This window comes from Cytobacillus oceanisediminis 2691, assembly GCF_007678455.1.
In the GTDB taxonomy this organism is placed as follows: Bacteria; Bacillota; Bacilli; order Bacillales; family Cytobacillaceae; genus Mesobacillus; species Mesobacillus oceanisediminis_A.
The window spans coordinates 187,739-245,409 of the sequence record NZ_VEEP01000007.1 but is presented as its reverse complement, the minus strand read 5'-3'; the positions used below and the strand labels follow the sequence as shown (position 1 = coordinate 245,409).

The following is a 57,671-nucleotide window of genomic DNA, read 5'->3' as shown; positions in this document are numbered from 1 at the left end:
AAAACACTTCCAAAAAGTGCAAATTTTATTGGGATAAGAGCGTTGATTTAGATGCAGGTATAAGAACATAGCGCTGCTTCAGACAAAGTGAAGGCGCACCGGAGAGATTTTGTCCGAACCTGGAGCTAGTTCGGACAAAACGAAGACGTGCCGCCAATCTTTTTGTCCGAACCCTGGGTTACTTCGGTCAATATAAAGCCGCACAGGTCACACTTTGTCCGAACTTGGGGGCACTTCGGACAATATGAAGCCGCACAGGTCACACTTTGTCCGAACTTTGGGGCACTTCGGACAATACGAAGCCCCACAGGCCACACTTTGTCCGAACTTGGAGGCACTTCAGACAATACGAAGCCGCACAGGCCACACTTTGTCCGAACTTGGAGGCACTTCGGACAATACGAAGCCACACAGGCCACACTTTGTCCGAACTTGGAGGCGTTTCGGACAATACGAAGCCACACAGGCCACACTTTGTCCGAACTTGGCGTCACTTCGGACAAAACCAAGCCCTACCGCCGAGCTTTTGTCCGAACTTGGCGTCACTTCAGACAATACGAAGCCGCACAGGTCACACTTTGTCCGAAATTGGGGGCACTTCGGACAATACGAAGCCACACCGCCGAGCTTTTGTCCGAACTTGGAGGCACTTCGGACAAAACCAAGCCCTACCGCCGAGCTTTTGTCCGAACTTGGCGTCACTTCAGACAATACGAAGCCGCACAGGCCACACTTTGTCCGAACTTGGAGGCACTTCGGACAATACGAAGCCCCACAGGCCACACTTTGTCCGAACTTGGCGTCACTTCAGACAAAACAAAGTCACACGGGCAAGCTTTTGTCCAAACTTGGGCAAAAAAGAAAAAGAGAGCCTATTCAGCTCTCTTCATCCATTCATTTCCCGATATTCTTTTGGCGAGATTCCTTCTGCTTCACGGAACACTCGTGCGAACTGCTTGGGATTTTTGTAGCCAACCATCTCGCTGATTTCAAGAATTTTAAAGTCCGTTTCTTTCAGCAGTTTTTTTGCATTTTCTACCCTGACCATTTTTAAATAATCAACGAAGTTTTGACCAATATACTCCTTGAACATGTGGCTGAAATAGGAGTAATTCAATGATATATAATTTGCCACTACGGCGAGATTCAAGTCCTTGTGGTAATTTTCCCTGATATAGGCGATCGCCCGGTCCATATATTTCTGCTCTGAATACACTGATCTCATTTGTTTATTGTATTCGTGGATCCTCATTAGCAACCCTTCGAGGGCATGGAAGTATTCATGGAAATTATCAAAGTTATAAATGTCATCAATTTTGTTCAATAGCTCAAACGTCACAAGGGATTCATCCCCCAGCCGCTTAAAAAACCCTTTGAAAATGGTCTCATTGATTGCCTGATTCAAGTCTTCCAGATAGCTGATGCTGCTGTGCGAGATGACATCAAAGTCCATCACCTGTCTCAGGTTAGTTTTTATTTCATTTTCCCTTTCTGTTCCTAGCATATTGGAGATTTTATTGATCAATTCCACCGGAACTGAAGAACCATCCGGCTTTTCTTTGACACTTTCATAATAAATAACCTGTCTGCGCGGATAGAGGAAATGGTACTTCAAGGCAGTGGCTGCCTGTTCATACGTTTTTTTCAATTCCCGTATGTCCTGTTCCTTCTCACTGATGCCAATGGTGAAGACCAAATGTCTGTCCCTGCCAAGCTGCTCTTTCAACAGGGAAAATAGCTCGAGATCTGCTGAAATAATGGTCACCCTGTCATCATTATCGAGAAATGGAATGCAATCATTGGGTGAACAAAGCAGCTGATTGATCTTTTCAAGCAAATGATTCTTTTCAATCTCAGCATCCGCATCGATGATCCCTACATAAAAGCCATCCGGATAGGCTTCGATTTTCATTTTCTTATAAAGATCCTCTACAACATCCATTTGCAGATTAGGACTGAGCAAAATATAATTCAGCTGACTGGCACGATATTCATCCATGTGCTGATAGGTCATTTTCTGGCTTTGTTCCAGTTCTTCAGTGATCAATTTAAGAGTTTTGAAAAGCTCTGAACGATTGACCGGCTTCAGAAGATAATCTCTCACCTTATACTTGATCGCTTCCTTGGCATAAGTGAAATCATCATAGCCACTTAGGATCACAATGGCTGTTTTGATTTCTCTTTGCTGGATTTCCTTGATCAGCTGGATACCATCCATCCTCGGCATTTTAATATCAGTGATCACGATATCTGGTTCATTTTCAGCTATTAGTTCAAGGGCTTCCTGTCCATCACTGGCAATAAAAGTAGTAAACTCTGGATGCTCTCTCTTAATCATTGCCTGTATGCCCAATCGGATATTTTTCTCATCATCAGCTATAAGGACTTTATACACTTTGGCTGCCCCCTTTCATAATTTTGCAAGGCATTTTTAATGTCACCATCGTGAATTCGCCTTTGACACTTGTAACAAACACTCCATACTCTGTTCCATAGTAAAGCTTGATCCTCTCATTCACATTGTGGATCCCAATGCCATTGCCGCCTTTGGAACCATGATTTTGATGTTCCTCACCAGTTTGGAGGGATCTGTTGAGGGCCTCGCACTGCTCTTGCGTCATCCCAACGCCATTATCCTCGATCTCAATAGTGACATAGTCATCAGAATACCTCGCGCTCACCTGCAGGATGCCTCTGTCTTTCTGGTTGTTCGGAATAATTCCATGTTTAATCGCATTTTCGATAATCGGCTGCAGTGACATTTTCAGGACTTCCTGGTCCCGCAATTCGTTTGGGACATCAATCGTTAAAGTCAGCTGCCCATCCAGACGCAGATTCATGATATCTACATAGTTTTTTATATAATTGAGTTCTTCTTCCAGGATCACAAAGTCATTTTTCCATTTAAGATTATAACGCATCATTTCCCCAAGCGAGGTTACTGCATCAGAAATAGCGTACTCCCCTTCTATTTCTGCCATCATTTTGATGTTTTCCAATGTGTTATACAGAAAGTGGGAATCAATCTGGGTCTTCAGTGCCTTTAATTCGGTTTCCTTTGCAGCTGCCTGCTTATTGACAGCTTCAGCAATCAGTCCGTTCATTTTACCAAGCAGGCTTTTAAAATGAAATGCCAGTTCTGAAATCTCATCCTGACCGTCAACCTCTACATCCACGGAAAAATCCCCGTGCCCGACTCGCTCCATTGAATCCTTCAGTTTGTACATTTTTTTCAAGAGCAATAAGACCAATACATAGGTGACAAAAGAAAGAATAATAACTAAAAAGATAATTCCGCTAAAAATAACATTCCTTGTCTTGGCAGTTTCAGCATAAAGGCTCTCAAGTGAAATGACATTCAGCAGATAGGCATCCAAATCTTCGATGTAGGCTGTAATGACTAGATATGGAGTTTCATTGTTTTCAAACTGAAAACTGCCAGTGCCTTCGTGTTTTGATTTATTGAATTTCAGTTTGAGCTCTTCTGTGTCAATTCCCTCATCTTCAAAAAAGGTATGATGGAAGTTCCTGATCATGTTGTTGTCTTTGTCGATCACGGCATACACTGAATCAGGATCCTGAACAGATCCGAACATCTTAGGAAAAAAGTTTTTCAGGAACATATTAATTTCGATGATCCCTAAATGTTCGTCCTTTGGATAATCCAGTTCCCGCAACAAAGAAATTTTCGCAGTGTTTTGTGATGGCAGCCGTTCCAGAACATCCTCTGTCTGCTGGTCAAACCACCATACCTCCATGCCATTCCTGTTGATGACTTCATCTCTCCATGGCTTTTGCATGATCCGTTCTTCCTTGAAGAGAATCGGCCACATCTCGGTTACATATGGATTGGTCGTATAAAGGCGGATATTTTCTATGGCAGGGTTATTTGCCTGCAGCCTGGTGACATTCGAAAGCTCGTTCATCCTGAAATCTATTAACTGGTCGACGTTCGCTTCATTTCGGCTTTTAACGAAATCAATGAATTCCATATCTGAAACGACCATCTGGGCCGTCCGTCTCATGGATTCTATATTGTTTTTAATGTGGATTTTTTCAATTTCCAGAGCATTTTCACTCTTGATGCTGATTTCGGTTATCGCCCTGTCATATACGTTACTGGAATAGATGGAGATAAAAATGATAATCGGAATAATGATAATGATGATATATAAGGCAATTAGCTTTTGTTGCAGGGAAAGGCGGTCAAACCAGGTCGCTGCCTCTTTAATTTTTTTATGAAAGTCCACTTTAATCACACCCAACATTTATCCACATTCAAATGATACATCTTAAGCATTAAAAGTAGCGTGAAAAAGTGTTTCAATATTTTGAAGTCTAACAGGATTCACGCCCAACGTAAAAGCAGGAATAGACTGTCCCTTCAAGAAAATTAATTCTAAAAGGAACAGTCTTTCCGAATGTTACTTAATTTGCTGCATCAAGTTTTTTCTTATTGTTTTCATATACTTCCTGCTGATACTTTTCCACTTTTTCATAGCCGAAAGAATCACGTTTCTTCAGGAAGTCGTTGTAGAGTTTATCGAACTCTTTACCAGATTTAGCAAGCAGAAGCTTAGGAAGTGTTTTACCCCATTCTTGTGCGATCTTGCTTGCTGCGACACCTTCTGTGGAAGTTCCAGTTGGGCTGATGCCATCAAATTCTGCATAGCTGACTGTTTTTCCTTTTGTCCAGTCTTCCATTTGCTTGAATGGTTCAGAAGCTGGCGGTGCCCATGCAAGGCTCATGTTTGTATCCATAAGCATCCAGTACTTGAATGAAGCACCATACTGTTGGTCAAAAGCTGCGCGGTCCTTATTCAGCAGATCCAATACTTCCGGTTTGAATTCAGGCTTACCGTTTGCCATATCATATGTTTCGCCCTCTTTACCCATATAAAGGTCCATTTGTCCTTCTTCGCTGATCAGGTAAGTCAGGAATTGAATTGCTCTTTCTTTATCTTTCACATCTTTGGAAATCAGAGTCACTGTCCATCCTGAGATGCTGTCACCAGCCAAAGCAGGTGCGTCTCCATTTGAGTTAGCAGGTCCGTCTACTGCAATATATACGGAGTTAGGATCTTTAGCATACAATGCGTGTTGTTGTGCTGCAAGGTCACTTCGCTGATAAAGCATTGCGAAGTATCTGCCTTGTGAGATCTTTTCTTCCATTTGCGGACGCTTATCAATGAAGATGTCCTTAGCAAGAAGCCCTTTGTCATTTGCTTCTCTAAAAGTTTTTAACCATGCAAGATACTCTGGATCCTGGCTGCGGTCATAAACCTTTCCGTCTTTTTCCATCGGGATGTTAAGGAAGTTTTGCAAATAGCCTTCAAGGGAAGTGTTTCCTACATCCGTAAATTCATTTAAGCCGAAAGGAATCAGCGGTGCGCCGTTCACTTCAGGGAATTTTTCTTTGGCAGCTTCAAGCGCCTTCAAGAATCCTTCAGGCGTGCTCATATCAGGGCTGCCGATTGCTTCATACATATCTTTTCTTACAAGAAATGTCTGGTTTGATGGCTTAAGGTCTTTATATTTGTCAAAATCTTTTGGTGATGAAGAAGCATTTGGATAACCGTAAGTATTGCCATCTTCCTGCTTATACCATTCAATCTTTGCTCCATCTGCTACCTTAAAGAAATACGGATCATACTGGTCAGCAAGTTCATTCAATGGAATGACAAGCTCGCCTTCGATCATCTTCTTGACAGCATCTTCCCACCAGCCGATCGTGATGAAATCAGGAAGCTTGCCTGATGCAATCATCGTGTTCATTTTCTCAGCTTCGTTGCCTGCTGGTGAAATGAAGTTGACAGAAACACCAGTTTTATCTGTTACATACTTTGAAACAACATCGTCGCCCCATTTATGTGCGAACCAGGAAAAGTTCACATACCAATCAAAAGTAATCGGTTCCTTGTTGGACTGCCATCCAGGTGCATTGGCTGTTGCTTTTGGTTTGTCTGTGTCCTTTTCATCGGAAGCGTTTTCATTTGCCTTGTTGGAACAACCTGAAAACAATGCCAAAACCAAAGATAGAACAAGCATTAGTGAAAAGCCTTTGGAAAGAAATTTTCTCCTCATTTTTTGACCCTCTCTCTTGTTTGTTTTTTTTGGGCCACATTATTCAATGTACACTGCTTTGAAAAAGCGGGAAAGGCTTTTTTCAAAAAACCAGCCTTTCCCAAGATCATAAGGGGTATCTTTCATGAAAAAGCAGTACTCAATTAATAATGAAGCCGGGTATTATTTAAATTTCTTCTAAGAAGAAAAATTTAAATCATTGTTAATAGAATCAACCTTTTACTGATCCAATCAGCATTCCTTTTACAAAGTATTTCTGCAGGAATGGATAGACCAGCATGATCGGAAGCGTCGTTACAACCATTGTTGCCAGTTTGATTGACTGAGAGGTTACTGTCTTCGTTGCAATCGAGCCCGCTGCATTCGTCATCATTTGGTTAGAGCTGGACTCAGCTACAACCTTATATAGATAGGTCTGGATTGGCTGCAGGTCAGGGTTATTTACAAAGATGACTCCGGCAAAATAGTCATTCCACTGGTAGACACCCTGGAACAGTGCGATGGTAGCAATAACTGGCATTGACAGCGGGATGATTACTTTGATAAAAATCATAAAGTCATTTGCCCCATCTATTTTTGCTGCTTCCTCAAGAGAAGTTGGCAATTCCCTGAAGAAGGAAACAAAGATGATCAGATGGAAGAAGTTGAACATTGTCGGAATGATATACACCAGGAAGTTATCAAACAACCCAAGGTCCCTGATCAACAGGAAGTAGGGAATCAATCCGCCGCTGAAAAACATCGTGATGACACCAACCAGCATGTAAAAGTTCCTGCCGTAAAGGTCTCGTCTCGAAATAGCATAAGCAACCATCGCTGTAAAAAATACATGGGTGATTGTGCCGATAACCGTTTTGGCAATGGTCACACCAAATGATGTAACAATGCCAGGTGTTTCAAAAACCGCCTTATAGTTTGCAAAAGTGAACTCACGCGGCCACCAGTAGATTCCCCCCCGCATGGCATCGACACCATCATTCAGTGAGTTGACGAGAACATACCAGATTGGGTAGACCGTGATGCCGCAGATAAAGAGCATAATGAGAATGTTAACGTTGTCGAAGATATATTCGCTTGTTGTTCGCCGGTTCCGTTTAAAAAGCTTAAACACAACCTCACCCCCCTTAGAATAAAGATGTTCCATTCAGTTTCTTCGTAATCTTGTTCGCAGACAGGAGCAGGATGAAGGCGATGATCGCTTTCAATAAACCAACTGCTGTTGCGTATGAGTAGCGGGCATTTTGCAGACCCATCTGATAGACGTAAATATCAATAACGTTACTGGCGCTCTCATTCAATGAGTTTCGCAAAATCAAGATCTGATCGAAGTTTGAATTCAGGACACCGCTTACAGCAAGAATGAACAAGATTGTGATGGTTGGGCGAATTGACGGCAATGTGACGTGCCACATTTTTTGAAAACGATTTGCTCCATCAATTGTGGATGATTCGTATAGTTCCGGAGATACACCAGCAATAGCTGCCAGATAGATGATTGCTGACCATCCAAGTTCTTTCCAAATATCCGAGAGAATGACAATCGCCCAGAAGTTATCCGGCTCAGCCAGGAAATTCGTCCGTTCACTGATCAACCCTAAACCTAGCAAAATATCATTGATGACACCGATATCCGCCAGCCATGTAGTCAAGATGCCTCCAAGTACAACCCATGAAATAAAATGCGGCAAGTAAGAAATTGTCTGAACCGCTTTCTTTAGCTTCATAGATGTTAGTTCATTAAGCAAAAGAGCAAAAATGATTGGGAGCGGGAAACCGATAATCAATTTAATCAAGCTGATTCCCAGGGTATTTTTGAGGACAATCCAGAAATTTTCATCCTGCAGGAATTCCTTAAACTGCATCAATCCAACCCATGGTGCCTCCGAAATCGTCTTGATGATGCTATATTCCTTGAACGCGATGATCAGCCCATACATTGGGATATAGTTAAAGATGAACATCCATACTACACCCAGAAGCGCCATCGTCTGCAAATACTTTTGTGAAATGATTGTCTTTTTGATTTTTTGGTATTTTTCTTTTTTTGTTGCCTTTTCGATAATGGTGTCAGTAACTTGTTGTTCGACTGGCTGTTCTATCTTGACTTCCATTTCTTCACCACCTTGGCTGCTTTGTCTTTCTTGTATCTTCATCATAAAAAAAAGGGCTTACATTTATAAGCCATCGAATTTTGCTTATGGTACCAATTTTTTAGTTTTGGAAAAATCGGCCAAAATATTGATACCATCACATTGTTATCGTTTTCATTTTTCGGGAGGCGAAGATTTTAAGTTGTCCTTAATATAAAAAAAACTGTGCACCAGACTAATGGTTCAGTCCGGTGCACAGTTTTCTCAGCTTTTTATCCAGTTTTTATCCTAATGCCACGTCGAGGATCATCATGATGGCGAATCCAAACATGAGGCTTAATGATGCCAAATCGCTGTTGCCGTTTTCCTGGGATCCAGGGATTACTTCTTCGGCTACCACGAAAATCATCGCTCCGGCTGCAAAGCTTAGCGCATACGGCAGAAGTGGCTGGATGAACATGACAGCGGCTGCTCCAATCATTGCGGCAACTGGTTCGACCATGCCTGAAAACTGGCCGTACATGAAGCTTTTCTTTCTTGACATTCCTACTTGCCGAAGTGGCATCGATACTGCGACACCTTCCGGGAAGTTCTGGATACCGATTCCTATTGCAAGCGCAATCGCGCCCATAAGCGAAGCCGAAGGAAAGCCTGCAGCTGCAGCTCCGAAAGCCACTCCGACCGCGAGACCTTCGGGGATGTTGTGCAAGGTAATGGCCAAGACCATCAAAGTACTTCGTCTTTTCTTTTCGGGATGGATTCCCTCAGCTTTTTCCATTGATAAATTAGGATGTAAATGGGGCATCAATTTATCTACGACCATTAAGAACAACCCGCCTAAAAGAAAACCAGTCGCAGCAGGCATCCAGCTCGGCAGGCTTCCTCCCTCACCCATCTCAATCGCAGGAGCAAGTAGTGACCAGAAACTTGCAGCAATCATAACTCCTGCCGCGAGACCCATCATACTATCCAAAAACTTTTGGTTTGGATTTTTCGTTGTAAATACTAAAGCAGCGCCCAAAGCAGTCATTCCCCAGGTAAACAAAGTCCCAATCAGCGCCTGGACAACCGGATGGAAACCCATGAAAAAATCAAGCATCTTTTTTCCTCCTAAGACTTGCTCTGTAATCTAATGTAACTCATTTTAATGTATTATATGGATTATGAAGTGGTGAATATATCTTGTTCAGCATAAATCAGACGGCTAAGTTTGTTTTTTCAAGATTACTACATTCAATACGTAATTCCAATCCTATTTATTTTTATCTGAAGGCACTGAGCCAGATGAATGGATTTTCACGAAAAAAAGGGATACGCTAATAAAATAGTTCATACATGGAAGGGAATTAAATCATGATTGCAAAAACAGAAGAAGATTTTAACGGGTTAAAAGAAATTGGCAGGATTGTCGGCATGATACGGGAGGAATTGGTGCAAAAGACAGTACCCGGAATAACCACAAAGGAACTCGACGAACTGGCAGGCGCCATGTTTGAAGAGAATGGAGCGATTTCTGCTCCGAAAGGCGAATACAATTTCCCAGGGTACACTTGCATCAGTGTGAATGAAGAAGTAGCCCACGGGATTCCAGGGAGCCGAGTCATTAAAGAAGGTGATATCGTTAATATCGATGTTTCCGGATCAAAAAATGGTTATTTTGCCGATACAGGAATCTCCTTTGTCGTTGGCCAAGGTGATCCGATTTTAACGAAGATATGCGAAACAGCTGTTGAGGCTTTTGAAGCAGGCTTGAAAAAGGCGAAACCCGGATCGAAGAAAAGCGGACTGGGCAAGGCGGTTATGGCGACTGCGCGGAAAAACGGACTTAATGTAATTAAAAACCTTACAGGACATGGAATCGGGCGGACCATCCATGAAGCTCCCGATCACATCTACAACTATAATGAGCCATGGGATGACGAGCTATTGAAAGAAGGAATGGTCATCGCTTTTGAGCCATTCATCTCCACTGGTGAGGAAGAAGTTTTCCAATACGAACATGATGAGTGGACTTATGTCACGGAAAACAGCTTTGTTGCACAATGTGAACATACAATCATCCTCACTAAAAATGGACCTATCGTTATTACCAGATAAAATTCCACTTGAACCCCTTGCCGATGCAGGGGTTTTTGTATTTTTATCGGCTCTCTGCCATTTAATACTAAATTCCTATTTTTCGTGTTTCTAAAAAAATTCCCACAAAATGATTGACACATTATCTGTGACGCAGTAAAGTAATAAACAAGATTTACAACTCAATATTCGTTACTTCTTATCAAGAGAGGTTGAGGGACTGGCCCTATGACACCTCGGCAGCGGACTCCTATGGATGACTGTGCCAAATCCAGCAAGCGTGAGCTTGACAGATAAGAAGAGGCCGACTTTTTAATTCATGTCCTCTTCTTTCTGAAGGGGACTTTTTATTTTCCAATAATCCCCATCTACAAATTAATATCGAGACTTTCTTATCAAGAGAGGCGGAGGGACTGGCCCTATGAAGCCTCGGCAGCGGACTCACATTGAGGACTGTGCCAAATCCAGCAAGCAATAGCTTGGGAGATAAGAAGAGATCTTGTCCTGCATTCGTTGCGGCATGCCTCTTCCTGTTTCCTGGAAGAGGTTTTTTTATTATCTACAAAGGAGGAAGACTGTTGATTACATTTGAACAAGTGGAGAAAGTTTATGAAAGCCGCGGGAAAAAGGTACCGGCACTTAATGGAATTGATCTGGAAATCAAAGAAGGAGAGATATTTGGGGTCATTGGTTTTAGCGGAGCAGGAAAAAGTTCACTGATCCGCTGTGTGAATCTGTTGGAACGCCCGACATCCGGCCGGGTGATTGTCGATGGCTGCGACATGACTTCCCTTTCACTTAAAGAAGTCCGTGAGGTTAAAAGGAATATCGGGATGGTGTTCCAGCATTTCAATCTTTTGAACTCCAAGACCGTATTTGAAAATGTCGCAATGCCGCTTGTCCTCGGTAAGGTTCCGAAGGCGAAAATCAAAGAGCGGGTTTATCAGCTCCTCGACTTTGTAGGTCTCGCTGATAAGGCGGACAATTATCCGGACCAGCTTTCAGGCGGACAAAAACAGCGAATCGGCATTGCCCGTGCGCTGGCAACCCAGCCAAAGATCCTGCTTTGTGATGAAGCAACTTCGGCCCTGGATCCGCAGACTACAAGTTCGATTCTTCAGCTTTTGAAAAAAATCAACAAGGAGTACAACATCACGATATTAATCATTACCCACGAAATGTCTGTCATCAGGGAAATCTGTGACCGGGTGGCGGTCATCGAGGAAGGTAAAATCATTGAGGAAGGCTCAGTATTTGAAGTTTTTTCAGCTCCCAAAACAGTAACAGCCAGAAATTTTGTCAGCACCATCATGAATGACAATATTCCAGATTCCGTCCGCAGAATCATCAAAGGACATTCGGGGCTTCAAAAGGTATTTAGGATCAACTTCGTCGGTGAGTCAGCAGGCGAGCCGCTGCTGTCACAGCTGTCAAAGAATTTTGATATCCATGTCAATGTTCTGTTTGGAAATATCACCGAGCTTCAGGGAATTCCATTCGGCAACCTGATTGTCGAGTTCCAGGGAAGTGATAAAGAAATTTTAAGGGCTCTTAATTTTATCAATCAGCAAAAAGTCAACATAAAGGAAGTGACCGCACATGCTAGTTAATTCAGAACAAATCATCCAGGCATTAATTGAAACACTGCAAATGGTCGCGTTCTCCCTGCTGTTTTCGGCAGTCCTTGGAGTTCCCCTTGGAATTGCGCTTGTCGTGACGAGAAAAGGCCATTTGCTAGAAAATGCACCTGTCTTCAATGTACTTAACAGTGTCATCAACGTATTCCGATCAGTGCCATTCATCATCCTGCTGGTCGCAATCATTCCGCTGACCCGGCTGATTGTCGGCACATCAATTGGTACGGCCGCTGCCGTCGTCCCGCTTGTCTTTTATGCAGGACCGTATATTGCAAGATTGGTAGAGAATTCTTTGTTGGAAGTGGATCCAGGAGTTATCGAAGCCGCTGAATCAATGGGTGCCACTCCATGGCAGATTGTATTCAAATTCATTCTTCCAGAAGCTATGAGTTCACTCATTCTTGCTTTCACGATTGCAACGGTCGGATTGATCGGTGCATCGGCAATGGCCGGAGCAATCGGAGGAGGCGGCTTGGGCGACCTCGCGATTACATACGGATACCAGCGGTTTGATACCCAGACAATGTTCATCACCGTTGGTATTTTGATAGTCATGGTACAGGGGCTCCAATCCCTTGGAAATATTTCAGCTAAAAAAATCAGAAGAAGATAACAGGAGGAATCAAAAATGAAAAAACTTTTACTAGCATTGATCGTACTTAGTCTGGCATTAATCAGCACAGCATGCTCGAGCTCCTCATCATCAGCGAAAGGCGGAGAGACTGTCAAAGTAAAGCTTGGCGTCAGCGGAACAGATCACCGTGTATGGGATTTTGTCGCCAAAAAGGCAGAAAAAGAAGGAATTGACGTCGAAATCGTCACTTTCTCGGACTATGTCCAGCCGAACCTTGCGCTTGCAGAAGGCGAATTGGATGCAAACTCATTCCAAACCGTTTCTTATTTTGACGCTTTCATCAAAGAACATAATCTTGACCTTGTTCCAATCGCAACCACAATGATTGCTCCAATGGGTATTTACTCTGAAAAATATAAAGAAGTGAAAGACATTCCTGAAGGCGGGAAGATTGCTCTTGCAAATGAAGCGACAAATATGGGAAGAGGACTTCTTTTACTCCAGGAAGCTGGGCTCATCAAGCTTGAGGAAGGCTTCGACGGAATTGGCGCCCTCGATAAAATCGTTGAAAATCCAAAGAATCTTGAACTTGTGCCGCTGGTTGCCGGCCAGACACCAAGGGTATTGCCGGATGTAGCCGCATCGATCATCAACAACGGAATCGCGGTTGATGCAGGACTAACACCAAAGAAGGATGCCATCTTCCTTGAAAGTGCCACTGCCACTCCATATATCAATATCATTGCTGTCCGCGAAGAAGATAAGGACAATGAAGCTTTGAAAAAATTAGCTGAACTTTACCAGCAGGATGACACAAAGGAATTCATCGAAAAAGAATACAAAGGAAACACCCTCCCTACCTTTGTGCCGCTCAGTGAGATTGGATGGTAAGAAGAAATCTCATTTAATGCGTCCGTCATTCTTGAAGTCACCGATTTTCGGGCACACCTTCGACTGTTCTGCGACCCTAATTGCGGAAGCCATCACTTTTCGGGCGCAGCTCTGGTCGTTCTGCGACCAAGATTACGGAAGCCGTCACTTTTCGGACGCAGCTTTGACTGGTTCTGTGACCATGATTGCTGAAGCCATCACTTTTCGGGCGCAGCTTTGGTCGTTCTGCGACCAAGTTTGCGGAAGCCATCGATTTTCGGGCGCAGCTTTGACTGTTCTGCGACCGTAATTGCAGATGCCTTCGCTTTTCAGGCGCAGCTTTGACTGTTCTGCGACCGTAATTCCAGAAGCCTTCGCTTTTCGGGCGCAGCTTTGAATATTCTGCGATCATGATTGCGGAAGCCATCGCTTTTCGGGAAAGACCAGCAGGCTTGGGACTGAAGTTAATAGCTTTCAAAAGGGGATGCCCCTGTTACTCACTATTTTTATGAAAGTTTAAAGGAGGAATCAGGATGTCAACATCAGTAAAGTCACTTAAAGATATCATTACAGAAAACGTGGAACTGAACCAATATCTTTACTTAACGACCAGCCATGAAATTCACGCACGCCCGGAAATCGGCAATGAGGAGTTTTTCGCTTCTGCACGGCTTATCAATATTTTAGAAGATGAAGGTTTTGAAGTTGAAAAGGCGGTAGCAGGACACGAAACCTCCTTTGTTGCTCGCAAAAGGTCTGAAAAACCGGGACCATCCATCGCCTTTTTGGCAGAGTATGATGCCCTGCCTGGGATTGGCCATGCCTGCGGACATAATATCATAGGCACAACCAGTGTCGCCGCAGCGATCGCGCTAAGCAAAGTATTGGATGAAACTGGCGGTGAAGCAGTCGTTTTTGGAACGCCTGCCGAAGAAGGCGGACCAAATGGGAGCGCGAAAGGAAGCTTTGTAAAGCATGGCCTTGTTGAGGGAATCGATGCGGCTTTGATGCTGCACCCTTCAGGACAGACCAGATTGACATCAACCTCGCTTGCTGTGGATCCTCTCGACTTTGAATTTATCGGAAAGCCCGCCCATGCAGCGGCTTCTCCTCATGAAGGTATAAACGCTCTGGATGCTGTGATCCAGCTGTTCAACGGAATCAATGCATTGAGACAGCAGCTGACGGATGATGTTCGGATTCACGGCATCATCACCCATGGAGGGGATGCACCGAACATCATTCCTGAATATGCCAAAGCCAGATTCTTCCTCCGCGCAGCCACCCGAAGCCGATTGAATGATGTCACCCAGCGCGTAAAGGCTGTTGCAGAAGGTGCGGCCCTTGCAACTGGTGCAAAGCTGAATGTTATCGCCTTCCAAAATAAAGTCGATAATTTGCTATTGAATGATCGGTATAATGAAGTCTTTAAAAATGTGATTCAAGACCTTGGGGAGAACGTTGCAGCCAATGAAAGGGAGGGAATTGGCTCTACCGATGCAGGTAATATCAGCCAGGTCGTTCCAACCATTCACCCTTATATCAAGATAGGCCCTGATAATCTCGTGGCCCACACTGTTCCCTTCAGGGAAGCTGCAGCTTCACCAGAGGGAGACGAAGCCTTGCTAAAGGGAGCAAAAGCTCTTGCTCTGACAGCTTTACAATTATTTACAGACCAGGAACTATTGACAGATATCAAAGCTGAGTTCGAGCTGAGGAAAGCAGCGGAAAACAAACAATAACCTGTTTCCTTATACTTGCCCACTATTGAAAGAAGACCTTTGCCCATGCGCAAGGGTCTTATGGTTGTTTTAAGTTACCAGCCTGATCGATACCTATCAAAAGGAACAGAAGCACTGTTCTCTTGCTTTGGCGACGCTGATTAAGAAATCAATCGCCTCCATTTCTTCTCTTGTCAAATGTCGTCCCAGCTCTGGATTTTTCAATATTGCTTTTGCTTGTTCGATCGTCATCAGATTCTCTCGTGAAATCAAAACTCTCTCTATCGGATGCAATCTGAACCGCCGTTAGCAAAACTCCTGAAGAAGTTCTTGCCGCGAATTGCTTTCCTTTAATTCTAAAAATACTAAAAATTCCATTGACTTGTGAACTGTAAGTATATATAGTAATGTGTATTATTCTTCTTTTGGGTACAACGGAACACTCTATTGTGATAGATTGAACAATTCATTTCTCTCTATCTATTTCCTTCCCTTCTTCAATAGAAATACCTCCCTGCCAACTGAAGAAACCATGATTCACTACATCAAGAAGAGGAGGCAATTTAATTGCAGCAAAAAATCTCATTTTCAACCTATGCACTCATTGGAACCATGCTATTCGGCATGTACTTTGGCGCTGGGAATTTAATTTTCCCGATTCAATTAGGCCAGCTTGCAGGCACAAACTTCTGGCCTGCGTTGATCGGTTTCCTGGTCACAGCCATTGGCCTTCCCTTTTTAGGTATATTGGCGATCGGGCTTTCCGGCAGCACCGGATTGCGTGATTTGGCCAGCAGAGTGCACCCTGTTTTCGGCATTGCCTTTGCCACAGTTCTATACTTAACCATTGGACCATTTTTTGCGATTCCACGAACAGCCACTGTTCCATTCGTTGTTGGTTTTGAGCCTTATATTGCTCCAGGGCAGGCTGGTTTATGGCTGGGGATTTTCAGCTTCATCTTTTTTGCCATTGTTTATTTTTTCTCCCTCCATCCAGCAAAGGTCATGGATTACATCGGCAAATATTTGACTCCGGCGTTTCTCGTTTTTTTATTTCTTTTAATTGGATTTTCGATATTCAATCCAATGGGGAGTTATGGTGAACCTGCCGGTGCTTATGAGAAGCTTGCCTTCATGACAGGTTTTAAAGAAGGATATAATACAATGGATGCCCTGGCATCCCTGGCATTCGGGATTGTTGTCATCCACGCGATTAAAAGACAAGGTATTACTGGCAAAAAAGAAATCGCCAAAGCAACCATGAAATCAGGGATTTTCGCAATGTCACTGATGATGCTCATCTACGGGCTTATAACATTTATGGGAGCATCAAGCGTGACAGCCATCGGGACATTCGAAAATGGCGGCCAGATTTTTGCAGCAGTCGCACAGCACTATTTTGGCTCATTCGGTGCCGTCCTTCTTGCTACCATCATTGTGCTTGCATGTTTAAAAACAAGCATAGGCCTGATCACAGCCTGCAGCGAGTTCTTCCATGACGTGTTTCCGAAGGTTTCATACAGAAGTTATGTATTTATTCTAAGCTTCGTTTCCTTTGCCATTGCAAACTTCGGCTTAAACAATATCATTCAATTCGCTGTACCGGTTTTAATGTTCCTGTATCCTTTAGCCATCATCCTGATCCTGTTAACCCTATTATCACCGCTATTCGGTAATAAACAGAGCGTTTACTCTGCTTCGATGGCGATGACATTTCTTGTAAGCTTTTTTGATGGATATAGTACATTAGCAGCAAATGTTCCCTATCTGAATGTTCCAGTTTTCAATTCGATCAAGACGTTATACATGGATTACCTTCCGTTATACGATATAGGTCTTGGGTGGATCATTCCAGCCTTCACTGGAGCAGCGGTTGGCTTCCTTTTACCTAAAACAGAATTAACTTCAGGAACATACCAAAAAGAACTGTAGAGATCCTCTGCAGTTCTTTTTTCTTTTGTTTCTGCAATACAGGCAAATTATTTATTATGTTTTTTCTGAGCCTTTAATGTTACCTTTTCTAATCCATTTCCTCTTTCCTCAGCAAATTCTACATCTGCTTTTGGCATTGCCTTATTATGTTTTTGTTTATTTTTCGTCATTTTTTCACCCCCTTTGTTTTCAATTTATATAAATCAAAGATGCTCTATCCTTCACCATTCACCCATTAGTTTGTGTTTCTTTTTCGAGGGTATGCTTTCTCTATATTTTTAGAAAGGCGAAAAGTGAGTTTGTCCTAATTAATCCATCCAGTCATGTCCATTTCCTTCGAATATACTGCTTTTGATAAGATGAAAGGAGTTGGACAGATTGGAAAGAAGAGAATTTGACAGCATGGGAAATCAAACCTTCTTCCGGTTTTCGAAAAATCATCATAAACAAAAGGACGTGCTGGAAGATGAATTTGAATCAAGTTCCCATATGCATGAACGTGGAACAGTCAGAGGCATTAGCGCAAGAAAATGCGAGGAGCTTGCAGATATTATCGGAGGAGATGTTATTACAACTACCCCAGCCTGTGTTGTACAGCGCTTAAGAAACATAAAAGCTACGATCCTGGGGCGTCGCACCCGGTCCCCGCTTGCTCTTCCATTTGCACTATCATTTGAAAACAACAAAGGCGGCAAAACTCTGAATCTAGGTGAAACTGTCATCCTGCAGGAAGAAATTAATCCTTTCCTTACAGAATTACGGAAAAGAGGAATCAAGGTAACAGCCGTACACAATCACTGGCTATTTGAAGAACCGCGTTTAATGTATATGCATTGGGAAAATGTCGGAGATCCGTTCGAATTTGCATGTGACAGCATCGAAGCGGCAAAAGATGCTGGATTATTTTAAATATCATTTTAAGCTGTGGGTCCTTGCCGGCAGCTTTTTTTTCGGTTCGGCTCATTATAGAGCATCGGATCTTCTGCACAAGTATATTTTCCATTGTAAGTAAGTCATCTGGAAAATAACCTGACAACAAACAAAAAATCGCCAACCTCTCAAGGCCGGCGGTTCTTTTGAAGGTCGCTCTTTTTTATTTATCACCGGGTGCTGGCTGATCAATACCTTTTACCCGGTGGCGGTGTCCATCGTTTTCAGTAGTGTAGAAATCGTAATAATGGACGTGCATTCCATTTCCGACTGGAATTGCTGGTCCGGAATAAGCCTGATAATGGTGGGTATGCCCGTTTTCAAAGACCACATATCCTTCAGTGTAGTGGACATGGTTGTGATCCTCTGTCATGATGGGCGGTGAAGTTACATCCAGGCATTGATGAACATGTCCTGCACCCATAGAAGTGTAATCGACTGAACCATGATTATGATGTGGTACAAAACCTTTTACAAAATCATCTTTCCCTATCTTCGCCATACCCTCACCCTCACTCTTGATAACTCAAATATACGTTACCCTTTTATGGTCTGTGCGTTTAGGCTAGCTTCAAAATGATCAATGATTTCCAAAAACCGTTCCGCTTCCCTGAATGTATGGTCAGCTAACAGCGGATGAATATTGCTTTTGATTCTGCAGGCTTCAATTAATTCTCTAGCTGTTTTCTTAAAATCTCTTAATGAAGCAACCGAAACCCTGTTTTGATCCAGGAATTGATCAAGCATTGGCACTGTTTCCGATTGAGGTCTCATCGAATCCAAATCCACAGCCTGGAACACCAATTGGTCAAAGTCATGACTGAATTCCCTAGCCTGCTCAACCAGCTTCCTTTCTGAAGGATCTAAGAGATGCCCGATAAATTTTGCATGGTCTGCCATAATTCTTAGGAAGAAAACATTTTCAGCGATTATGGCCTCTGGCTCTGGAACTAATTTCCCTTCATTTAACTCCTTCAAACGATTAGCAAAATACGCTGCTTCTCTGCTTACGTGATCAATTAGCAAAGGGAAATTATTATGTCTTATTTCACAGCGCAGAGTGAGTCCTAATACTTTTCTTTTGTAACTCCAAATTGAGGCGGCAGCTTGATAAACCTCATTGTTAAAAGCTTGGATTTGACGAATATCCGTGTTAGCGCTAAATCGTGCCAGTTTTTCCTCAATCCGCTCAAATATCACAATAAACTGTTGTGCTTCAGCAATTAATTGTTTTTGCTCATACGTAAACCCCAGACTTAAAAACAGCGCGTGCTCCTTCATGATTCTGGACCAAAATCTAATTTCGTCCAGTGATCTAAGAACAATCGGATTAGCCATGAACACCCTCCTCATCACACTATACATACATCTTAAAATATATGTATCTATTTCTTGTCCCAAAACATTATTATGTTTTTTTCTATGCCTAAAGTGATTTCCACATAGGTGACTCTGTTGAGTGAGATGTTCCAGTCCAGCTTACTGACTGGGTATGTTTTTCTGCCGAGAATATTTCGGAGGAGGAGGGTTTTTATTGTGAAAAAGAAACTCTTTTATGGAATTCCTTTGGCGCTGACAATTTTTATCGGTGGATGTTCCTCTTAGACGGACCAGGAAAATGAACCGCCAGTTGAGGATACTGAAAATGATGTTAAGGATGAAGATTTCAAATTGAATCAAGAAGAATCTGATGGTGATGAAAAGCAATAAAGGAAAAATGCTGCCTCTTCCATAGAGACAGCATTTTTTCTGTACCAATTCCCTCTATAATATAATCAATAAAAAACCTTAGAACCTCTGGTGTCCTAAGGTTGTTCATTCTCATTATCTTCAACAGACTTTTCAACCTTGTCTTTTTCATCGTCCGTTAAATTCTCATCATCCTCGGTTGTACCATCGGTTGGTTCACCAGGATCCTCTGTCATTCCATCAGGTGCTGGTGGTGCTTGTTCATCCTGTTCCATTACCGGATCGTCTTCTGGCGGCGGCTCTTCTGTGGCTCCGCAGCCTGCCAGCAAGATGCCTGCCCCTAACGTAAACGAAAGCATCAAGTTTCGCTTCATCATGTTGTCACTCCTTTCTGTAACAGGTTACTTTACTTATAGCCCAACTGGAAAATCATAAACATTCCCCCCCTGCCTTAAAGTTTTGGATGACTATGTGTTTTTCCAGGTTAAAGGACCTTTACGTGTGGATGCTAGTTTGGGCGGATTGCTTGAGGGAATAATGGGTAAAATGAAGCAGCTTGCAACTGGAGGGTTAATTAGTGAAGTTAAGTGTACTTGATCAATCCGTCATCAGCGTGGGGGATTCGGCCGCACAGGCTTTTCGCAAAACAGTTGAGCTGGCCCAAATCACAGAAGATCTTGGGTACACCAGGTTCTGGGTTGCTGAGCATCATAACACCAACGGCATTGCCGGTTCCTCTCCTGAAATATTGATATCCCACATAGCATCGATGACCCAAAGAATCAGAATTGGTTCAGGCGGAGTCCTGCTCCCTCAATACAGCCCTTTTAAAGTGGCAGAGAACTTCAAGGTTTTAGAGGCTCTGTTCCCAAACAGGATAGATGCTGGATTAGGCCGTTCTCCTGGCGGGTCAGCCACCACGAGGCTTGCGTTGACAGATGGACTTCGGAAAAGTTTAAATGAGTTTCCCAGACAAATTAGTGACCTAAAAGGATTCTTACAGAATGAATTGCCAGGTGACCATCCCTTTCATAGCGTTAAAGCCTATCCTGACAAAACAGCTTTCCCTGAATTATGGTTATTGGGAATCACTCATCGCGGAGCCAGACTTGCAGCAGAACAGGGAACAGCATTTACATACGGCCATTTCATAACACCCGCCAACGGAAAAAGAGCATTGGAACAATATTTCCGGGAGTTCCAGCCTTCTCCATTCCTGAAAAAACCCAAAGCAAATGTGTGTATTTTTGTTGTATGTGCTGAAACCCAGGAAAAGGCTGATGAACTGGCTTTGAGTCAGGACTTATGGCTTTTGCGGGTAGAAAAGGGGATGGATACAAGGATTCCATCATTGGAAGAAGCAAAGAATACAACGCTAACGGCGGAGGATCGGAACAGGATCGTGGAAAACCGAAAAAGAATGATCATCGGAACGCCGGAAAAAGTGAAGAGTGAGCTCTTGAGGCTGAGTGATGATTATGGGACTGAGGAGTTTATGATCATCAATAATCTGCACAGCTTCCAGGATAAAGTGAAGACATACACAATGCTTGCGGAAGCCCTACTCTAAAGTAATGCAGGAAGGGGAAACCCCCTTCCTTTTATTGTTCCTTCAAATCTTTTTTGGTCATCTCGCTTCGCACATTGATGTCTTTGGAGATATTTCTTTCTTTATTGTTTGGGTATTTATTTTTGCGTTCGCGGTTATCGTTTCGATTTGTCATGATGATCCTCCTCCATTTTACTTTTTGCGGTTCTTTCCTGAATTGATGTCATTGTCATTGCCAAGCTCGCCATTCGTACGGCCTTTCTCTTTGGCAATTTTTCCGCCCAGTCTTACATTCTGCTGGCTGATTTCTTTTCCACTCATGTTTTGTCACCCCCACTTTTTAAGATGCTCAAAATCCTCAAATAAAACTTCCTATTTCGTATCTTTGTTATTGCCTAAAATCCCTGTTATGTAATATAATTCAATTAAAATAATCTGTTATATAACAATATTCAGAAAGAGAGGAAGAAACATGACAAAAACGGATGCAATTGCGCGAAGGATTTTAGGCTGGAAGCTGAACAGATGGGACCGCTGGTTTGATTATGAAAAAGGTGTTTTCATCAATGACTCTGAATTCCAGCCAGAGCAGAATCTTCTGCATGCAATGCTGATTGTCGAAAGACTGGAGAAGCTGGGCTATGCCTTTTCATCAAATGGGGGTTCAGAGGCTGCTTTCAATCAATTCAGAGGGACGGGTGAAAACCTGCCTGAAGCGATTACAAATGCTGCCTATGCCATCATTGAAAATGACTCGGTCGTGGCGAGCGCAACACTGTGGCGGAAATTATCATAATAAATAAAACTGAGCTGCCTCCTTTGATGGACGGCAGCTCTTTTTTCAATCACTCCACTTTTTCATCCTTACCTGCCAGCCAGAATGCAGCGGCAATTGAGGCAATGATGATAATGAAGGGAGCGTAGAACATTGTGAATTCAGCCATTTTCCACCCTCCTATGCATGGTCATCCCGTTTACCCTGAACATAATCTTTATTGAACAGAAACAGCCTCAGCAATAAATACAGTGAAGGGAGCAGCAAACCAAGCCCCGCTATAAAGGCAATAATGAGAGCGATTGCCATCGCTTCATTTGTGAAGCTGTCATAAAGCTTGAGAAAAGGATAAAGCAGATAGGGATAATGCGAAATGCCATAAGCAAAAAATGCAATCAGGAATTGACCTGTTAACAACCCGAATGCGACTCCATATGATTTGCGTTTTCCAAGCAAGTAAACAGTTCCCGCAAACAAGATGAAGGAAATTGCAAACAGCCACCATAAATCAACGAGCCGGGTGTAATGCTCCGGATTGTGGTCCTTAAGTTCGACGATGATTCCTGTTGCGCTCACAATGGCCGGCACCGACCAAATTAAAGCATATTTCCGAAGCAGCTCTGTGGCCGGTTCATCCTGAGCTTTATGGGCGTACCATGTTAAAAATACAGCTGAAATATAGAGTACCGCTGCCAGACTGAGGACAACGATGCTCCATGTCAGCGGACTGGTAAACAGCGCCCAGTAATCCAGATTAATACCCGAAGCCGTTTCTGTGACAAAGCCGCCCTCTGAAATCGTCAGCACAATCGACAGTGAGGCCGGGATGAACAAACCTGATAATCCGTATAAATACGAATATCTTTTGTGCTTCAAACCGCCATAAGTCGTAAAAGCATAATAGGATCCCCGAATCGCCAGCAGGACGATTGCGATACTGGCAGGAACAAGCAGGATGGTTCCGTAGTAATACGCCGTTTTAGGAAAGAATCCGACCATTCCGACAAAGAAAAACACCAGGAATACATTTGTCACTTCCCATACCGGCGACAAATACCGCTGGATGATCCGGGTCAGGATATGCTGCTTTCCCCGGAAAAGGCTGTATGCATTGAAGAATCCTGCCCCGAAATCGATGGAAGCGACGATGACATAGCCAAAAAGAAACAGCCATAGAACAGTAATCCCAATTATCTCAAGTGTCATCGCAACTCACCTTCCTTTTCAGCTTCCCTGTCTGCCAGTTCTTGTTCAACAGGATTCTTCCGGAACATCCTTGTTAAAACCACGATGCTTCCTACGGCAAGCACCAAGTATAAACCGGCGAACATCAGCAGCATCATATCGACCTGTCCGCTTGTCGTCGCTGCTTCGTCAACCTTCATGATTCCCCTCAGGATCCACGGCTGCCTCCCAACCTCGGCGAACCACCAGCCCAGCTCGATCGCAAGCATCGATAACGGGCCTCCAAGGACAATGAGCCATCGATACCACCTGGTCCGGATAAAACTCCATTTCATCCAGACACCGACAACATACATAAGTGAGAGCACCGTCACCCATATGCCGATCGTAACCATCCCATCGAATAGATAGTGGATGTAAAGCGGCGGGGTTTCGTCCTCAGGAAACTCATTTAGACCAATCACTTCCGCATTCGGATTACTGTGTGCCAAAATACTAAGCGCATATGGAATCTTAAGAGCGTATTTAATCTCGCCATCATCGAGAACGCCATAGAGCATTAACGGTGCACCTTCATGGGTCTCAAAATGCCATTCCGCGGCTGCCAGCTTTTCTGGCTGGTACTCGGCTAAATATTTCCCGGAAAAGTCACCAATCACCGCTGCGGCAATCGAAAAAATCAAACCGATTTTCATTGTCAAAAATACTGCTTTTTTATGATAGATATGATCCGATCCCTTAAGCAGCCTGTAAGCCCCGATGGAAGCAAGGAGAAATGCCGAAGTCATATACGCAGTGGCAAGCACATGGGCCACCTTTGTCGGCATGGCTGGATTGAACATCGCCAGGATCGGATTGATATTGACCAGCTGACCATCAACAAGATCAAAGCCTTGCGGGGCATTCATAAAGGCATTCACGATGGTGATGAATACAGCCGAAAAAGATGCTCCAATCGCAACTGGAATAAGAAGCAGCAAGTGTTTCTTCTGATTCTCAAACCTGTCCCATGTATATAGATAAATGCCCAGGAAAATCGCTTCAAAGAAAAACGCAAATGTTTCCATAAAAAGCGGCAGGGCAATGACATTACCCGCAAGTTCCATAAAGTTCGGCCATAGCAACGATAGCTGCAATCCAATCGCCGTCCCGGTCACAACGCCAACCGCAACCGTAATCACAAAGCCGCGCGTCCACCTCCTGGCCAGCAAAATATAATGTTCATCCTGCTTCTTGATTCCCAGCCACTGAGCAATCATGATCATCAACGGAATCCCGACGCCAATGGTGGCATAAATAATGTGGAAAGATAAAGTAAGCTCAGTCAACACTCGGCTGAAAAAAACAGATTCTTCATTTCCCATCCTTCAATCCCCCTTTTCTATCCGGCAATTATACGGCCGATAAAGGACAGTCCCATAATCGCCGCTACAATAAACGCTACCCACATCAGCACTCGTTCTTGCTTTTTATACATATGGTAATTGTCACCCCGCTCGCTAAGTTTGTTCATTTAATCACATAACTCAGAAAAATAAGTCCCTTCCACCTATTTATACAGGATAGATGTGAGAAAAATATGATATGTAGTCTCCTTCATTCCTTATTCCCCTTAGCCCAATAGTTAAAACGATTGGACCTGCCATATATCGTTAGGAAAATAATAATCTGGTTAGACTGGGACTTTTTAACGGCCTGTTCTTAACAGCGGGCTCAAGCTGACGGCTCTTTCCTGCGCTGTACGTAAAATTGCCGATCCTTATATCGCTGAAAAAGCCAAATCACTGCAGCAACCCAGAGGCTGCTGGCAAGGAACCCCCCGACAATGTCACTAGGATAGTGGACGCCAAGATAAACCCTGCTCACTCCAATCGAGAGAATCATGAAGCTGCTTGCAAGAATCACAGCCATTCTGCCAATACGGCCTTGGACATGGCGCCACAGCAGGAAGGCCATGATACTATAAAAAGAGAATGCATTCATAGCATGCCCGCTCGGAAAACTGTACCCGCCAATCTCAATCAACCTGTGAAAATCCGGGCGTGCCCGTTGGAAAAATAATTTCAGCAATCTGTTCAGGATTGGTGTGCAAAAGACCACTGCCAGGAAAACGAGTACTTCAAGCCTGAATCTTAATACATAGAACATCAAAATAAAAAGGAGGATTGTCAGAACAGCAATAAACCGGATGGTTCCGATATAAGTAAAAAACTTCATGATGCTAGTTAGCCAGGGGGATTCCAGTCCCTGGATGAATGAGATGACATGGCGATCAAAGGCCATTAGATAATCAGCTCTAACAAGAAAAGAGAGCAAAATAAATAGGAATAATGAACCGAAAAACGCTATGGATAACTGCAAATTAAACTTCATGTCCTTGTTCCTCCTGTTTCCTTCCATGTTCTGCATCCTTTACTATTCCCCTTATTCAGATTTTCAAAAGACAAATAGACAGAACGACAAGGGGGGAAACTTTTTTTCTTCTTGCGGGGAAGGTAAAATAGACTTGAAAGGAAGTGGGCGAATGGCAAATTCAGTTACAGGTTCTAAACAATCGCATTTAACGCAGTATATCCCGCCTAAAGGAATGTATGAGACGTTTGAAAATGAAGCTCATTATCTTGAGAAGGTCAAGGAATGGGGATTGAGCACAAAGAAAGAATTTTGGTACAAAGACAGATTCCAGCATTGTCTTGTTACGATAAAAGGTTATGAAGTTTTCGGTGAAACAACTGAATACAATACGCTTGTCGTTGAATTTCCAGATGGCAGGCTGACATGCATCCATCCTGCATATTTGAAGGAAATGCAATCCTCCAATTTCGGCAAGGAAATTATTGAACAGACCGGGGACGAGCCTAAAACGAAATCGGAGAGTATGGAAAATCCTGAACTGGCAGCAGCAGAAACAACAGCTCCACCAGCGGAGGCTAAAACGGAAAAAACAGCGAAAGCTTCGGCAGATAAGCCTGCTAAAACAAAAAAAGAAAAGGCCCCTAAATTGGTGCTCCCAGAAGATAAAGTCCATTTTACCGCGAAAGTGAAGCAGTTCGCGTTGAGCTGGAATCACTTCAATGAGGACAATGATGAAGTCATTGTGTTCGAAGACGTCCGAATCGACCAGGAAGAACTAATCGAGGTTGGCCTTGCATGGGGCTCACACAGCAAAACACTGAAAAAACTCGAACTGGAGCCCGGACAGGAGCTTGAATTCAACGGCAAGATCGTCAAGAAGAGCCTTCCCAAAGGAAAGGACGTGGAAGACGAGTCGATGCTTCTTGATGTTTCGGTAGGATACAAGATCAATAATCCTTCAAAAATCATTAAAAAATAGCTTTACTATTCAGAATGGACGGAATGGGTTTTATCACCTGTTTGCGCGGGACAGGGAAAAATTAGTTTGCAATTATGGCAAATAACCGTCATGCTTTAAAGAACAGATTTAAAAGTCATAAAACACAGGTGAAAAAAATGATTGAAATAAAGAATTCTGAAATAAGCGATGGTGAGTTCAATAGAGGCGTATTCGCCAAGAGAAATATAGCAAAGGGTGAACTGATACACGAAGCCCCTGTTCTCTCCTATCCGAACGACCAGCATGTACACATCGAGAAAACAGCATTGGCCGATTATGCCTTTGAATACGGGATCAATCATTCAGCCATTCTGTTGGGCTACGGCATGCTTTTCAACCACTCCTATGAGCCTAACGCAATCTATGAAATCAATTTTGACAATCATACTTTTGATTTCTATGCGTATCGTGACATCAAAGCCGGCGAAGAGATTGTCATCAACTATAATGGCGAAGTCGATAACAACGACCCACTCTGGTTCAATGAAGAGAAATAAGAAAAGCTCAAAGTGATTTAATACTGTCTTATCTCGTAAGAAAAGCGGCTCCCATTAGGAAGCCGCTTCTTTTAAAAAAGACTAAGTGATGTCGTCTTCTAAACATTCAAGTTCAACAATGACATTCGTCCCCTGGCCTATTTCACTTACAATTTTCATGGTTCCATCATGCTCCTGAATGATTTTATTGCTCACCGTCAGTCCAAGTCCGATGCCTTTGTCCTTCGTCGTATAAAACGGAGATCCAAGATAACGAAGGCGGTCAGGCTCGATTCCTGTTCCCTCATCCGAAATGCTGATAAGCACTTTTCCCTTCACCTTCTTTTGCAGGTCGATCACGACATTCCCGCCATTTGGCATGGATTCAATCGCATTTTTCATAAAGTTCAAAAATACTTGTTTCAGCTGATGTGGATTGCAGGAAAGCATGATTCTTTCATCTGGATAAGTAGGGATGATTTGGACATTGTGCATCATCCCCTGCGGATGGATGATATTGATCGTGCTGTCCAAAATCGATTTCAAATCTTCTTTAACATATTGGATTGCCTGCGGTTTAGCTAGTGACATAAACTCATTTACAATCATATCAATCCTGTCCAGCTCGTTCATGATAATTGCCAGGTAACCTTCCTGCTTCTCCTTATCAAGACATGTCTGCAGCAATTTTGAAAACCCCTTCAACGCTGTCAGCGGATTGCGGATTTCATGAGCCACACCCGCTGCCAGTTGACCGGTGACAGACAGCCTGTCCAAATTTCGGATGGAGGCATCATGCTTGACCCGGTCTGTTATATTCCGGCCGACACTGACAAAGGAGTCTATCTCCTTTTTTTCATTATAGATTGGCGAGAAGCTATATTCTGTATAAACGGATTCCAGGTCACAAGTGATGAACTTCTTCCGTAAAATCTGCGGTTCTCCAGTTTCGAGTATCTCCTTAAGCTTAAGATCCAGAACAGCATCTTCCTCTGGTGTCAAAAATTCACCCAGACTTTTGCCTACAATTTGCTCTGGTTTCAAGCTGATCACTTTTTCATGGGAGGGTGAAGCATACAGAATCAATTTATCTTTATTAATCACCAGAATCATGTCAGTCGTATTCTCGGTGATCAGCTCGTACAGTTCCCGTGTTCGGTGTAATTCATTCTCCATACTTACCAATTTAGTAATATCTCGGTAAATCGCGATGATGGCAATAATCTCGCCCTGCTTATTACGGAAGGGGGAGTAAGAGACGGCAATATCGAGTAATGATCCATCTTTATGGAATCGCTTCGTTATCATATTGGTAAATGCTTTTCCGTTTTTGACTTCGGAAATGATCTCTTGTACAACCTCCGGATTCGAAAACTCATGAAAGGTCCTGCCTATCAAATCTTCTTCTGTATAACCGAAAATCTCTGTGTACATATGATTGATCCTCAAAAAACGGTTCTCCATATCTACAATTGCAAACCCGTCAGCCGTACAATCCAGGAATAAACTTAGTAGTTCATCCGGATTATAGATAGTTGTATCATCCTGACCAAATATCGGAAAATTGTTACGCATAGAGATCTCTCCAAACCTATTATCCTTATAACTCTATTTTATTATCCTTATAACTCTATTTTACAGAAAGTTATGATTTTTCAAAAGGAGTATTTAATCTTCTTTTTTAGAGCAAGGCTCTGTTAAACAAGGCTGTTGATTTTCGTTCCAGGCGCTTCGCTTTCCGCTACAATCAACAGGTGTAAAAATAGCATTAGCTTTAACAGACCGTTAAAAATAAAGAAGCCGCTATCCCTTATAAGGAGCGGCTTGAATTCCATTCATTTGAGATATTCTAACACTTTTGCCACAGCAGCTTCTGCCTGGTCAATACATCCCGGAATCCCGACACCCTCAAAAGAACCACCTGCAAGGCAGATGCCTGGAAGCTCTTTTTCAAGCTCCGATTTTACCTTTGCGATTCTCTCGAGATGACCCACAGTATATTGCGGCATTGCTTTACTCCATCTGGTCACAACAGTGAATTCCGGCTTTGCGGTAATGTTCATCGTTTTATTCAAATCTCTTAAAACCAATTCGATGATTTCGTCATCTGATAGATTAACAGCTTCCTGGTCATCCGGCTTCCCGACATAGCAGCGGAGGAGCGCCATATCGTCAGGCGATGTGCCGGGCCATTTTTTATGTGTCCATGTACATGCTGTGATCCGGAAATCACTGTTTCTCGAGACCAGGAATCCTGTTCCGTCGATATCTTTTTCGATCGCCGATTTCGGGAATGCCATCGCTACATTTGCCACAGAATTGGCAGGCATGTGTTTGAACGGTTCCATGAATGGATATTCTGACAGCATGTGCTGGGCGTGGAAATGATCTGTCGCAATCACTACACTGTCTGCTGTTTCCAATTCTCCAGATTCGAGATGGACTTTATAGACCTCGCCTGTCTTCTCAACCTTTTTAACAGCTCTTTCCTTCAAGACTGATCCTTCGTCTAGACGCTTTTCAACCTGATGGACCAATTCCTCCAAACCTGTTGACAATGAAATGAACATCCCTTTTTTAGAACCAGGCTTCTTGGCTGTTTTCGGAGGCTTAGGCATCGATTTATTCAAGCCGATCACCAGGCTTCGATGCTTCTGTTCGATTTCATAAAAATTTGGGAACAAAGCCATCAGGCTGAGCTCATCTATATCGCCTGCGTAAATCCCCGATAATAAAGGATCAATCAGGTTATCAACAACCTCATCACCAAGCCGGCGGCGGAAAAAAGCACCTAATGACTGATCCGCCTTTGGTGCATCTTTTGGCAAAATAAAGTCCCCTGCTGCACGCAATTTGCCCAGTGATGAAAATAACCCTGACAACGCAAACGGGGTGACTTTTGTAGGAATCCCCATGAAAGATCCCTCGGGCATGGTATGAAGCCTGCCCCTTGCGTAAATATAGGACCTCCCCGCCGTGTTCGAGATGATTTTGTCCTGGAGACCTACTTCCTCTATCAGTCTCATTGCACTCTTTTTTCGCGCTATGATGGAATCCGGCCCTCTTTCAATGATGAAGCCGTCACGCTTCTCGGTACGGATGACACCGCCAAGACGTCCGCTCGCCTCAATCAATTTCACTTCGATCGGCAGCTGCTTTACCTTTGCCTCCTTTTGGAGATAATACGCAGTCGCCAGCCCAGTGATCCCTCCGCCTATGATGATAACCTTCCTTTGGTCCATATCGCTCACCTGTTCTTTTTGTTTTGATTATCTTATAGTTTTACCCTGTAAGTATGTGAACTTTTTAACATAACAAAAGTATAGCACCAGAAATAGTTTTGATTCTTATAATGTTATCCTGCACTATGTGAACTTTTTAACATAACAAAAGTATAGCACCAGAAATAGACTCGTTGATGGAAGTTTTTTTACTAAAATGTGAACTTAAGTCCATGAAAAGGTGATTATGGAGGCGGGATTAACGGATTTCCGTCAAATGTACATCTGTTTTGCGTAAGAAAAACGGAATTAAGCTGGCGTTTTGAACAATCATGCACTGTTGACTGACCTGATTTCATTTTTTTTGGCGAATTTTTGATTATTTCGACCACATTTCGAAATATATCAGCGGATTTTCAATTTTATCGACCACTTTTTAAATTATTTCGACCACATTCCCAAATATTTCGACCACATCACCTTTTAAAAAAATCCCGGTTTCCCGGGATCTACACATTCATATCTCTTTTTCGGTAAAACAAGTAAGTTACCAATGTGAGCACTAACAATATCAGCGCTGACAATCCCAGGTAGATCGGTTCAAACCCGCCATCCTCCAGCACAAGCTTCGCATCATAATATTTGAATGGAGTCACGAATTTCAGTCCATCTAGCTTCTCATTCAAGTCAATTATAATCGACAGGATGAACAGGAAAAGCAAGATTCCCGTTGCCAGCGATGTGGCTTTTTTGGCATTCTTTAAAACAGCGGCGATAGCAGTCCCGATGACGAGGAAAATCAACTGAAGAATGAACATCCCGATCATCAGCATCGCAATCTCCCCAGTGACGTCCTCTCCTTCCGCATATTTCCCGACCATGCTGATAGAGGAAGCAAGGGTGACAAGATTGAAAATCAAAATATTGACCAGCGCAGCGGATAGCTTTGCTGATATCATCCATGTCCTTGAGACCGGTTTGACGAGCAGGAACTCTACGGTTTTGTCTCTCTCTTCCTTGGCGATGATATTCGAGCCGAGCATCGCTGCATGGATGGATGCCATTACGGCCAGGTAAAGAAACAGGACTCCAAAATACCCGATCGGTGTCGACAAATCAAGCGAACCAGTTCCCATTATTGCCTGCAGCGATTTTGGCATATCGGCCATCAACGTATTCATCGACTGCCCTGTCCCCTCGAGGCTTGTGTATTTTGCCATGCCCGAGGCGACCATAAAGACAACTCCGATACACCAGATGATTAACGCTTTCCTGCTTGCTTTCAATTCTCTTTTAAAAAGATTCACGATTTTCCCTCCTCCCTAAACGGAATGGACGTCCTTTTTCGAGTATAAATAATAGCTGGCAACGATTGCGGCAATGATAAAAATGGCAGCGGTTATCAGAAAAGAAGTTTCATAGCCCTCATGCTGCGTGGTATAAGCTGCGTCAAAATAATTGAACGGCGTCAAATAACGCAATGCCTCATCATCTGTTGTCGAACTGATCATCCCTAGCATGAAAAAGCCGAAAACCGTTCCGAGTGAAACTGAGATCACCGATTTAATCCTCGGAAACATCGCGGCAACAACGATTCCCAGCGCCATGAACATCAGCTGGAGAAAGAATAGGGAAATGGCAATCAGGAATAAAGCCTCCTTGTTAAAAGCGTCCTCCGAGACAATGGATGCCATCACAAATATCGCTGTGATAAACATGATATTGGTAATGACAAGGGAAACGAATGCAGCCAGCAGTTTAGATGTGACGACCTGCCCCCTGGTCACCGGCTTTGTCAACAGAAAGTCCGCCGTCTTTTCGCGTGTTTCCTTCGATAAAATCGAGGTTCCCAGATTCATAGCCTGAATGGCGCCCGCAAGCTTCAGGTAAAGGAACGCATACGAGAAGAACCCGATCAATGTTGCAATGCTGTCCACTGACAATCCAATTGCTTTCCTCAACTCTACTGGAAATCCCTCAAGCAGTTTTTTGAACTCTTCTGCATCCTTTGAAAAGGAAGGGAACATCGATAAAAACAATACCACCAGCGCCACCAGGGACAAGGTCCAGATGACAGTCGATTTCCGGCAGGCCTTCAGTTCATGAAGGAACATATTCATGTTCTATTCCTCCTTTTCATAATAGTGCATGAAGATCTCTTCAAGGTCAGGCTCCTCCACCCAGAGATTCGCAATCTCAATTTCAGCAATTTTTTTCATAATGGAATTGACATTTCCCCTGAATAAAAAGCTGATGATAGGGCCGTCCTGCTGCAGCTGGTTCACACCTTCGATATTGAAAAGCTCTTTATTAATCGCGGCGTTTGATTCTATTTTGAATTTCTTGTACGTATTCTCTTTTAGCGTGCTGATTTTCTCGACCGTGACAATCCGGCCGTCCTTGATGATGGCCACCCTGTCACACAGCCTCTGCACCTCGCTGAGAATATGGGAAGAAAACAGGATCGTCGCGCCTTTCTTATTTTCTTTTTCAAGAAGGTCGAAAAACTTCTGCTGCATGAGCGGATCGAGGCCGCTTGTCGGTTCATCGAGGATGATCAGCTTCGGTTCATGAAGCAGCCCCTGCACGATGCCGACCTTCTTTTTGTTCCCAAGCGAAAGATCATCGATTTTCTTGGTCAGGTCCAGCTCCATGATCTCGGCAAGCTCCTTGATCCGCCCTGTACAATCCTTTTTGTAAAAACTTGCAGAGTACTTGAGCAGATCCATGACCTTCATATTGTCATAATAAAATACTTCAGAAGGAAGGTAGCCAATATCCTTCTTAATTTCAGGTGCGGCTGTAATGATGTCCTTGCCAAAAATCGTTGCGCTGCCGCTTGTCGGATAGATCAGTGACAGCAATGTCCGGATTGTCGTCGATTTTCCCGCACCATTCGGGCCGATGAAACCGAAAATCTCCCCTTCTTCCACATTAAAGCTTACATTCTCAATCCCCCTGGATTTGCCGTACATTTTCGTCAGATTCTTAATCTCAATCACGTTCATGCCAGACCCTCCCTCTATTTCTCTGTTCCAATATTGCACTTGCTGGACTGTTTTTTCGAATTTCTTGATCAGTTGCAGCGTTTTCCTCCGGACGCACACCTTTTTTTGGTAAATCTATTTATATTTACGATTAAGTCTTTTTTATTTACGGTTGGACTGTTTTTATTTACGGTTAAGCATTTTTTATTTACGGTTGGGCTATTTTTATTTACGGTTAAGCTGTCTTTATTTTCGGTTGGGCTGTTTTTATCTACGGTTAAGCTAATTATCATTACGCTTGATCCGCCTATAATCCCAGATGCACTGTTCTACTCGGCATTCGATATTTCGCTACTCGCTTCTATAAAAGGCCTTCTTCATCATATCGATATACACTTCTGCTTCTTGGAATGCTTCATCGAAATCATCAATTCCTTTGTTCAGCCTTTTGGCTTTTTCGAGTTCCTGGTTACTGAAGCCCTGGAGTGTCCACATGATGATGTTGATTGTTCTGTGGATGTCCGTCCCTTCACGGAACTGGGAAAGGTCGATATTTTCGAATAGTTTGCTATAGCTGTCGTGCATCAGTTCTGTGGTGGTGTTATTCAGGCTCTCTTTTACATCTACCGAGGATTCCAATGAGGCAGACATCATAAAGTCGAATATCTCCGGATGCCTAGCTATCAGCCTGTTTTTAAGGATCATCAGGTCCTTCAGCCGCTCAAAGATATCTCGTTGGGCAAAGTTCAGTTCCTGAAAGAATTCCTCCGACAAAACATCTGCAAAGTGGTCGTAAAGGAACAAGTAAAGCTCTTTTTTATTTTTAAAATAGTGAAACAAGAGTCCTTTTGAAATACCTGCTGATTTAACGATCTCATTCGTAGAAGCGCTCTCGTATCCCTTTTGGGCAAATTCCTTGAGAGCAGCGTTCAGGATTCGTTCCTGTTTTTCGGGGTTCAACCTTAAAAATTTCGAAGTCATCTTGCCCTCCTTAATGTTAATTGACCGTAGTGGTCAATATCATTGTATTCCTCATTGACCACTGCGGTCAATGATAATCATAGTAAATTTCTCGACATAAACAAACAAAGAGACCGCCAAATTGGCAGTCTCTTTATTTTTATTTCATTTTCCGGATTACAGCTCTGACCGGGCTGCCGTCTGCCTGATCCAACGGCAGCGGCAGGGCGGCGAGCTCATATTCCCCAGGTTCAATCCGGTCCAGCACCAGGCCTTCAAGGATATGGATTCCATGATTGTTCAATTCATGATGCGCACTGAGTTCCTTGCTGTCCAGTGGGTCGACGGATGGCAGATCGAGCCCAAGTAATTTTACTCCATGCTCAGCCAGGTAAGCAGCCAATTCCGGCTCAATATACGGAATCGATTCCGGGAATGCCGTTTTATCCTGCCATGCATCGGTACGGATCAGCAGGCGCTGGACTCCCTTTAAATCCACCTCTTCAAGCTCTTAAAGCCCGATACTGGCTGGCTTAGCCACATGGATTACAAGCGCAGGTCCAATATAGAGATTGAAGTCTAAATCAATTACCTTTTTTCCATCGCTTTCGAAATGAAAAGGGGCATCGATATGTGTGCCGGTATGGGTGCTCATCGTCACCTGTCCAACATTCACCGAACCACTCTCTTCCATTCCCCAGCTCACTTTATATTCAAATGGCGTGTCGCCAGGCCAGACAGGAATTTTATCGTTTAAAACCTGTGAAATATCAATCCAGTCTCCCATACATTTTCCTTCTTTCAAATATAGATTTCCCCTCACACTCCAGATCCTCTTCCGTTCTCAATTTACCAAGCGAAAGGGTGTCTTCCTCCTTTTCTTGCTATAGTTTTGTCCTCAAGCTCCACAGCTCAGGGAAAAACCGATGGTCGACGACCTTTTTCAAATAGGATACACCGGCGGATCCACCAGTTCCAGCTTTGTGGCCGATAATCCGTTCGACTGTGCTCATATGGTTGAAACGCCAGAGCTGCTGCTTGCTGCCGATATCGACAAGCTTTTCTGCAAGCTCATAAAGATCCCAGTACTGGTCGACATTGCGGTAAACCGTCAGCCACGCTTCCTCGACGCTTGCATTTGGTTCGTACGGCTGCGACCAGTCACGGTTCAGCGCGGCGTCATCGATCTGAAGTCCACTCATTGACAATGCCTGGATGGCGGCATCATAAATCGAGCGTTCGTGCAGTGCATCCTCCATGGTTTTGTGCAGTTCCGCATCATGCTTATAGACGGATAAAACATGTGCCTGCTTCTGCCCAAGAGCGAATTCAATCAGCCGGTTTTGATAGGATTGGAATCCGGATGAATGCCCAAGCTTGTCACGAAACTCCATATATTCTGCCGGAGTCAGCGTCGACAGCACACTCCATGATTGAATCAGCTGTTCCTGAATCCGCGACACCCTAGACAGCATCTTGAAAGACGGCTCCAGATCATTTTTTCGGATGCAGTCAATCGCCGCGTTCACTTCATGTAAAATCAGCTTCATCCACAGCTCACTTGCCTGATGGATAACGATGAAGAGCATTTCATCGTGGTGATCCGACAAACGCTGCTGACTGGATAAGATTTTATCCAATTGCAGGTAGCTCCCATAGGACAACTCTTTTGAAAAATCAGTATGGATTTCGTGTGGAGTTTTCTGTTCTTCCTTCATTTCCCGGCTTCCCCCTTAGGCTACGACTCCGCGCTCATTGCTGAATTTCTCGTACAATTTATGATCCATAATTTCTTTTAAGATTTGGACGGCATTCCAGACGTCACTATAAGAAGTATATAATGCCACAGGTGCGAGGCGGACAATGTTCGGAGCGCGGAAATCGGGTATGATTCCTTTTTCCTTCAAAGCTTTGCAAATCCTGGCAGCTTCTTTGTGCTCCAGGCTGACGTGGCCACCTCTTTTGAAATCCTCTGCTGGACTGCCAATATTAAAACCTTCGTCGCCCAGCTCATGCTGAATCAAATCCATAAGATATTGATTGATCTTTAATGATTTTTCACGAACATTCTCGATGCCAGCCTCGGCGAACATTTCAAGTGAACCAAGTAAAGGTGCCAGGCTCAATACATGTGGCGTCCCAATCTGGTAGGCGCCCGCATTCTCAGCAGGAGTCAGGACATGTTCCATATCAAATTGTTTGTCCTTCCTCGAACCGAACCAGCCAGCAAGTCCCGGCTTTGTTCCAAAATGCTTCGAATTCACAAAAAGACCGGCAACTGCCCCGGGACCTCCATTCAGATGCTTATAATTGCACCAGTAGGCAAAGTCAACTCCCCAATCCGAGAATGAATGCGGAATGGCACCGATGGAATGGCAGCCATCGAAACCGATCAGGATACCTCGTTCATGTGCAGCTCTCGTCAATCTTTCCATATCCAGGATTTGACCACTTCGGTATAAAACCGTCGGCAGAACAACAAGCGCAATATCCTCCGTCATCGCCTCAATGATATCGTCCTCATCGAGGAATCTTCCATCCCTGCTTTTCACTCTGATTAAATGTGTATCCGGATCAAAGCCATGGATCCTGAGCTGGCTTTGCAGCGCATAGATATCAGAAGGGAAATTCAATTCGTCAGCGAGGATCTTCGTTCTTTTACCCTCAGGTTTATAAAAAGTAGCAACCAGCTGATGCAAATTGATCGTTGTGGATCCGCTTACAATTACCTCTTCTGCTGAAGCACCGACAAGCGGAGCCGTCAATTCTCCTAGTTTTTCAGATAAATAGAACCACGGATGCTTACCATCCATCCAGCCATCAATCCCAAGCTCGCGCCAGTCAGCCAATGATTCCAGCAAAGTTTGTTCAGCCCGCTTTGATAAAAGCCCAAGCGAATTCCCGTCAAGGTAAATCGAACCTGGCTTCAGGTAAAACTCATCTCGAAAACGAGCTAGTAAATCACCGCTGTCAAGCTGTGCAGCAAATTGTGCACCAGGTTCAAAAGCATAAGATCTCATCGTCATCTCTCCCATCCCATTTGCAACTAGAGAAATCGTAACAAAGAACAGAAGCAAGCGTCAACAAATGGTCTGATAATTCCCAAAAAGAAAAACAGCCTCAATTTCTGCGGCTGTTTCATGTCCTTAAGCAAATCGATAATAAATCAGCACAAATGCCGATAAAACAAAAATGAAGTTCAAGAATATAAACACAAATTGATCCACTTTTGTCTTGTGCAGCTTGATTGGCGGATTGTAGAAGGAAACGCCTTCGATGATGAAAATGATCAGGACGATATGGATCATGAAGTGGCCGATGACTTCTGTGAATCCGAATAGCATAGTTGTCAGGATAAAGATGGTAGTGACAACAAATCCGAGAACTCGGTTCAGGATTCCGACGACCAGCAAATAACCGACGACGAATTCGACAAAGGCGGCCATGACAATGAAGGCCGCTGGTTCGAATCCAAAAGTAGGCACATGGTGGTTCGCGACGATATCCAGCGACATCGTTGGGTACACCCATTTTTCAACAGCTACCCAGCAAAGAGAGAGGCCTGTGCCTAAATACAAAAATGGGAAACCTACCTTTTCCAGCTTTGTTTTGCCAACAAGCAACACGCCAATGATCGCTAAATAAAAGCCGTAGTCAAGCATATAGAAAATGCCATGATTAACAGTGACCATGACGAATAAAATGAGTAAAAGTGATGCTCCGAACTTTGTTGCAATATGATGGGGCACAAGAAGAAGGCCTATTGCCGCCCATACTAAAATCGTCATCAATGTGCTGTCAATATGGAATTCAGGTGCGAAAAGGGTGCCATTAGTGACCTGGATGATCAATGCTGCTGCCGTTCCGTATTTTAAAATATATCTTGAATACTTCCTGAAACCAGAAAGGAAATCATCCCACTTTTTGATAAGCGGCCATTGGGCCATTTTGGGGATAAATAGTGTTAATGAAGCAAGAACGACTGCTGCCAGTAAGGATAGGCCCATGAATAATGGAGATAAGATATTTTCAATGGTTTCTTTCATTGGTGCTACCTCTGTGAACCATTTTACGTGAGCATTTGTATATAAAGGTGTTAGAATGAATCCTAACCCGATGATGATTTGTAATAGTTTTTTCATGAGTAAAACCTCCTGTGGCAATGTAAACACTATCGATATAGTAATAATACAGTCTGAGTTACAGATTTGATCATCAGAGTTATGAACATTTTGTGAAATTATTCACAAATAGGTCATTTTGGGCAGTTTGAATTAATTAGGTTTCACATTTCCCTTTGCCGTTATGCTTTTTAATTATGGATTAATGGGTATATTGGGGATAAGGAATAAAGGATGGTGACCATCAGTTTTGAGACGTTTATTTTCGCTTCTGATTATCGGGGCTTTGGCTTATTTTTCATGGCCATATCTTACTGAAAATAAAGAGACTATAAAAAACGAAATAGAGAATCTAAAGGAAAACCCGGAGTTTGCTTCTGCGCTGGAGAAACTCAATAGTGGAATTAATCAGCTGATCTGGCAGGTTAATGAGAAAAAAGAAGAACTGACACAGGATGAGAAGATTTTGCCTAAAGTATCAAAGCCAGAGCTGGAAACACCTTCTGAGGTAACATTCACCATCCACAATATTGGAGTTGGTGATGTAAAGGGAGAAGTTGAAAAACAGCTCGGCGCTCCGAAACGGGTTTCCGTGAATGAGTACGGAACAGAGTGGCATGCCTATCATGAAAATTTTCAGAACTTCACCATGGTTTCCTACAGCAATGACGGAACAGTGAATGCTCTGTTTACCAACCAGGACCTGATTGCGGCCAAAAATGGCATCAAATATGGAGTTCCGAAAGAAACCGTCCGCCAGACACTTGGGGAACCACTGGGTGAAATCAGGAAAGGGCTTGTCTATTACCAGTTCCAGAAGGACCAGGACTATGACGTCTACAATATCGATGACAGCTATGTGACTGTTTTTTATGATAAACACAGGAATAATAACGTAACAGCCATCCAGATTATCAGCGAAAAACTGGAGCAAAGTAAGGCGGGATTTTATACGGAAGCAAGTGATGCCTTGAAGGAAGGTTTTGAATACCAGTTGTTCGATTTGACGAATGCATCCAGGGTCGTTCATGGTTTAGGCATCCTCACATGGGACGATCCGGTCAGGGTGACTGCGCGCAAGCACAGTGCCGATATGGCGGAGAACTCATATTTCAGCCACACGAATCCTGAAGGCCAGTCACCTTTTGACAGGATGGCTGAAGACGATATCGCCTTTTCCGTCGCAGGGGAAAATCTCGCATACGGCCAATTCAGCAGCATCTTTGCCCATGAAGGCTTGATGAACTCACTCGGGCACCGGGAGAATATCCTGAAACCAGACTTCAAACTGCTTGGTGTCGGCGTCGCATTTGGCCCGAAGCATGAACCTTATTTTACAGAGAACTTTTATAGTAAGAGGAAGTTTTAAAAACGTGTCATAAAGTAATACAGCTGGCTGGAAAAAGTCGCGGATAATTTCCAATTCGCTATAAAAATGAATTTTTCGCTATATAAATGAAAAAGTCGCTATATTAATCGGAAAGTCGCTATATAAATAAAAAAGTCGCTATATTAATCAGAAACTCACTATATTAATCAGAAACTAGCTATATAAATAAAAATTGTCCCTGCGATATCGTTTTTTTCGTATGAAGAGGCATGATTTAGACTGATTTTCAATACAATGTCTGGCGCTTTTTCATGCTTGAATCATTTTATTGGCGGTTTTCACAACTTTATTGGCGATTTTCAAATTTTATTGGCGAAAATATTTTTTTATTGGCGAAATCCACTAATTTATTGGCGAAAATCTAATTTTATTGGCGAACTGGAAATTCCGGGCATTTTCTTCCAATTTACACAAAAAAACCGCTCAATCAACTCATTTATTAAGCGGTTTTTTCACAATATATTTACTTCACACGCGGGAATCCAAATCCTGATGCATAGTCATCACCTGATGCTGCACCTGATCCACCAAGGATATCATTCGCTTTGGCACGGTTCTGCAGTTCAGCGCGAAGCTGTTTGTGAGTCATGCTTGGGTTAGCAGCCCAGATTTTCGCAGCCAATCCGGAAACGTGCGGAGTCGCCATTGATGTTCCGCTGATTGTGTTATACGTTCCATCAAACCATGTGGATTCAATTGCTCTTCCTGGAGCAGAAACTTCTACATCGCGCTCCTGGATGACAAAGTCACCATCTGTAGCAGGGTTTCCGCGGGATGAGAAGTCAGCGACACGGTATGTACCGTTTTCCTGGACATTTTCAAGTGCGGCGACTGCAACTGCGTTAACAAGGGCACCCGGATAGCCGATTGTATCTGCATTAGGGCCGCTGTTTCCAGCTGCTGCAACAACCAGGACACCTTTTCCATATGCATAGTCAACAGCGTCTGCAATTAGTGTGCTCTTGCTGCTGGATCCAAGTGACATCGAAATGACAACTTTTGAATTTGTACTGACTGCTTGATCTGCAGCATGCTGAATCGCACCTGCGATATCATCGGAATAGCCTGAGCCCTGGTCATTCAGAACCTTATAAGCCCAAAGGTCTGCTTCAGGCGCTACCCCGTAAATTCCCAGGCCAGTTCCACCGTGGGCAAGTACTGTACCGGCAACATGGGTACCATGCCCGTTCTTATCCGTACAAGAACCATCCACGAGGGCAGTCCTTCGGTTGGTGAAATCCTTACATTGTTCTGCACTTCCAGTTAAATCACTATGGTTAATATTAACTCCTGTATCCAGTACTGCAACCTTAATTCCATTGCCGCCAGATGTAGCCTGAAGATTACTATCATTATAGATTGCTTCCATTCCCCATGGAGTCCGATCGGAAGGTGACGCTTGCGCCACAGCGCCAGGCTTCGCTTCCAGCTGCAATTGTTGAACTGTCTCTACTTTTAGATTCTTATTTTTCAAAAGTGCCTGGTATTGCTTGGCATTAACCGTTGTTGTAAAACCATTCGCCCCAAAATCCCATCTGGTACCGTATTGATCTTTTGCCTTAGCCTTTTCAGCTGCAGGACCCTGAACTAATACCCGGTATGAATCCTGTGCCTCTGGTGCCTGGCCAAATGCCCCGGCCGTGAATAAAGATAAGCCCATTGTCATGCTTAGTAGTGCCGCTCCAAGTGCTTTCCTTCTTTTCATCTAACCACTCCTCTGCATTTTATGGTGTTGCTGGTTTTACAAAATCTATTATATTTAAAATATTCTGATAACAACAATATGCTAAACTATTCATTTTTGAGACTTTCGAATCAGGTAAAAATACACGTTTACACAAAAGTCTCATGCACAAAGTTCTATTTTTGAATTTTCCCAATATCGAAAGAACTAAAAAGAGTGGCCTTTTTGCTACAAGCCACTCTTTCCAAATGGAAAATAATAGTAAATTATCCCCTTGCAAATTTATATAAACAACAACAAACTCACAGCCATGACCGCCATACCGGCTACCACCCCATAAATCGCGAGGTGTGATTCATCGTATTTTTTCGCGGCGGGCAACAGTTCATCAAGTGAAATGAAGACCATGATTCCGGCAACCGCGGCAAAAATGACGCCGAACATAATATCGTTCAAGAATGGCATCAGGAACAGGTAAGCCGCCAGTGCGCCGATCGGCTCTGATAACCCGGACAAAAATGATAGCTTGAAAGCTTTCTTTTTATCTCCGGTCGCGAAATAGACTGGCACGGAAACGGCGATTCCCTCCGGAATGTTATGGATGGCAATGGCAATCGCAATGGCAACACCTAATGCAGGATCCTGGATTGCGGAGGTGAAGGTTGCAATTCCCTCCGGAAAATTGTGAATTCCAATCGCAAGCGCAGTGAATGTACCCATTTTCAATAAAGCTGCGTCGTTGGAAGGTTTATTGGAGATGTTCATATCCTCAACTTTCTTCAGTTCATGAGGATTTCCCTGCTTCGGTATGAACTTATCAATTAAGGCAATCAATACAATTCCCGCGAAAAAACCGCCCACGGTCGCCCAGTTTCCCAATTGCACGCCCATCGCCGAAACGAGAGCATCCTTGGCTTTGACAAAGATTTCAATCATCGATACATAGATCATGACCCCGGCTGAAAATCCAAGAGCCAGCGAAAGGAATTTTGTATTCGTCCGTGATGTAAAAAAAGCAAGGACACTGCCAATTCCTGTGGCAAGGCCTGCAAATAATGTCAAACCGAAAGCAAATAAAATCTCCTCTGTCATTGATATTCTCCTTTTAAAATCGATATTTGTGCTGACCCAACGGGAATTCATCGTCTATGTCTGTTACCTGAATGAATCCATTCAACAGTTCGAAAAATAGTCTTACACTAAAATGTTTCCTTTGGTAAACTTTCAAGATGCAAGAATCCCTTTACCCTAACAATATATGCATTTACCCTAAAAAGTTTCCTTAAGTAAACATTTTATCGTATAAGAAACTCCTTCTGCAAGAATAAAATACAAAAACCCCTGCAAAGCTGCAGAGGTTCCTTCAAAACTATAGATTTCTTTTAATTTTGTAATCTGCCTTTTTCTTTTCAAGCCAGTTTGGATATTCAGTCTGGATTTTTTGGTCGAATAAAGATTCCTTGATTTCTTTCTTATGATCCTCGAATACCGCCGTCTTTGCCGCTTTTTTATCGGCAACTTTAATGATATGGTAGCCAAAGTCTGTTTTTATCGGGGCACTGACTTCCCCCACTTTCATTCCGAAGGCTGCTTCCTCGAATTCTTTCGCCATCTCTCCCTTTCCGAAATAGCCGAGGTCTCCTCCTTTAGCTGCATTGCTTGCATCCGTGGAATATTCTTTGGCTAATTCAGCAAAGTCTTTGCCACTGTCCAGCTCTTTCTTGACTTTCTTTGCCGTTGCCTCATCTTCGACTAAGATATGGCTTGCTTTTACTTGTTCTTTTTGATCAAAACTTTCTTTATTTTCCTCGAAGTATGTTTTCATTTCTTCTTCCGTCACTTTGATAGAAGGTTTAATCATTTTTTCAGCAAGGAGATACATGTGAATGTCCTCCCTGATCCTGTCGATTGACACTTTGTTCTGTTCAAGTGCCGCTGCAAAAGCATCTTCACCGCCATAGGATTCTTGGAGTTTTGTCAGTTCTTCATCTATTTCATTTCCCGTTACTTTTACCTTTTGCTTATCAGCTTCCATTTCAATCACTTTATTGGTGATCAGTGAATCCAATGTATCGGCGCCATACATCTCCGTTAATTTTGTGTTCAATTCATCCTTTGTGATTTTTTCACCGTTGACGCTCGCTGCTGTCTCTGTTTTTGAAAAAGCTGTTGCAAAAATCAAGAGAAGTGCTAAGGTAATTACGGCAAAAGTCAGCATCAATTTATTCTTTTTCATATAAGCAATCATTATTTCCCTCCATTATTCAACACTTGAAGCAGACAACACAACTTTCAAAGTTTGCTGTTTGCCGTCACGGTAAATTTTCACCTGTGCACTGTCACCCTTATTAAGCTTGGTATACATATATCTCCTTAGGTCACTCGCACTTTTCACTTGTGCATCATTGATGCCGACGATGATATCTTGTTCCTGAAGGCCTGCTTTGGCTGCTGCGGAATTTGGATCGACGCTGGTAACCATCGTACCGGAGTCCACATTGTCTGGCAGATTTTTGAGATACATTTCAGGGATCTGCTCCAAATCAGCAAGACTTACACCTAAATAAGGGCGTTCAACTTTTCCTGTTTCAATCAGCTGGTTGACGATTGGCAGTGCCTCCTGGCTCGGAATCGCAAAGCCAAGGCCTTCCACTCCATTTTGCGAGATTTTTAAACTATTGATTCCAATTACTTTTCCATCTGTATTGATCAATGCGCCGCCGCTGTTCCCCGGGTTAATTGCTGCGTCGGTCTGGATGACATTCATTTCCCATTCCCCGGCAGAAGTCGGCACTGAGATGGACCGGTCAACCGCACTGACGATTCCTTGAGTGACAGTCCGTGATAAGTCCAGGCCGAGCGGGTTTCCGATGGCCAGTACCTGGTCGCCAGGTCTTAAGGCTGAAGAATCACCGAATTCGATGACATCCGCCGCCTTGGCTGCCTCGATTTTAATAACCGCCAAATCAGTTAACGCGTCTGCTCCGACCACTTGCGCATCAACCTTCTCGCCATTATACAGGGAAACCTCCACCTTGGATGCACCCTCAATGACATGGTTATTCGTAACGATAAAGGCATTATTCCCTTCTTTCTTGAAAATCACCCCAGAACCAGAACCGGTTTCAACATTGCCCTGGCTGCGGGAAAAAGGATTGCTTTGCTGCTGAATATTGGTGATACCGACAATCGATTTAGAGGAATCCTCAATGATATCGGCAATCGATCCTGAGCTTTTTGCAGATGTAGGGGTCGTCACAATATTTGAACTGCTTTCTGCTGCTGTTTCCGTCTGGGCCTGCTCCTTTTGCCCAGCATCTGTTTCGGTAAAATTAACAGCCGCAAGCGTTATAGCCGAACCGACCACTCCAGCCATGACAGTTGATAAAATGCTTTTGAACTTATTGGACTTTTTGACCGGTTCCGATACAGGGTACCGGGGTTGCTGATCATTGGCCGGTTTGGGTTCATGGTACCGGGACTCCTGCTCGTTGACCGATTTCGATTCATGGTAGCGGGATCCCTGCTCCTTGACCGCTACCGATTCATGATACTTGGATTGCTGCTCCTTGACCGGTTCCGGTTCATGGTACCGGGATTCCTGCTCGTTGACTGGTTCCGATTCATCATAACGGGATTGCTGCTCAAACTCTTTCATGGTATTTCCTCCTCGTTTGTTAACTTGTTTTCATCATAACCAGAAATTATGAACAAATTATTAACAAACTAAGGCGAGGATTTTAAAAGTTTGGGAAGACTTTGCTAGTCGTGGCCACATAAAAAAGCTGCAGACATGGTAGCCTGCAGCTTCTTTAAAAGATTACATTTCAATATTTTTCATCAAATTTGCCATTTCGATTGCCGAAGCCGCTGCGTCCCAGCCTTTATTGCCTGCTTTCGTTCCGGCGCGTTCAATTGCCTGCTCGATTGTATCGGTCGTCAGGACACCGAAGATGACAGGGACTCCTGAGTTCATCGCCGCGGCTGATACCCCTTTGGCAGCTTCATTGCAAACATAGTCAAAATGCGGAGTGGAGCCGCGGATGACGGTTCCTAAAGTGATGACTGCATCATATTTATTGCTCTTTGCCATTTTTTGCGCCACCAATGGGATTTCGAATGCACCAGGAACCCAGGCAACATCGACATTGCTTTCGTCCACACCATGCCTCTTCAGCGCATCCTGTGCACCGCCCAAAAGCTTGCTTGTTATGAACTCGTTGAATCGGCCAACAACGATTCCGATTTTAAGACCCGTTCCTACTAAATTACCTTCAAAAGTTCTGTTCATGACAATTCCTCCATATATAGATGTTATTTAGTTTTTTTCGATTTAAAATTTTAGTAAATGACCTAATTTACTGTGTTTTGTTTTTAAGTAGTTTTCGTTTTCTTCCCTTGCTGGCATCTGGATAGGCACCCGGTCGACGACTTCAAGGCCATAACCCTTAAGTCCTCTTATTTTCCTCGGATTGTTCGTGAGCAGTTTCATTTGCTTGATGCCAAGGTCTTTTAAAATCTGTGCTCCGATCCCGTATTCGCGAAGGTCAGCACCGAAGCCGAGTTTTTCATTGGCCTCTACAGTATCGTAGCCCTCTTCCTGCAGCTTATAAGCCCTCAGCTTGTTCATCAGGCCGATACCCCTGCCTTCCTGGCGCAAATACAAAAGGACGCCGCGCCCCTCTTCGTTTATCTGTGTTAATGCGGCATGCAGCTGCGGCCCGCAATCACAGCGGTACGAACCGAATACATCTCCGGTCAGGCACTCAGAGTGAACCCTGACCAATACCGGCTCATCCGGGTCGATGTCACCTTTCACAAGGGCAATATGTTCCTTGTCATCCACGACGTTCGAATAACCGACAGCCTTGAACATCCCGAATTCAGTTGGGAGATTGATTTCAACTTCTCTTTGAATCAGATTGTCCTTACGGTTGCGGTATTGGATAAGATCCTTGATGGTGATCATTTTTAAATCGAACTGGTCTGCAATCTTGCGAAGCTGCGGCACTCGTGCCATGGTGCCGTCTTCATTCATGATTTCACAAATAACGCCAGCCGGCTTGGCGCCGCACATTTTTGCCAGATCAACCGCTGCCTCCGTATGGCCAGCCCGTCTTAACACGCCGCCTTTTTTGGCGACAAGCGGAAAGACGTGGCCCGGACGTTTAAAATCGGCAGCCTTAGACTCTGGATCAAGCATGCTGAGTACTGTTGCCGAGCGCTCAAACGCAGAAATCCCTGTTGTAGAGAACTTATGGTCGATACTAACGGTAAAGGCAGTACCATGCGGATCAGTGTTGCGAGAAACCATCGGTATCAGGTCAAGGCTTTGTGCCAGTTCTGTTTCAATTGGAACACAGATCAAACCCCGGCCATGCGTCGCCATGAAGTTGATGACATCCGGCGTTGCCTTCTCAGCCAGCGCGATAAAATCCCCTTCATTCTCCCTGTCCTCATCATCACAAACGATGACTACTTTGCCTTGCATGAGTTCATATATAGCCTCTTCAATCGGATCAAACATTTTCATCACCCTCACATAAACCCGTTATCCTCTAAGAATTGGGCTGTAATATTACTTCCTCTTTTTGAAGCTGCTGGAACCTGGTTACTCAAGAAGTGACCTACATATTTGCCGATCATGTCACATTCTATATTGACGATATCGCCTTTATCCTTGAAGCCAAGCACTGTGTCAGAAAGTGTCAGCGGTATCAGCGACAATGTCAGGCTGTCTTCCGATATCCCGAAAACAGTCAGGCTTGTACCATCAACTGCGACGGAGCCTTTCATGATTACGTATTTCAGCAATTCGGGATCAAGCTGGATTTCATAATACACTGCGTTTTCAACTTGGGTTTTCCCTTTGATGACCCCGACTCCATCCACATGGCCGGCAACAAAATGCCCGCCGAACCGGCCTCCGGCTGCCATCGCTCTTTCCAGGTTCACCTTTGAGCCTCTCCTGACGGTTTTAAGGCTCGAGGCTTTTACCGTCTCCGGCATCACATCTACCGAAAATCTGTTTTCTGTAAAAGACGTGACAGTGAGGCATACTCCGTTGACAGCAATACTGTCACCAAGATGGACATCTGTCAGGACTTTTTTCGCGTCAATTGTCAGCACAAAAGATTCCCCGCTGTGCTGGATATTTGCAACGGTCCCGATTTCCTCAATAATCCCTGTAAACATATTAACCTCCCTCTAGACCGGCTCAGCAATGATCCGGATATCCTGGCCGATTTGCTTTACATCAATGACCTTCAAGGGAACTGTTTCCTCCAGACGGGCAATGCCTTCGCCTCCGTATGCTGACGGGGCATTTCTGCCGCCGATCAGCTTTGGTGCAATATAGGTAATCACCCGCTGAAAAGCCTTCTCCCTTAAAAAACTGCCGTGGACTTCGGCACCGCCTTCAACATACAGTGAAGTAATGCCGCGCTCCCCCAGTTTTTCCAGCATTTCTTTAATTCCGACTTTCTCAGTCTCAAGCTTGATGATTTCGATGCCTTGTTCTTCAAATTGTTTTGCCCTTTCAGGCTCAGCACCCGCTCCTGTCACGATGATTGTCTTAGCTGCTTGATCATGGATCACCCCTGAATCGAAAGGGGTCCTGAGGGTGGAATCCAGAATCACCCGGATGGGATTTTTCCCGCCAGATTCAAGTCTGGTCGTAAGGCTTGGGTTATCTGTTATGACGGTGTTGACACCAACCAGAATGGCATCCTGTGTATGGCGGAAGTGATGGACATCCTTACGCGCTTCCTCCCCGGTGATCCATTTACTCTCCCCGGTCACTGTTGCGACTTTGCCATCAAGGCTTGTGGCTGACTTCAAGGTTACATATGGAAGCCCTGTGCTTATGTAATGAAAAAACACCTTATTAAGAGCAATAGCTTCTTCCTCCAATAATCCAACCTCTACCTCAATTCCCGACTCACGCATCTTTTTGATTCCTGCTCCGCCAACGAGCGGGTTAGGGTCAACCGAAGCCACAAACACCTTTTTGATGCCCGACTCTATGACAAGATTCGAACATGGCGGAGTCTTCCCGAAATGGCTGCACGGCTCAAGTGTCACGTAAAGACTCGCCCCATCCGCTTTCTCTCCTGCCATCCGGATGGCATGGACCTCGGCATGCGGCTCACCTGCCTTCAAATGCGCGCCCATGCCAACAACCTGCCCTTCTTTTACAAGCACAGCGCCAACCTGGGGGTTCGGGGAGGTCTGTCCTTCCGCTGCTTTTGCAAGATTGATGGCAAGGGCCATATAGTCCTGATTCTTCACTTTCATCCCTCCCTCTTTTAAAAAATATAAAAAGACCCCGAAACATAAGCGCTTCGGGGTCCTAAAAAAGACAATGTCAAACTAGAGGGTAAAAAAAGGGTATACTGCTCCCTTGTTTCTAATCCTCGTTTTTTCCTTCTCCCATCCAGACTTTAACTGTCGGCCCTGGAGTTTCACCAGATCCACCGCTTAACAAATGTTAACCGGGTCACGGACTAAGAAGCACATGCTTCATCACCGCCGGTTGGGAATTTCACCCGACCCCGAAGGAATATATTAAGTTAGTGACATTATACAGAACATGTTCATAAATAGAAAACAAAATGACCTTTTATTTTTTCATCAGTTTCTCAATCGTCGTCAACAGTTCATCGATCACTTCGTTATCACCTTCCTGAATCCGTTCAACGATACATGATTTCATATGGCCTTCAAGCAGCAGCTTAGCCACGCTGTTCAATGCCGCCTGAGTCGCAGAAATTTGTGTGATCACGTCATCACAATACGTATCTCTTTCAATAAGTCCTTTTATGCCGCGTATTTGTCCTTCTATCCGATTCAATCTCGTGACGAGATTCTTTTTCGTTTTTTCAGAATGGTGGCTTTTGCGCTCTGAAGAGCAGCAGCTGTCACCACATTCAGCCGGGTGTACTTCGGGCTCTAAAATGTCCATCTAAAAACCCCCTTTTACATCTTTAATTATATTTTATCATACCCCTACACAGTAAATAATCGCAAATTCACAATCAACTTTTACATATAAAACGTTTTAAAAGGGATAACTATTTTTAACGAATATATTAATAAAGTTTCTATTAAGCAAAAAAGTGGTGTGATGATGAAAAAGTTCCGGCTTCCTGCATCCATTAGCGAGAAAAAAGAAGTTCATTGCAGTGGATATGAAAAACTTAAAGCAATCTTTCAGCAGACTGCAGACTTTAAAGAGTCTGAATTTAAAAGAGGAAATTGCACATTGCGTTTTTGTTTCCTTGAAACCATGGTGTCGCCCGACAAATTCAAGGAACTATTATTGATTCCTTTATTGATGGAAGATTCGAAGATTACACCCGCTGAGCTTAAGTCGTTAAATGGTGCACCGGTGAATACACAAGAGGAAATGATCAGCGGCATCCTCAGCGGTGGATATGTTTTGTTCATATGCGAACGGGACGAAGCCTGGTTATTCACATTCCCTAAGGATATCCAACGTGCCATACAGGAACCGATAAATGAAGCAGTGGTTCGCGGCGCACATGATGGCTTCGTTGAAAAACTTGAAACAAATATCAGCCAGCTAAGGCTTAGAATTAAAAATCCAGAATTCACGGTTAACTACCATGAGTTAGGCGATAAGACAAAAACCAAAGTAGCTGTCATTTTTATGAAAGGGATTGCTGACCAGAAAATCGTTGATGAAGTTGAAAGAAGGCTTTCCTATATTTCGACTGACATGGTTTTAAGTCCAGGCTATATAGAGGAGTTCATTGAGGATGATCCATTCTCTTTGTTTCCACAGCTCATCAACACCGAGAGGCCGGACAGGGTGATCGCGAATCTGATGGAAGGCAGGATCACCATCATTGGTGATGGCAGTCCGACAGCCTTGATATTGCCAATTACTTTTTTTGCATTCTATCAGTCTTCGGATGATTATAACAGCCGGTGGATTCCTTCGTCATTCATCCGATTGCTCAGGTATGTCAGCTTTCTTATCGCCATCACATTGCCGGCCTTTTACATTGCGATTATTGCTTTTCACCTTGAAGTCATCCCTCATGAGTTAATTCTCCCATTAAAGGGATCTGTAGAAGGAATCCCATATCCTCCGCTTTTGGAGGCTTTCTTCATGGAGATAACGATTGAATTGATCAGGGAAGCTGGGATCAGGCTTCCGAGACCGATTGGACAAACCATCGGAATTGTTGGAGGTCTTGTCATTGGTGATGCCGTTGTAAGCGCAGGATTGATTTCTAATATCATGATTGTCATCGTCGCTGTCACTGCGATATCTGCGTTTGTCGTCCCTTCCAATGAAATGAGTACGACCGTCCGGCTGATCAGGTTTCCCCTAATGGTTGCGGCTTCAATATTAGGTTTCGTGGGACTGACTTTTGGCCTGATATTCGTCTTCATTAAACTGTGCAAGCTCGAATCTTTCGGAGTGCCATATTTTTCGCCATTGGCTCCATTGCAGGTCAAGGATCTTAAGGACACATTTTTGAGAATGCCTCTTTGGAAAATGGATGAGCGTCCGCGCAATTCACATGCGGTAAACACCAAGAGACAGCGGGACTCTAGAGGATGGAAAACAAATGAACCGAGATAAAGATACGATTACCCATCAGCAATTTTTCTTTTTGATCATCCAGACACAGTTGGGTGTAGGTGCCCTGTCTCTCCCATATGAAATGCATAAATCTGCGCAGTCAGATGGATGGATTTCGATACTTCTGGCCGGCCTTTTGCTTCAAGGGGTCTTATTAATGTATTTCATGCTTTTTAAAAAATTCAAGTCTAAAAACATCCTTGATATTTCAGCGTTTGTGTTAGGCAGGAAGATTGGTAAACTAATTTCTCTTTTCTATATGCTATATTTCATCAGTGTCGGGAGTCTGATTCTTGTGCTCTATGTCAGAATTATCGATCGCTGGATCCTTCCCTATACTCCAAATTGGGTAATCGGCGGTTTGCTTTTGCTGTCCGGAATCTATTTAAGTGTTGGCGGATTGAAAGTCCTGGCCCGTTTTTACACATTGGTCACACCGCTTATCCTTTTGCTCTTGCTGCTTGTTTCCTACACGTTGAAGGATGCGAACATTTATTATATGTTACCGATCGGACAGGCTGGCATCAAAGATATTGTCATTGGCAGTAAAGACGCGATCCTTTCCATGCTGGGGTTTGAAATCATCCTTCTCACTTTTCCAATGGTATCAGGAACGACACTTCAAAAATTCAAGGCAGTATCTTTTGCTAACCTGTTCAGTACCATACTTTATGCCTATGTGGTTATCATCAGTTTCATTTACTTCAGCCCGGCTGAAATAAAAATATTGCCAGAACCGCTTTTGTATATCTTAAAATCTTATACGTTCAAACTCATTGAACGAACGGATTTACTATTTCTGTCAATCTGGATATTCCTTGTATTCACTTCTTTCTGCAGTTACCTGTTTCTGGCCGCTGACTCAGCCGCTAAAATTTTTTATAAAAGGGATCGACGGAAACTTGTGTATTGTATGGCGCTTATCATTTATGGCTTTTCTTTTTTACCTGAAATTGACATCAAATATTTAGATATCATGAGCAGCAATATCCCGAAGGCCGGTTTTATTTTCATCCTTTTCCCTGCCTTTTTACTCACCGTTTCATTCCTGTTCAAAAAATCCGAGCATGGAGGTAAGGCCAATGACCCGAATTCTTAAAACAGGCATTCTTGCTATTGTCACCCTTCTGTTGCTTAGTGCCTGCTGGGATCAGCATTTATTGAAGGATGTAAAATTATTCATGGCGGCCAGCTTCGATTTGACTCCTGACGGAAAAATACTCGATGAGCTTACTTCCCCAATCATAAAAAAGAATCAAGAGGGAGGAGGGGTCAGCGGATATACCATCAGTTCTGGCCTCGGAAATACACCAAGAGAGGCACGGGCGGACATAGACAGAAAATCGGAAAAGGTCTTTGATGCATCCAAACTAAGGGTGTTAATCATAGGGAATGAGCTCGCAAAAAAGGATATCTATTCTGTACTTGATTTATTCTATCGGGATCCCAAGAGTGCTCTAAGCGCCAAAGTAGTCGTAGCCGAGGGGATGGGTAAGGATTTGCTGCGAATAAATATTGAAGAGGAGAAGGCCAGTTCATATTTCTATGATTTATTAGAGAGCCAGGAAATCGCTTCCCTCATTCCAGCCGAAAACATTCAATCGATCTGCGCGGAGATGTTTGATCCAGGAGAAGATTTCGTTTTGCCTTTCCTTCGTCCATCAGAAGACAGGAAAGCCGCCAGTGTTGAGGGTATTGCCTTATTTAACGAAAGGAAATTCACTGGTCGGGTACTTACCGGGGACGAAGCGGTTATTTTCCTATTGCTTGACGGCAATTCGGGAAAGTCACCAAAATTCACAAAAAGAATATCAGAAGGTGAAGCTTTCAAGCCGACACATTTTGTTTCTTTTACCGTAAAAAAAGCAAAGGAAACATTAGAGGTAAAAGTGAAAAACAATCGGGCTATTGCAAATATAAATTTAAAGTTAAAAATTGATATCACCGACTACGTTAAGAACCATTTATACGATAAGCAGGAAATTACCAAATTGACCAATAAACTATCCGAGATGCTGACCAATGATGCAGCAGCCGCAATTAAAACTCTTCAGGAAGCAAATAGTGATAGTTTAGGGATTGGCAGAAGACTGATTGCGCAATACCCCGACTATTGGAAGCATGTGGATTGGATAAAGGAATATCCAAACGTGGTCATAACTCCAAAAGTCGTTGTAGAAATTGTCGGACATGGAATCATAGAATAAACTTGATTTCAACCAAACAAAATACTCCTATTGAGCTTCCAAATCTAAAGAAGATCAATAAGGAGTATTTTTTAAGTTAAACCTGGCTATTTTCATTTCTATTTTGCAAAAGCAACAGCATCTCCCTTGAAATCCCGGCTGCGAACAGGCAGCCTACGAGAAGTGCCAATGTCCCGTACAACGGATCTGTCACCTTGGAAAAAATCAGTTGGACATAGAAGTAAAATCCTGCTCCGATGGCTACAATGAATAAAGTATTCCAAACGTATCGGTACATATTTTTCCTCCTCAACCTTCTATTAATATAAACATTATCATAGACTCTACTAGTTGTTTATTGGGAAAATTCCTGTCGAAAACAGAAGAGTTATGAAGGGAATGAACGAAAAATTGAAACAAAAAACTACATTCATCGTCCTGTTCATGTTTATTAGCATTTTAGCCATCATTCCGCTTTTCTATACGGATGAACCTCCTGCACAGGCTGTTTCAACCAGTGTTGATCTGTCAGAGGAAATCAATGAATTCATTGAAAACGAACCGATTCTTGATGGTGCGCTGGCGGGTATCAGCATCAGGTCAGCAGATCACGGAAAGCTGCTGTATGAGCATAACGGAGAGATTCGAATGCAGCCGGCTTCTATACTGAAGATGTTCACTGCCGCCGCATCACTGTCAGTTTTAGGGGAAGATTATCGTTTTACAACCGAAGTTTTGACGACTGGTAAAATAGCAGGCGGCACTCTATCAGGAGATCTTTATTTAAAAGGCAAAGGAGATCCAACACTCCTTCCAGCTGATTTTGCTGAAATAGCAAAAAAATTGAAGAAGAAAGGAATCTCCAAGATTGATGGTGATATTATCACCGATGACAGCTGGTATGATGATGTCAGGTATTCAGAGGACCTATCCTGGAATGATGAGCATCAATATTATGGAGCGCAAATATCGGCACTGACAGCATCACCGAATCTGGACTATGATGCCGGAACAGTAATAGTCTCCATTTCCCCCGGCAAAAAAGGCAAAGCAGCCAAGATTTCGCTTGAGCCGGATACAGATTTCGTCACAGTCGTTAATGAAACTAAAACAATCGAACCTAAAGGAAAGCAAGATATCCAAATCAAACGGGAGCATGGCACAAATGCTATTGTCGTGAAAGGGTCGATTCCTGCGGATTCACAACTGGTAAGGGAATGGGTCGCCGTCTGGAATCCAGCGCAATATGCCGGAACCCTTTTTAAGAAAGCCCTGGAAGACCAGGGCATCGAGATTGTTGGGAAAATAAAAAATGGCAAGGCTGCAGATGCCATGCCGGTATTAATTTTTCATAAATCCATTCCCCTTGCTGACCTGATGATTCCATTCATGAAGCTCAGCAATAATGGCCATGCAGAAGTACTAGTGAAAGAAATAGGCAAAGCCGTCCACGGTGACGGCAGCTGGGACAAGGGTTTTGAGGGAATGATGGATGAGTTGGAGAGTATCGGTGTCGATACAAGTAAAATCATCCTCCGTGATGGCTCTGGTCTATCCCATGCGAACCTCGTTCCGGCAAATGAGATCACAAAAATTCTTTATGAAGTGCAAGGAGAGGAATGGTTTCCTGTTTTCAAGAATTCCCTTCCCGTGGCCGGAGCAAAGGATAGGATGGTTGGCGGGACGATGCGAAACAGACTGAAAGAAGAGGCGAAGTTCGTTACCGTTCAGGCCAAAACAGGCTCGCTGACTGGAGTAAGCACCCTCGCAGGATATGTGGAAAAGCCCGGCGGCGAGACACTAATTTTTACGATAATGCTGAATAACCTGCTGGATGACAGGGATGGCAGGAATGTTGAGGATCAAATCGTTAGAATACTTTCAAGACAATGACTGAAGCTTGAATGATACCCTTATGTGGATAGTTTGGTCTTCATAAGGGTGTTTCGGCTAGAATGGTACCCTTATGTGGATGGTTTTGCTTGTATAAGGGTGTCTTTCCGCTTGAATGGTGCCCTTATGTGGACAGTTTCTCCTGTATAAGGGTGTCTTTTGGCTTGAATGGTGTCCTTATGTGGACAGTTTCGCCTGTATAAGGGTGTCTTTTGGCTTGAATGGTGTCCTTATGTGGACAGTTTCGACTGCATTAGGGTGTTTTTCCGCTTGAGTGGTACCCTAATGTGGACAGTTTCGCCTGCATAAGGGTGTCTTTCGGCTTGAATGGTACCCTTATGTGGATGGTTTTGCCTGCATAAGGGTGTCTTTCGGCTTGAATGGTACCCTTATGTGGATGGTTTTGCCTGCATAAGGGTGTCTTTTGGCTTGAATGGTGCCCTTATGTGGACAGTTTCACCTGCATAAGGGTGTCTTTCCGCTTGATTGGTGCCCTTATGTGGACAGTTTCACCTGCATAAGGGTGTCTTTCCGCTTGAATGGTGCCCTTATGTGGACAGTTTCGACTGCATAAGGGGGTCTATTGGCTTGAATGGTGCCCTTATGTGGACAGTTTCACTTGCATAAGGGTGTCTTTCCGCTTGAATGGTGCCCTTATGTGGACAGTTTTGCCCTCATAAGGGTGTCTTTCCGCTTGAATGGTGCCCTTATGTGGACAGTTTCGCCTGCATAAGGGTGTTTTTCCGCTTGAGTGGTACCCTTATGTGGACAGTTTCGCTTGTATAAGGGTATCATTCTCCTTCAAGAATCATTTATCAACAGTTATATAGCGGGAAGATGGGCCATGGCCCTCCAATGTATAGTTTTCTGAAAGAATGTTCCTAATGGCTTTCTTTGTTTTGACAGACTTGCACCATTCATGGACCGTATTGACTGTTAAAGCTTCTTCCGGAAAAAGTAATTGAATATCTCTAACACTTCTCAATACTGCTTCATGTAAAGTTTCCCGTTTCCCGCAACTGGTGCATATTAGTGTTTTTCGAGTCACGATTGTATTCATGCTATGACAATGGGAACAGGTTATTCCCTTCTTCAATTTGTCGAAACTATATTGAGGCAGCCGGGAGTATGGCGAATCTTGAGTATGCAGGGAATGCAGACGTTCGGCTAGGTTTGTGTGGGTATTTTTTATTGGAGAAAATTGTTTTTGCAGGTTTTTAAGAAGTCTTGGAATCTGGTTCGGAAAGATAATTGGTAAATTACGCGGAGCTTGATAGAGGTAAAAATTGTTGTTCACAAAGACCAGTGTTGATTCAATATTTATGTTGTACCCAAGGTCTCGCACCATCCTTCGCAGGAGAGACTCTGCCCTTTCCATTTGTATCAGAGGATTTTTAATTTCTACTCCATTATGGGTGTACCACCTATCGCCTTCGATATAATAATCTCCCTCGAGATTCTTCACTTCGAACATGTGGATTATCTGGGACAGGAATAGGGAATCGACTTGGAATTTCGTATTTCCATGTTCCAGCAGCAAATCGTTCAAAACCAGAAAGCCTTTTTCTACCTCCCCCATCCAATGATCAAAAATCACTTCGCCTTCATATCCTTTTTCCAGGTACAGATAGTTACTATGTTCCTTCGTAGACAATTTCATTCTTGAATTCAGCTTTCTCAGAATTTGTAGTTCCAACGATTCAACACGCGATTTAACTATCAAAGAACATTCCTCCATTCGTTATGTATTGCAATTAAATAGTATGTTTTATTCGATTATTTAACAAGGTTTTTTATCACTTTGTTTTTTGGCTTTAAAAAAGCAGCCTAATTGAGAAAAAGCTGGGCAGAATGAGAATCTACACAGCTTTTTTGAGTCACTTCGCAAATCTATGATTTCCGATTGTCACGGTTGCTTCTCTTGAAAACACCCATTTGCTTACTGCGGTTTTCGGATTAAAGAAGAATAATGATCCATTCCCCTGTCCCCTGAATGCAATGGCTTCTTTAACGGCTTTCTTGGACTCTGCATCCGCTGCCTTGTTGATGGCGCCATTTTTCACGGGTGTGAATGCATAATAGCCGTTTGATTTTTGATAAATGACTCCCTTGATTGTATTAGGGAATTCAGAGCTTGCTACTCTATTCAAGACAACAGTCGCTACTGCTACTTTCCCAGCATATGGCTCGCCTTTTGCCTCAGCGTGGACCAGTCTTGCAAGCAAGTCCTGATCTGCCGCAGATACCGTCGAGGCAGGAATCGTCAACTTTTGTCCTGGATATAGTAGATTGCTAGTCCGGTTATTGGCCTTTTTCAATTGATTCACAGGCACTGCATTTTTACTCGCAATTCCCCAAAGTGTATCTCCTGTTTTCACCTGGTAAGTTGCCGCTTCTGCAGCCGCACCCATTGAAAATACAGATAGAGATACTGCAGCTGTGAGTGCTGCCAAAGTCTTTTTCATCTTTTTCATCTTTTTCATTTTCTAAACCTCCAGTAGAGTTGCTCTTTTTCTCTACTAATAAGGCTAGCAGTTGTAACATATGGATTCATCGTCCAATAAGTGCCAATCAGGATAAACCTTCTCAATCTATTGATAACGCTTGAGTCTTTATAAACCTAGCAGTTTATACCATTCTTCTTCCCCTTCCTTCAATAGCCAGCACTGT

55 protein-coding genes, 1 pseudogene and 3 riboswitches are annotated in these 57,671 nt (G+C 43.5%); of the genes and pseudogenes, 16 read left to right on the top strand and 40 right to left on the bottom strand.

The window, feature by feature from the left end:
* Nucleotides 1-886: 886 nt before the first annotated feature.
* From FS736_RS15475 to FS736_RS15450, 6 genes are all read right to left on the bottom strand, one after another.
* Entirely contained in the window at nucleotides 887-2,395 is a 1,509-nt protein-coding gene (locus tag FS736_RS15475; RefSeq protein ID WP_144478855.1) for a response regulator, read from the bottom strand.
* Nucleotides 2,388-4,250, bottom strand: a complete 1,863-nt coding sequence (locus tag FS736_RS15470; protein WP_186326809.1) for a sensor histidine kinase — start codon at nucleotides 4,248-4,250, stop codon at nucleotides 2,388-2,390. The genes FS736_RS15475 and FS736_RS15470 overlap by 8 nt, the downstream gene beginning before the upstream one ends.
* A gap of 178 nt (nucleotides 4,251-4,428) precedes the next feature.
* Entirely contained in the window at nucleotides 4,429-6,084 is a 1,656-nt protein-coding gene (locus FS736_RS15465) for a type 2 periplasmic-binding domain-containing protein (RefSeq protein ID WP_144478851.1), read from the bottom strand.
* A 211-nt stretch (nucleotides 6,085-6,295) separates the two neighbouring features.
* Complete coding sequence (locus FS736_RS15460) at nucleotides 6,296-7,228, bottom strand: carbohydrate ABC transporter permease (protein ID WP_144478849.1); 933 nt, start codon at nucleotides 7,226-7,228, stop codon at nucleotides 6,296-6,298.
* Nucleotides 7,209-8,195: an ABC transporter permease gene (locus tag FS736_RS15455; protein WP_144478847.1), complete on the bottom strand. Its 987-nt coding sequence runs from the start codon at nucleotides 8,193-8,195 to the stop codon at nucleotides 7,209-7,211. Before FS736_RS15455 ends, FS736_RS15460 begins: the two co-directional genes overlap by 20 nt.
* 262 nt (nucleotides 8,196-8,457) lie before the next feature.
* The gene (locus FS736_RS15450) at nucleotides 8,458-9,273 is read right to left on the bottom strand and encodes a ZIP family metal transporter (RefSeq protein WP_144478845.1); all 816 of its coding nucleotides are present in this window, start codon (nucleotides 9,271-9,273) and stop codon (nucleotides 8,458-8,460) included.
* A 254-nt stretch (nucleotides 9,274-9,527) separates the two neighbouring features.
* Between FS736_RS15450 and map the strand changes: the two genes are divergently transcribed.
* The 4 genes from map to FS736_RS15430 all read left to right on the top strand — a co-directional run bounded on the left by map (nucleotide 9,528) and on the right by FS736_RS15430 (nucleotide 13,352).
* Nucleotides 9,528-10,271: a type I methionyl aminopeptidase gene (gene map, locus FS736_RS15445; RefSeq protein ID WP_144478844.1), complete on the top strand. Its 744-nt coding sequence runs from the start codon at nucleotides 9,528-9,530 to the stop codon at nucleotides 10,269-10,271.
* 175 nt (nucleotides 10,272-10,446) lie between these two features.
* Nucleotides 10,447-10,550, top strand: a riboswitch (SAM riboswitch).
* Nucleotides 10,551-10,639: 89 nt separating this feature from the next.
* Nucleotides 10,640-10,743, top strand: a riboswitch (SAM riboswitch).
* A gap of 85 nt (nucleotides 10,744-10,828) precedes the next feature.
* Nucleotides 10,829-11,860: a methionine ABC transporter ATP-binding protein gene (locus FS736_RS15440; protein ID WP_144478842.1), complete on the top strand. Its 1,032-nt coding sequence runs from the start codon at nucleotides 10,829-10,831 to the stop codon at nucleotides 11,858-11,860.
* The gene (locus tag FS736_RS15435) at nucleotides 11,850-12,500 is read left to right on the top strand and encodes a methionine ABC transporter permease (RefSeq protein ID WP_144478840.1); all 651 of its coding nucleotides are present in this window, start codon (nucleotides 11,850-11,852) and stop codon (nucleotides 12,498-12,500) included. Before FS736_RS15440 ends, FS736_RS15435 begins: the two co-directional genes overlap by 11 nt.
* Before the next feature lie 15 nt (nucleotides 12,501-12,515).
* On the top strand, nucleotides 12,516-13,352 hold the full coding sequence (locus tag FS736_RS15430) for a MetQ/NlpA family ABC transporter substrate-binding protein (protein ID WP_144478838.1): 837 nt from the start codon (nucleotides 12,516-12,518) through the stop codon (nucleotides 13,350-13,352).
* 76 nt (nucleotides 13,353-13,428) lie between these two features.
* Here the strand turns inward: FS736_RS15430 and FS736_RS15425 are convergent, their stop codons facing one another.
* A complete protein-coding gene (locus tag FS736_RS15425; RefSeq protein ID WP_144478836.1) occupies nucleotides 13,429-13,809 on the bottom strand; it encodes a hypothetical protein in 381 nt (126 codons plus the stop codon).
* Nucleotides 13,810-13,864: 55 nt separating this feature from the next.
* Between FS736_RS15425 and FS736_RS15420 the strand changes: the two genes are divergently transcribed.
* Entirely contained in the window at nucleotides 13,865-15,073 is a 1,209-nt protein-coding gene (locus tag FS736_RS15420) for a M20 family metallopeptidase (protein WP_144478834.1), read from the top strand.
* 96 nt (nucleotides 15,074-15,169) lie between these two features.
* Here FS736_RS15420 and FS736_RS25200 read toward each other — a convergent pair whose 3' ends face one another.
* Nucleotides 15,170-15,304, bottom strand: coding sequence for a hypothetical protein (locus FS736_RS25200; RefSeq protein ID WP_260983621.1), 135 nt, complete (start codon nucleotides 15,302-15,304; stop codon nucleotides 15,170-15,172).
* A 315-nt stretch (nucleotides 15,305-15,619) separates the two neighbouring features.
* Here FS736_RS25200 and brnQ point away from each other — a divergent pair, with 315 nt between their 5' ends.
* Nucleotides 15,620-16,984: a branched-chain amino acid transport system II carrier protein gene (brnQ, locus tag FS736_RS15415; protein WP_144478832.1), complete on the top strand. Its 1,365-nt coding sequence runs from the start codon at nucleotides 15,620-15,622 to the stop codon at nucleotides 16,982-16,984.
* A 47-nt stretch (nucleotides 16,985-17,031) separates the two neighbouring features.
* Here the strand turns inward: brnQ and FS736_RS25195 are convergent, their stop codons facing one another.
* On the bottom strand, nucleotides 17,032-17,154 hold the full coding sequence (locus FS736_RS25195) for a hypothetical protein (RefSeq protein WP_260983620.1): 123 nt from the start codon (nucleotides 17,152-17,154) through the stop codon (nucleotides 17,032-17,034).
* 208 nt (nucleotides 17,155-17,362) lie between these two features.
* On the opposite strand from FS736_RS25195, the gene FS736_RS15410 reads away from it, so the two are divergent.
* Nucleotides 17,363-17,893: a DUF1259 domain-containing protein gene (locus FS736_RS15410; protein WP_313959730.1), complete on the top strand. Its 531-nt coding sequence runs from the start codon at nucleotides 17,363-17,365 to the stop codon at nucleotides 17,891-17,893.
* Between the two features lie 184 nt (nucleotides 17,894-18,077).
* Here the strand turns inward: FS736_RS15410 and FS736_RS15405 are convergent, their stop codons facing one another.
* The 3 genes from FS736_RS15405 to FS736_RS15395 form a co-directional block, all read right to left on the bottom strand.
* Nucleotides 18,078-18,416, bottom strand: a complete 339-nt coding sequence (locus FS736_RS15405; RefSeq protein ID WP_144478830.1) for a YmaF family protein — start codon at nucleotides 18,414-18,416, stop codon at nucleotides 18,078-18,080.
* A 35-nt stretch (nucleotides 18,417-18,451) separates the two neighbouring features.
* Entirely contained in the window at nucleotides 18,452-19,252 is an 801-nt protein-coding gene (locus FS736_RS15400) for a DUF2935 domain-containing protein (protein ID WP_144478828.1), read from the bottom strand.
* Nucleotides 19,253-19,719: 467 nt separating this feature from the next.
* A complete protein-coding gene (locus tag FS736_RS15395; RefSeq protein ID WP_144478826.1) occupies nucleotides 19,720-19,980 on the bottom strand; it encodes a flagellar basal body L-ring protein FlgH in 261 nt (86 codons plus the stop codon).
* A gap of 200 nt (nucleotides 19,981-20,180) precedes the next feature.
* Between FS736_RS15395 and FS736_RS15390 the strand changes: the two genes are divergently transcribed.
* Nucleotides 20,181-21,173 (top strand): LLM class flavin-dependent oxidoreductase, encoded by a 993-nt coding sequence (locus FS736_RS15390; RefSeq protein WP_144478824.1) that lies wholly within the window; start codon nucleotides 20,181-20,183, stop codon nucleotides 21,171-21,173.
* A 31-nt stretch (nucleotides 21,174-21,204) separates the two neighbouring features.
* On the opposite strand, the gene FS736_RS25190 is transcribed toward FS736_RS15390, so the two are convergent.
* The gene (locus tag FS736_RS25190; RefSeq protein WP_260983619.1) at nucleotides 21,205-21,327 is read right to left on the bottom strand and encodes a hypothetical protein; all 123 of its coding nucleotides are present in this window, start codon (nucleotides 21,325-21,327) and stop codon (nucleotides 21,205-21,207) included.
* 17 nt (nucleotides 21,328-21,344) lie between these two features.
* Nucleotides 21,345-21,473, bottom strand: coding sequence for a hypothetical protein (locus FS736_RS25185; RefSeq protein ID WP_260983618.1), 129 nt, complete (start codon nucleotides 21,471-21,473; stop codon nucleotides 21,345-21,347).
* A 151-nt stretch (nucleotides 21,474-21,624) separates the two neighbouring features.
* On the opposite strand from FS736_RS25185, the gene FS736_RS15385 reads away from it, so the two are divergent.
* Nucleotides 21,625-21,948: a BC1872 family protein gene (locus FS736_RS15385; RefSeq protein WP_144478822.1), complete on the top strand. Its 324-nt coding sequence runs from the start codon at nucleotides 21,625-21,627 to the stop codon at nucleotides 21,946-21,948.
* A 49-nt stretch (nucleotides 21,949-21,997) separates the two neighbouring features.
* Here FS736_RS15385 and cydS read toward each other — a convergent pair whose 3' ends face one another.
* From cydS to FS736_RS15370, 4 genes are all read right to left on the bottom strand, one after another.
* A complete protein-coding gene (cydS, locus tag FS736_RS25470; RefSeq protein WP_395883519.1) occupies nucleotides 21,998-22,096 on the bottom strand; it encodes a cytochrome bd oxidase small subunit CydS family protein in 99 nt (32 codons plus the stop codon).
* Between the two features lie 11 nt (nucleotides 22,097-22,107).
* On the bottom strand, nucleotides 22,108-23,133 hold the full coding sequence (locus FS736_RS15380; protein ID WP_144478820.1) for a cytochrome d ubiquinol oxidase subunit II: 1,026 nt from the start codon (nucleotides 23,131-23,133) through the stop codon (nucleotides 22,108-22,110).
* On the bottom strand, nucleotides 23,130-24,476 hold the full coding sequence (locus FS736_RS15375; RefSeq protein WP_144478818.1) for a cytochrome ubiquinol oxidase subunit I: 1,347 nt from the start codon (nucleotides 24,474-24,476) through the stop codon (nucleotides 23,130-23,132). The genes FS736_RS15380 and FS736_RS15375 overlap by 4 nt, the downstream gene beginning before the upstream one ends.
* A 349-nt stretch (nucleotides 24,477-24,825) precedes the next feature.
* Entirely contained in the window at nucleotides 24,826-25,485 is a 660-nt protein-coding gene (locus tag FS736_RS15370) for a phosphatase PAP2 family protein (RefSeq protein WP_144478816.1), read from the bottom strand.
* A gap of 151 nt (nucleotides 25,486-25,636) precedes the next feature.
* On the opposite strand from FS736_RS15370, the gene FS736_RS15365 reads away from it, so the two are divergent.
* On the top strand, nucleotides 25,637-26,446 hold the full coding sequence (locus FS736_RS15365; RefSeq protein WP_144478814.1) for a hypothetical protein: 810 nt from the start codon (nucleotides 25,637-25,639) through the stop codon (nucleotides 26,444-26,446).
* Between the two features lie 137 nt (nucleotides 26,447-26,583).
* On the top strand, nucleotides 26,584-26,964 hold the full coding sequence (locus FS736_RS15360; RefSeq protein ID WP_144478812.1) for an SET domain-containing protein: 381 nt from the start codon (nucleotides 26,584-26,586) through the stop codon (nucleotides 26,962-26,964).
* 81 nt (nucleotides 26,965-27,045) lie between these two features.
* Here FS736_RS15360 and FS736_RS15355 read toward each other — a convergent pair whose 3' ends face one another.
* The 10 genes and pseudogenes from FS736_RS15355 to FS736_RS15310 form a co-directional block, all read right to left on the bottom strand.
* Nucleotides 27,046-28,518 (bottom strand): PAS domain-containing sensor histidine kinase, encoded by a 1,473-nt coding sequence (locus tag FS736_RS15355; protein ID WP_144478810.1) that lies wholly within the window; start codon nucleotides 28,516-28,518, stop codon nucleotides 27,046-27,048.
* 260 nt (nucleotides 28,519-28,778) lie between these two features.
* Complete coding sequence (gene hemY / locus FS736_RS15350) at nucleotides 28,779-30,185, bottom strand: protoporphyrinogen oxidase (protein ID WP_144478808.1); 1,407 nt, start codon at nucleotides 30,183-30,185, stop codon at nucleotides 28,779-28,781.
* Between the two features lie 488 nt (nucleotides 30,186-30,673).
* On the bottom strand, nucleotides 30,674-31,471 hold the full coding sequence (locus FS736_RS15345) for an ABC transporter permease subunit (RefSeq protein WP_144478806.1): 798 nt from the start codon (nucleotides 31,469-31,471) through the stop codon (nucleotides 30,674-30,676).
* Nucleotides 31,472-31,486: 15 nt separating this feature from the next.
* Complete coding sequence (locus FS736_RS15340; protein WP_144478804.1) at nucleotides 31,487-32,284, bottom strand: ABC transporter permease subunit; 798 nt, start codon at nucleotides 32,282-32,284, stop codon at nucleotides 31,487-31,489.
* A gap of 3 nt (nucleotides 32,285-32,287) precedes the next feature.
* Nucleotides 32,288-33,172: an ABC transporter ATP-binding protein gene (locus FS736_RS15335; RefSeq protein ID WP_144478803.1), complete on the bottom strand. Its 885-nt coding sequence runs from the start codon at nucleotides 33,170-33,172 to the stop codon at nucleotides 32,288-32,290.
* A 330-nt stretch (nucleotides 33,173-33,502) separates the two neighbouring features.
* Nucleotides 33,503-34,132, bottom strand: coding sequence for a TetR/AcrR family transcriptional regulator (locus tag FS736_RS15330; RefSeq protein ID WP_144478801.1), 630 nt, complete (start codon nucleotides 34,130-34,132; stop codon nucleotides 33,503-33,505).
* Nucleotides 34,133-34,271: 139 nt separating this feature from the next.
* Nucleotides 34,272-34,898 (bottom strand): annotated as a pseudogene (gene kynB, locus FS736_RS15325) (arylformamidase).
* Nucleotides 34,899-34,995: 97 nt separating this feature from the next.
* The gene (kynA, locus tag FS736_RS15320; RefSeq protein WP_144478799.1) at nucleotides 34,996-35,829 is read right to left on the bottom strand and encodes a tryptophan 2,3-dioxygenase; all 834 of its coding nucleotides are present in this window, start codon (nucleotides 35,827-35,829) and stop codon (nucleotides 34,996-34,998) included.
* Between the two features lie 15 nt (nucleotides 35,830-35,844).
* Nucleotides 35,845-37,131: a kynureninase gene (gene kynU, locus FS736_RS15315; RefSeq protein ID WP_144478797.1), complete on the bottom strand. Its 1,287-nt coding sequence runs from the start codon at nucleotides 37,129-37,131 to the stop codon at nucleotides 35,845-35,847.
* 126 nt (nucleotides 37,132-37,257) lie between these two features.
* Nucleotides 37,258-38,253 carry a hypothetical protein gene (locus FS736_RS15310; RefSeq protein ID WP_144478795.1) on the bottom strand — a complete coding sequence of 332 codons (996 nt, stop codon included), beginning with the start codon at nucleotides 38,251-38,253 and terminating at the stop codon, nucleotides 37,258-37,260.
* Nucleotides 38,254-38,482: 229 nt separating this feature from the next.
* Here FS736_RS15310 and FS736_RS15305 point away from each other — a divergent pair, with 229 nt between their 5' ends.
* On the top strand, nucleotides 38,483-39,601 hold the full coding sequence (locus FS736_RS15305; protein WP_144478793.1) for a CAP domain-containing protein: 1,119 nt from the start codon (nucleotides 38,483-38,485) through the stop codon (nucleotides 39,599-39,601).
* A 484-nt stretch (nucleotides 39,602-40,085) separates the two neighbouring features.
* On the opposite strand, the gene FS736_RS15300 is transcribed toward FS736_RS15305, so the two are convergent.
* The 9 genes from FS736_RS15300 to FS736_RS15260 form a co-directional block, all read right to left on the bottom strand.
* On the bottom strand, nucleotides 40,086-41,327 hold the full coding sequence (locus FS736_RS15300; protein ID WP_144478791.1) for a S8 family peptidase: 1,242 nt from the start codon (nucleotides 41,325-41,327) through the stop codon (nucleotides 40,086-40,088).
* A 261-nt stretch (nucleotides 41,328-41,588) separates the two neighbouring features.
* A complete protein-coding gene (gene zupT, locus FS736_RS15295) occupies nucleotides 41,589-42,398 on the bottom strand; it encodes a zinc transporter ZupT (RefSeq protein WP_144478789.1) in 810 nt (269 codons plus the stop codon).
* Between the two features lie 277 nt (nucleotides 42,399-42,675).
* Nucleotides 42,676-43,554 (bottom strand): peptidylprolyl isomerase, encoded by an 879-nt coding sequence (locus FS736_RS15290; protein WP_144478787.1) that lies wholly within the window; start codon nucleotides 43,552-43,554, stop codon nucleotides 42,676-42,678.
* A gap of 12 nt (nucleotides 43,555-43,566) precedes the next feature.
* Nucleotides 43,567-44,964, bottom strand: a complete 1,398-nt coding sequence (locus tag FS736_RS15285; RefSeq protein ID WP_260983617.1) for a S1C family serine protease — start codon at nucleotides 44,962-44,964, stop codon at nucleotides 43,567-43,569.
* 162 nt (nucleotides 44,965-45,126) lie between these two features.
* The gene (ribH, locus tag FS736_RS15280; RefSeq protein WP_144478785.1) at nucleotides 45,127-45,597 is read right to left on the bottom strand and encodes a 6,7-dimethyl-8-ribityllumazine synthase; all 471 of its coding nucleotides are present in this window, start codon (nucleotides 45,595-45,597) and stop codon (nucleotides 45,127-45,129) included.
* A gap of 42 nt (nucleotides 45,598-45,639) precedes the next feature.
* The gene (locus FS736_RS15275) at nucleotides 45,640-46,833 is read right to left on the bottom strand and encodes a bifunctional 3,4-dihydroxy-2-butanone-4-phosphate synthase/GTP cyclohydrolase II (protein WP_144478783.1); all 1,194 of its coding nucleotides are present in this window, start codon (nucleotides 46,831-46,833) and stop codon (nucleotides 45,640-45,642) included.
* Nucleotides 46,834-46,844: 11 nt separating this feature from the next.
* Nucleotides 46,845-47,501, bottom strand: coding sequence for a riboflavin synthase (gene ribE, locus FS736_RS15270; protein ID WP_144478781.1), 657 nt, complete (start codon nucleotides 47,499-47,501; stop codon nucleotides 46,845-46,847).
* 12 nt (nucleotides 47,502-47,513) lie between these two features.
* Nucleotides 47,514-48,596 (bottom strand): bifunctional diaminohydroxyphosphoribosylaminopyrimidine deaminase/5-amino-6-(5-phosphoribosylamino)uracil reductase RibD, encoded by a 1,083-nt coding sequence (ribD, locus tag FS736_RS15265; protein WP_144478779.1) that lies wholly within the window; start codon nucleotides 48,594-48,596, stop codon nucleotides 47,514-47,516.
* A 129-nt stretch (nucleotides 48,597-48,725) separates the two neighbouring features.
* A riboswitch (FMN riboswitch) is annotated at nucleotides 48,726-48,871 on the bottom strand.
* Nucleotides 48,872-48,927: 56 nt separating this feature from the next.
* Nucleotides 48,928-49,269 carry a metal-sensitive transcriptional regulator gene (locus FS736_RS15260; protein WP_144478777.1) on the bottom strand — a complete coding sequence of 114 codons (342 nt, stop codon included), beginning with the start codon at nucleotides 49,267-49,269 and terminating at the stop codon, nucleotides 48,928-48,930.
* A gap of 162 nt (nucleotides 49,270-49,431) precedes the next feature.
* On the opposite strand from FS736_RS15260, the gene FS736_RS15255 reads away from it, so the two are divergent.
* Genes FS736_RS15255 through FS736_RS15245 form a run of 3 tightly spaced genes read left to right on the top strand, consistent with a single transcriptional unit; the run spans nucleotide 49,432 to nucleotide 53,129 of the window.
* Entirely contained in the window at nucleotides 49,432-50,922 is a 1,491-nt protein-coding gene (locus FS736_RS15255; protein ID WP_251544375.1) for a spore germination protein, read from the top strand.
* Entirely contained in the window at nucleotides 50,909-52,021 is a 1,113-nt protein-coding gene (locus FS736_RS15250) for a GerAB/ArcD/ProY family transporter (RefSeq protein ID WP_144478775.1), read from the top strand. The genes FS736_RS15255 and FS736_RS15250 overlap by 14 nt, the downstream gene beginning before the upstream one ends.
* On the top strand, nucleotides 52,005-53,129 hold the full coding sequence (locus tag FS736_RS15245; protein WP_186326808.1) for a Ger(x)C family spore germination protein: 1,125 nt from the start codon (nucleotides 52,005-52,007) through the stop codon (nucleotides 53,127-53,129). The genes FS736_RS15250 and FS736_RS15245 overlap by 17 nt, the downstream gene beginning before the upstream one ends.
* A 76-nt stretch (nucleotides 53,130-53,205) precedes the next feature.
* Here the strand turns inward: FS736_RS15245 and FS736_RS15240 are convergent, their stop codons facing one another.
* Nucleotides 53,206-53,406, bottom strand: a complete 201-nt coding sequence (locus FS736_RS15240; protein ID WP_144478771.1) for a hypothetical protein — start codon at nucleotides 53,404-53,406, stop codon at nucleotides 53,206-53,208.
* 113 nt (nucleotides 53,407-53,519) lie between these two features.
* Here FS736_RS15240 and dacB point away from each other — a divergent pair, with 113 nt between their 5' ends.
* Nucleotides 53,520-55,001 carry a D-alanyl-D-alanine carboxypeptidase/D-alanyl-D-alanine endopeptidase gene (gene dacB, locus FS736_RS15235; protein WP_395883521.1) on the top strand — a complete coding sequence of 494 codons (1,482 nt, stop codon included), beginning with the start codon at nucleotides 53,520-53,522 and terminating at the stop codon, nucleotides 54,999-55,001.
* An 808-nt stretch (nucleotides 55,002-55,809) separates the two neighbouring features.
* On the opposite strand, the gene FS736_RS15230 is transcribed toward dacB, so the two are convergent.
* Both FS736_RS15230 and FS736_RS15225 read right to left on the bottom strand, forming a co-directional pair.
* Entirely contained in the window at nucleotides 55,810-56,724 is a 915-nt protein-coding gene (locus FS736_RS15230) for a nuclease-related domain-containing protein (protein ID WP_186326807.1), read from the bottom strand.
* Nucleotides 56,725-56,878: 154 nt separating this feature from the next.
* The gene (locus tag FS736_RS15225) at nucleotides 56,879-57,475 is read right to left on the bottom strand and encodes a cell wall hydrolase (RefSeq protein ID WP_260983629.1); all 597 of its coding nucleotides are present in this window, start codon (nucleotides 57,473-57,475) and stop codon (nucleotides 56,879-56,881) included.
* Between the last annotated feature and the right edge of the window lie 196 nt (nucleotides 57,476-57,671).

Coding starts and splice junctions, on each gene's coding strand:
- FS736_RS15465 (WP_144478851.1), bottom strand. CDS start 6,084: ATGAGGAGAAAATTTCTTTCCAAAGGCTTTTCACTAATGCTTGTTCTA.
- FS736_RS15460 (WP_144478849.1), bottom strand. CDS start 7,228: ATGGAACATCTTTATTCTAAGGGGGGTGAGGTTGTGTTTAAGCTTTTT.
- FS736_RS15455 (WP_144478847.1), bottom strand. CDS start 8,195: ATGGAAGTCAAGATAGAACAGCCAGTCGAACAACAAGTTACTGACACC.
- FS736_RS15450 (WP_144478845.1), bottom strand. CDS start 9,273: ATGCTTGATTTTTTCATGGGTTTCCATCCGGTTGTCCAGGCGCTGATT.
- map (WP_144478844.1), top strand. CDS start 9,528: ATGATTGCAAAAACAGAAGAAGATTTTAACGGGTTAAAAGAAATTGGC.
- FS736_RS15435 (WP_144478840.1), top strand. CDS start 11,850: ATGCTAGTTAATTCAGAACAAATCATCCAGGCATTAATTGAAACACTG.
- FS736_RS15430 (WP_144478838.1), top strand. CDS start 12,516: ATGAAAAAACTTTTACTAGCATTGATCGTACTTAGTCTGGCATTAATC.
- FS736_RS15420 (WP_144478834.1), top strand. CDS start 13,865: ATGTCAACATCAGTAAAGTCACTTAAAGATATCATTACAGAAAACGTG.
- FS736_RS25200 (WP_260983621.1), bottom strand. CDS start 15,304: ATGACGATCGAACAAGCAAAAGCAATATTGAAAAATCCAGAGCTGGGA.
- FS736_RS25195 (WP_260983620.1), bottom strand. CDS start 17,154: ATGACGAAAAATAAACAAAAACATAATAAGGCAATGCCAAAAGCAGAT.
- FS736_RS15405 (WP_144478830.1), bottom strand. CDS start 18,416: ATGGCGAAGATAGGGAAAGATGATTTTGTAAAAGGTTTTGTACCACAT.
- FS736_RS15400 (WP_144478828.1), bottom strand. CDS start 19,252: ATGGCTAATCCGATTGTTCTTAGATCACTGGACGAAATTAGATTTTGG.
- FS736_RS15395 (WP_144478826.1), bottom strand. CDS start 19,980: ATGATGAAGCGAAACTTGATGCTTTCGTTTACGTTAGGGGCAGGCATC.
- FS736_RS25190 (WP_260983619.1), bottom strand. CDS start 21,327: ATGACAAATCGAAACGATAACCGCGAACGCAAAAATAAATACCCAAAC.
- FS736_RS25185 (WP_260983618.1), bottom strand. CDS start 21,473: ATGAGTGGAAAAGAAATCAGCCAGCAGAATGTAAGACTGGGCGGAAAA.
- FS736_RS15385 (WP_144478822.1), top strand. CDS start 21,625: ATGACAAAAACGGATGCAATTGCGCGAAGGATTTTAGGCTGGAAGCTG.
- cydS (WP_395883519.1), bottom strand. CDS start 22,096: ATGGCTGAATTCACAATGTTCTACGCTCCCTTCATTATCATCATTGCC.
- FS736_RS15380 (WP_144478820.1), bottom strand. CDS start 23,133: ATGACACTTGAGATAATTGGGATTACTGTTCTATGGCTGTTTCTTTTT.
- FS736_RS15375 (WP_144478818.1), bottom strand. CDS start 24,476: ATGGGAAATGAAGAATCTGTTTTTTTCAGCCGAGTGTTGACTGAGCTT.
- FS736_RS15370 (WP_144478816.1), bottom strand. CDS start 25,485: ATGAAGTTTAATTTGCAGTTATCCATAGCGTTTTTCGGTTCATTATTC.
- FS736_RS15365 (WP_144478814.1), top strand. CDS start 25,637: ATGGCAAATTCAGTTACAGGTTCTAAACAATCGCATTTAACGCAGTAT.
- FS736_RS15360 (WP_144478812.1), top strand. CDS start 26,584: ATGATTGAAATAAAGAATTCTGAAATAAGCGATGGTGAGTTCAATAGA.
- FS736_RS15355 (WP_144478810.1), bottom strand. CDS start 28,518: ATGCGTAACAATTTTCCGATATTTGGTCAGGATGATACAACTATCTAT.
- hemY (WP_144478808.1), bottom strand. CDS start 30,185: ATGGACCAAAGGAAGGTTATCATCATAGGCGGAGGGATCACTGGGCTG.
- FS736_RS15340 (WP_144478804.1), bottom strand. CDS start 32,284: ATGAATATGTTCCTTCATGAACTGAAGGCCTGCCGGAAATCGACTGTC.
- FS736_RS15335 (WP_144478803.1), bottom strand. CDS start 33,172: ATGAACGTGATTGAGATTAAGAATCTGACGAAAATGTACGGCAAATCC.
- FS736_RS15330 (WP_144478801.1), bottom strand. CDS start 34,132: ATGACTTCGAAATTTTTAAGGTTGAACCCCGAAAAACAGGAACGAATC.
- kynA (WP_144478799.1), bottom strand. CDS start 35,829: ATGAAGGAAGAACAGAAAACTCCACACGAAATCCATACTGATTTTTCA.
- kynU (WP_144478797.1), bottom strand. CDS start 37,131: ATGAGATCTTATGCTTTTGAACCTGGTGCACAATTTGCTGCACAGCTT.
- FS736_RS15310 (WP_144478795.1), bottom strand. CDS start 38,253: ATGAAAAAACTATTACAAATCATCATCGGGTTAGGATTCATTCTAACA.
- FS736_RS15300 (WP_144478791.1), bottom strand. CDS start 41,327: ATGAAAAGAAGGAAAGCACTTGGAGCGGCACTACTAAGCATGACAATG.
- zupT (WP_144478789.1), bottom strand. CDS start 42,398: ATGACAGAGGAGATTTTATTTGCTTTCGGTTTGACATTATTTGCAGGC.
- FS736_RS15290 (WP_144478787.1), bottom strand. CDS start 43,554: ATGATTGCTTATATGAAAAAGAATAAATTGATGCTGACTTTTGCCGTA.
- FS736_RS15285 (WP_260983617.1), bottom strand. CDS start 44,964: ATGAAAGAGTTTGAGCAGCAATCCCGTTATGATGAATCGGAACCAGTC.
- ribH (WP_144478785.1), bottom strand. CDS start 45,597: ATGAACAGAACTTTTGAAGGTAATTTAGTAGGAACGGGTCTTAAAATC.
- FS736_RS15275 (WP_144478783.1), bottom strand. CDS start 46,833: ATGTTTGATCCGATTGAAGAGGCTATATATGAACTCATGCAAGGCAAA.
- ribE (WP_144478781.1), bottom strand. CDS start 47,501: ATGTTTACAGGGATTATTGAGGAAATCGGGACCGTTGCAAATATCCAG.
- FS736_RS15260 (WP_144478777.1), bottom strand. CDS start 49,269: ATGGACATTTTAGAGCCCGAAGTACACCCGGCTGAATGTGGTGACAGC.
- FS736_RS15255 (WP_251544375.1), top strand. CDS start 49,432: ATGATGAAAAAGTTCCGGCTTCCTGCATCCATTAGCGAGAAAAAAGAA.
- FS736_RS15250 (WP_144478775.1), top strand. CDS start 50,909: ATGAACCGAGATAAAGATACGATTACCCATCAGCAATTTTTCTTTTTG.
- FS736_RS15245 (WP_186326808.1), top strand. CDS start 52,005: ATGACCCGAATTCTTAAAACAGGCATTCTTGCTATTGTCACCCTTCTG.
- FS736_RS15240 (WP_144478771.1), bottom strand. CDS start 53,406: ATGTACCGATACGTTTGGAATACTTTATTCATTGTAGCCATCGGAGCA.
- FS736_RS15225 (WP_260983629.1), bottom strand. CDS start 57,475: ATGAAAAAGATGAAAAAGACTTTGGCAGCACTCACAGCTGCAGTATCT.